Source organism: Streptomyces chengmaiensis, from assembly GCF_029846775.1.
Taxonomy (GTDB): domain Bacteria; phylum Actinomycetota; class Actinomycetes; order Streptomycetales; family Streptomycetaceae; genus Streptomyces; species Streptomyces chengmaiensis.
Window position 1 is genome coordinate 57,013 of sequence record NZ_JARWBG010000021.1, and the last position, 52,781, is coordinate 109,793.

The 52,781-nt window shown below is 71.6% G+C and carries 49 protein-coding genes (1 of these 49 running past the window's edge); 28 read left to right on the forward strand and 21 right to left on the reverse strand.

Going from position 1 to position 52,781, the window contains the following annotated elements; all coding sequences use genetic code 11:
* Positions 1-875, forward strand: the 3' portion of a protein-coding gene (accC, locus tag QCN29_RS18850) for an acetyl-CoA carboxylase biotin carboxylase subunit (protein WP_398859465.1). Its footprint begins 475 nt before the window's first position; only the last 875 of its 1,350 coding nucleotides appear in the window; its start codon lies beyond the left edge, outside the window; it ends in the stop codon at positions 873-875.
* 79 nt (positions 876-954) lie between these two features.
* Here the strand turns inward: accC and QCN29_RS18855 are convergent, their stop codons facing one another.
* From QCN29_RS18855 to QCN29_RS18865, 3 genes are all read right to left on the reverse strand, one after another.
* On the reverse strand, positions 955-1,641 hold the full coding sequence (locus QCN29_RS18855) for an SDR family NAD(P)-dependent oxidoreductase (RefSeq protein WP_279929462.1): 687 nt from the start codon (positions 1,639-1,641) through the stop codon (positions 955-957).
* Between the two features lie 215 nt (positions 1,642-1,856).
* On the reverse strand, positions 1,857-3,491 hold the full coding sequence (locus QCN29_RS18860; RefSeq protein ID WP_279929464.1) for a multicopper oxidase family protein: 1,635 nt from the start codon (positions 3,489-3,491) through the stop codon (positions 1,857-1,859).
* Positions 3,492-3,562: 71 nt separating this feature from the next.
* A complete protein-coding gene (locus QCN29_RS18865; RefSeq protein ID WP_240135254.1) occupies positions 3,563-3,769 on the reverse strand; it encodes a hypothetical protein in 207 nt (68 codons plus the stop codon).
* Between QCN29_RS18865 and QCN29_RS18870 the strand changes: the two genes are divergently transcribed.
* Positions 3,768-4,877, forward strand: a complete 1,110-nt coding sequence (locus QCN29_RS18870; protein WP_279929465.1) for a cytochrome P450 — start codon at positions 3,768-3,770, stop codon at positions 4,875-4,877. The two genes, QCN29_RS18865 and QCN29_RS18870, sit on opposite strands and share 2 nt — an antisense overlap.
* Positions 4,878-4,950: 73 nt before the next feature.
* On the opposite strand, the gene QCN29_RS18875 is transcribed toward QCN29_RS18870, so the two are convergent.
* Positions 4,951-6,429: an MFS transporter gene (locus QCN29_RS18875; protein ID WP_279929466.1), complete on the reverse strand. Its 1,479-nt coding sequence runs from the start codon at positions 6,427-6,429 to the stop codon at positions 4,951-4,953.
* Positions 6,430-6,692: 263 nt separating this feature from the next.
* Here QCN29_RS18875 and QCN29_RS18880 point away from each other — a divergent pair, with 263 nt between their 5' ends.
* Complete coding sequence (locus tag QCN29_RS18880; protein WP_279929512.1) at positions 6,693-8,798, forward strand: MMPL family transporter; 2,106 nt, start codon at positions 6,693-6,695, stop codon at positions 8,796-8,798.
* A 212-nt stretch (positions 8,799-9,010) separates the two neighbouring features.
* Complete coding sequence (locus QCN29_RS18885; RefSeq protein ID WP_450169619.1) at positions 9,011-10,141, forward strand: FAD-dependent monooxygenase; 1,131 nt, start codon at positions 9,011-9,013, stop codon at positions 10,139-10,141.
* A gap of 281 nt (positions 10,142-10,422) precedes the next feature.
* Here the strand turns inward: QCN29_RS18885 and QCN29_RS18890 are convergent, their stop codons facing one another.
* Positions 10,423-10,950 (reverse strand): VOC family protein, encoded by a 528-nt coding sequence (locus QCN29_RS18890; RefSeq protein WP_240135258.1) that lies wholly within the window; start codon positions 10,948-10,950, stop codon positions 10,423-10,425.
* Between the two features lie 198 nt (positions 10,951-11,148).
* Here QCN29_RS18890 and QCN29_RS18895 point away from each other — a divergent pair, with 198 nt between their 5' ends.
* The 4 genes from QCN29_RS18895 to QCN29_RS18910 are packed head-to-tail and all read left to right on the forward strand — an operon-like array spanning position 11,149 to position 15,986.
* Positions 11,149-12,552, forward strand: a complete 1,404-nt coding sequence (locus tag QCN29_RS18895; protein WP_279929468.1) for a tryptophan 7-halogenase — start codon at positions 11,149-11,151, stop codon at positions 12,550-12,552.
* Positions 12,549-14,096, forward strand: a complete 1,548-nt coding sequence (locus QCN29_RS18900; protein WP_279929469.1) for a peptide MFS transporter — start codon at positions 12,549-12,551, stop codon at positions 14,094-14,096. Before QCN29_RS18895 ends, QCN29_RS18900 begins: the two co-directional genes overlap by 4 nt.
* Positions 14,093-15,115 (forward strand): methyltransferase, encoded by a 1,023-nt coding sequence (locus tag QCN29_RS18905; protein ID WP_279929470.1) that lies wholly within the window; start codon positions 14,093-14,095, stop codon positions 15,113-15,115. Before QCN29_RS18900 ends, QCN29_RS18905 begins: the two co-directional genes overlap by 4 nt.
* Before the next feature lie 13 nt (positions 15,116-15,128).
* The gene (locus QCN29_RS18910) at positions 15,129-15,986 is read left to right on the forward strand and encodes an LLM class flavin-dependent oxidoreductase (RefSeq protein ID WP_279929471.1); all 858 of its coding nucleotides are present in this window, start codon (positions 15,129-15,131) and stop codon (positions 15,984-15,986) included.
* A gap of 643 nt (positions 15,987-16,629) precedes the next feature.
* Here the strand turns inward: QCN29_RS18910 and hypE are convergent.
* From hypE to QCN29_RS18940, 6 genes are all read right to left on the reverse strand, one after another.
* The gene (gene hypE, locus QCN29_RS18915; protein WP_279929513.1) at positions 16,630-17,619 is read right to left on the reverse strand and encodes a hydrogenase expression/formation protein HypE; all 990 of its coding nucleotides are present in this window, start codon (positions 17,617-17,619) and stop codon (positions 16,630-16,632) included.
* 88 nt (positions 17,620-17,707) lie between these two features.
* On the reverse strand, positions 17,708-18,847 hold the full coding sequence (hypD, locus tag QCN29_RS18920; RefSeq protein ID WP_279929472.1) for a hydrogenase formation protein HypD: 1,140 nt from the start codon (positions 18,845-18,847) through the stop codon (positions 17,708-17,710).
* Positions 18,844-19,176, reverse strand: a complete 333-nt coding sequence (locus tag QCN29_RS18925; protein ID WP_279929473.1) for a HypC/HybG/HupF family hydrogenase formation chaperone — start codon at positions 19,174-19,176, stop codon at positions 18,844-18,846. The genes hypD and QCN29_RS18925 overlap by 4 nt, the downstream gene beginning before the upstream one ends.
* Before the next feature lie 49 nt (positions 19,177-19,225).
* Positions 19,226-21,574 carry a carbamoyltransferase HypF gene (hypF, locus tag QCN29_RS18930; RefSeq protein ID WP_279929514.1) on the reverse strand — a complete coding sequence of 783 codons (2,349 nt, stop codon included), beginning with the start codon at positions 21,572-21,574 and terminating at the stop codon, positions 19,226-19,228.
* 62 nt (positions 21,575-21,636) lie between these two features.
* Entirely contained in the window at positions 21,637-22,443 is an 807-nt protein-coding gene (gene hypB / locus QCN29_RS18935; RefSeq protein ID WP_279929474.1) for a hydrogenase nickel incorporation protein HypB, read from the reverse strand.
* Positions 22,443-22,865, reverse strand: a complete 423-nt coding sequence (locus QCN29_RS18940) for a hydrogenase maturation nickel metallochaperone HypA/HybF (RefSeq protein ID WP_279929475.1) — start codon at positions 22,863-22,865, stop codon at positions 22,443-22,445. Before QCN29_RS18940 ends, hypB begins: the two co-directional genes overlap by 1 nt.
* A 181-nt stretch (positions 22,866-23,046) precedes the next feature.
* Here QCN29_RS18940 and QCN29_RS18945 point away from each other — a divergent pair, with 181 nt between their 5' ends.
* The 10 genes from QCN29_RS18945 to QCN29_RS18990 are packed head-to-tail and all read left to right on the forward strand — an operon-like array spanning position 23,047 to position 31,885.
* The gene (locus tag QCN29_RS18945) at positions 23,047-24,738 is read left to right on the forward strand and encodes an enoyl-CoA hydratase-related protein (RefSeq protein WP_279929476.1); all 1,692 of its coding nucleotides are present in this window, start codon (positions 23,047-23,049) and stop codon (positions 24,736-24,738) included.
* A 56-nt stretch (positions 24,739-24,794) separates the two neighbouring features.
* Positions 24,795-25,862 carry an NADH-quinone oxidoreductase subunit B family protein gene (locus tag QCN29_RS18950; RefSeq protein ID WP_279929477.1) on the forward strand — a complete coding sequence of 356 codons (1,068 nt, stop codon included), beginning with the start codon at positions 24,795-24,797 and terminating at the stop codon, positions 25,860-25,862.
* A 48-nt stretch (positions 25,863-25,910) separates the two neighbouring features.
* Positions 25,911-27,698 (forward strand): nickel-dependent hydrogenase large subunit, encoded by a 1,788-nt coding sequence (locus QCN29_RS18955; protein WP_279929478.1) that lies wholly within the window; start codon positions 25,911-25,913, stop codon positions 27,696-27,698.
* Positions 27,699-27,709: 11 nt separating this feature from the next.
* Complete coding sequence (locus QCN29_RS18960) at positions 27,710-28,273, forward strand: NifU family protein (protein WP_279929479.1); 564 nt, start codon at positions 27,710-27,712, stop codon at positions 28,271-28,273.
* Complete coding sequence (locus QCN29_RS18965) at positions 28,270-28,989, forward strand: DUF5947 family protein (RefSeq protein WP_279929480.1); 720 nt, start codon at positions 28,270-28,272, stop codon at positions 28,987-28,989. The genes QCN29_RS18960 and QCN29_RS18965 overlap by 4 nt, the downstream gene beginning before the upstream one ends.
* The gene (locus tag QCN29_RS18970; RefSeq protein ID WP_279929481.1) at positions 28,974-29,180 is read left to right on the forward strand and encodes a hypothetical protein; all 207 of its coding nucleotides are present in this window, start codon (positions 28,974-28,976) and stop codon (positions 29,178-29,180) included. Before QCN29_RS18965 ends, QCN29_RS18970 begins: the two co-directional genes overlap by 16 nt.
* On the forward strand, positions 29,177-29,893 hold the full coding sequence (locus QCN29_RS18975; RefSeq protein ID WP_279929482.1) for a DUF6084 family protein: 717 nt from the start codon (positions 29,177-29,179) through the stop codon (positions 29,891-29,893). Before QCN29_RS18970 ends, QCN29_RS18975 begins: the two co-directional genes overlap by 4 nt.
* Positions 29,890-30,960, forward strand: a complete 1,071-nt coding sequence (locus QCN29_RS18980; RefSeq protein ID WP_279929483.1) for a hypothetical protein — start codon at positions 29,890-29,892, stop codon at positions 30,958-30,960. The genes QCN29_RS18975 and QCN29_RS18980 overlap by 4 nt, the downstream gene beginning before the upstream one ends.
* The gene (locus tag QCN29_RS18985) at positions 30,957-31,757 is read left to right on the forward strand and encodes a hydrogenase maturation protease (RefSeq protein WP_318036719.1); all 801 of its coding nucleotides are present in this window, start codon (positions 30,957-30,959) and stop codon (positions 31,755-31,757) included. The genes QCN29_RS18980 and QCN29_RS18985 overlap by 4 nt, the downstream gene beginning before the upstream one ends.
* Entirely contained in the window at positions 31,754-31,885 is a 132-nt protein-coding gene (locus QCN29_RS18990; RefSeq protein ID WP_275674556.1) for a DUF6893 family small protein, read from the forward strand. Before QCN29_RS18985 ends, QCN29_RS18990 begins: the two co-directional genes overlap by 4 nt.
* 63 nt (positions 31,886-31,948) lie before the next feature.
* Here QCN29_RS18990 and QCN29_RS18995 read toward each other — a convergent pair whose 3' ends face one another.
* Together QCN29_RS18995 and QCN29_RS19000 are read right to left on the reverse strand one after the other, a co-directional pair.
* Positions 31,949-33,541 (reverse strand): FAD-dependent monooxygenase, encoded by a 1,593-nt coding sequence (locus QCN29_RS18995; RefSeq protein WP_279929485.1) that lies wholly within the window; start codon positions 33,539-33,541, stop codon positions 31,949-31,951.
* Between the two features lie 40 nt (positions 33,542-33,581).
* The gene (locus tag QCN29_RS19000) at positions 33,582-34,601 is read right to left on the reverse strand and encodes a methyltransferase (RefSeq protein ID WP_279929488.1); all 1,020 of its coding nucleotides are present in this window, start codon (positions 34,599-34,601) and stop codon (positions 33,582-33,584) included.
* Between the two features lie 155 nt (positions 34,602-34,756).
* Between QCN29_RS19000 and QCN29_RS19005 the strand changes: the two genes are divergently transcribed.
* The 3 genes from QCN29_RS19005 to QCN29_RS19015 all read left to right on the forward strand — a co-directional run bounded on the left by QCN29_RS19005 (position 34,757) and on the right by QCN29_RS19015 (position 37,900).
* On the forward strand, positions 34,757-35,146 hold the full coding sequence (locus QCN29_RS19005) for a DUF4326 domain-containing protein (protein ID WP_279929489.1): 390 nt from the start codon (positions 34,757-34,759) through the stop codon (positions 35,144-35,146).
* Between the two features lie 86 nt (positions 35,147-35,232).
* Complete coding sequence (locus tag QCN29_RS19010; protein ID WP_279929490.1) at positions 35,233-36,855, forward strand: FAD-dependent monooxygenase; 1,623 nt, start codon at positions 35,233-35,235, stop codon at positions 36,853-36,855.
* Positions 36,856-36,868: 13 nt separating this feature from the next.
* Entirely contained in the window at positions 36,869-37,900 is a 1,032-nt protein-coding gene (locus QCN29_RS19015; RefSeq protein WP_279929492.1) for a methyltransferase, read from the forward strand.
* A 19-nt stretch (positions 37,901-37,919) separates the two neighbouring features.
* Here QCN29_RS19015 and QCN29_RS19020 read toward each other — a convergent pair whose 3' ends face one another.
* Positions 37,920-38,381 carry a MarR family winged helix-turn-helix transcriptional regulator gene (locus QCN29_RS19020; RefSeq protein ID WP_279929493.1) on the reverse strand — a complete coding sequence of 154 codons (462 nt, stop codon included), beginning with the start codon at positions 38,379-38,381 and terminating at the stop codon, positions 37,920-37,922.
* 115 nt (positions 38,382-38,496) lie between these two features.
* Here QCN29_RS19020 and QCN29_RS19025 point away from each other — a divergent pair, with 115 nt between their 5' ends.
* Positions 38,497-38,997, forward strand: coding sequence for a hypothetical protein (locus QCN29_RS19025; protein WP_279929494.1), 501 nt, complete (start codon positions 38,497-38,499; stop codon positions 38,995-38,997).
* A gap of 93 nt (positions 38,998-39,090) precedes the next feature.
* On the forward strand, positions 39,091-40,404 hold the full coding sequence (locus QCN29_RS19030) for a cation:proton antiporter (protein ID WP_279929495.1): 1,314 nt from the start codon (positions 39,091-39,093) through the stop codon (positions 40,402-40,404).
* A 250-nt stretch (positions 40,405-40,654) separates the two neighbouring features.
* Here QCN29_RS19030 and QCN29_RS19035 read toward each other — a convergent pair whose 3' ends face one another.
* The 7 genes from QCN29_RS19035 to QCN29_RS19065 all read right to left on the reverse strand — a co-directional run bounded on the left by QCN29_RS19035 (position 40,655) and on the right by QCN29_RS19065 (position 48,214).
* A complete protein-coding gene (locus QCN29_RS19035; protein ID WP_240135283.1) occupies positions 40,655-40,882 on the reverse strand; it encodes a ferredoxin in 228 nt (75 codons plus the stop codon).
* Positions 40,883-40,895: 13 nt separating this feature from the next.
* Positions 40,896-42,098: a cytochrome P450 gene (locus tag QCN29_RS19040; RefSeq protein ID WP_279929496.1), complete on the reverse strand. Its 1,203-nt coding sequence runs from the start codon at positions 42,096-42,098 to the stop codon at positions 40,896-40,898.
* Positions 42,099-42,144: 46 nt separating this feature from the next.
* The gene (locus tag QCN29_RS19045; RefSeq protein ID WP_279929497.1) at positions 42,145-42,813 is read right to left on the reverse strand and encodes a TenA family protein; all 669 of its coding nucleotides are present in this window, start codon (positions 42,811-42,813) and stop codon (positions 42,145-42,147) included.
* An 87-nt stretch (positions 42,814-42,900) separates the two neighbouring features.
* A complete protein-coding gene (gene asnB, locus QCN29_RS19050) occupies positions 42,901-44,748 on the reverse strand; it encodes an asparagine synthase (glutamine-hydrolyzing) (RefSeq protein WP_279929498.1) in 1,848 nt (615 codons plus the stop codon).
* Positions 44,736-45,923, reverse strand: coding sequence for a nucleotide disphospho-sugar-binding domain-containing protein (locus QCN29_RS19055; RefSeq protein WP_279929499.1), 1,188 nt, complete (start codon positions 45,921-45,923; stop codon positions 44,736-44,738). The genes asnB and QCN29_RS19055 overlap by 13 nt, the downstream gene beginning before the upstream one ends.
* A 195-nt stretch (positions 45,924-46,118) precedes the next feature.
* Positions 46,119-47,708, reverse strand: a complete 1,590-nt coding sequence (locus QCN29_RS19060) for a multicopper oxidase family protein (RefSeq protein WP_279929500.1) — start codon at positions 47,706-47,708, stop codon at positions 46,119-46,121.
* Positions 47,709-47,722: 14 nt separating this feature from the next.
* Positions 47,723-48,214 carry a hypothetical protein gene (locus QCN29_RS19065; protein ID WP_279929501.1) on the reverse strand — a complete coding sequence of 164 codons (492 nt, stop codon included), beginning with the start codon at positions 48,212-48,214 and terminating at the stop codon, positions 47,723-47,725.
* 145 nt (positions 48,215-48,359) lie between these two features.
* On the opposite strand from QCN29_RS19065, the gene QCN29_RS19070 reads away from it, so the two are divergent.
* From QCN29_RS19070 to QCN29_RS19090, 5 genes are all read left to right on the forward strand, one after another.
* Entirely contained in the window at positions 48,360-49,634 is a 1,275-nt protein-coding gene (locus tag QCN29_RS19070) for an NAD(P)-binding domain-containing protein (RefSeq protein WP_279929502.1), read from the forward strand.
* Positions 49,631-50,071 carry an SCP2 sterol-binding domain-containing protein gene (locus QCN29_RS19075; RefSeq protein ID WP_279929503.1) on the forward strand — a complete coding sequence of 147 codons (441 nt, stop codon included), beginning with the start codon at positions 49,631-49,633 and terminating at the stop codon, positions 50,069-50,071. The genes QCN29_RS19070 and QCN29_RS19075 overlap by 4 nt, the downstream gene beginning before the upstream one ends.
* Before the next feature lie 258 nt (positions 50,072-50,329).
* A complete protein-coding gene (metK, locus tag QCN29_RS19080) occupies positions 50,330-51,556 on the forward strand; it encodes a methionine adenosyltransferase (RefSeq protein WP_279929504.1) in 1,227 nt (408 codons plus the stop codon).
* A gap of 59 nt (positions 51,557-51,615) precedes the next feature.
* Entirely contained in the window at positions 51,616-52,599 is a 984-nt protein-coding gene (locus QCN29_RS19085; protein WP_279929506.1) for a carbohydrate kinase family protein, read from the forward strand.
* Positions 52,596-52,781: homocysteine S-methyltransferase family protein (locus QCN29_RS19090; protein ID WP_279929507.1), on the forward strand; the 186-nt coding region annotated here is incomplete at its 3' end. The genes QCN29_RS19085 and QCN29_RS19090, both read left to right, overlap by 4 nt.

Below are 52,781 nucleotides of genomic sequence, written 5' to 3' on the forward strand. Positions count from 1 at the left end.
TCATCAAGGCGGCGGCGGGCGGGGGCGGCCGCGGCATGACGGTCGTACGGCAGCCGAGCGAGCTGCTGCCCGCCTATCGGCAGACCCGCGCCACCGCGCAGGCCGTCTTCGGCGACAACCGCGTCTATCTGGAACGGTTCTGCGACAGCGCCCGCCATATCGAGGTGCAGGTGCTCGCCGACGGCCACGGCACGGTGCTGCACCTCGGTGAACGCGACTGCTCCGTGCAGCGCCGCCACCAGAAGCTGATCGAGGAGAGCCCGGGGCCCGGCTTGCACAAGGAGCTCACCGCAGCCATGGCCCGCGCCGCCGTGCGCGGCGCCCGGGCCGTCGGCTACACCGGCGCCGGCACCTTCGAATTCCTCGTCCACGACGAGGGCTTCTCCTTCATGGAGATGAACTGCCGCATCCAGGTGGAGCACCCGGTCACCGAGGCCGTGTTCGGCGTCGACCTGGTCCGCGAGCAGATCCAGGTCGCCGCGGGGGAGGAGCTGCGCTTCACCCAGGACGACCTTCAGCCGCGCGGCGCGGCCGTCGAATGCCGGGTCAACGCCGAGGACCCGGCACGCGACTTCGCCCCGAGCCCGGGAACGCTCGAGCAGTTCGTCCCGCCGGGCGGCCCCTTCGTCCGGGTCGACACCCACGGCTACGCCGGCTGGCGGGTGCCGTCCCACTACGACTCCCTGCTCGCCAAGGTCATCACCTGGGCGCCCGACCGCGACCGGGCCCTGGACCGGATGGACCGGGCCCTCGCCGAGTTCCGCATCTCGGGCCCCGGGGTGCACACCACGATCCCGCTGCTGCGGGATGTGCTCGCCGACCCGGCCTTCCGCGACGGCAAGCACGACACGTCCTTCCTCGACACGCGCCGCTGAGACGCCCGCCGAGCGAGGCCCGGCTCCCCTGACGGGGAACCGGGCCTCGCTGGTGTCTCGTCGCGCTTCTCCGCGCCCCTCACCAGTCCATGACGGCGTCCCGGCGGAGGAACACCCCGGACGGTCCGTCGTCGGGCAGCGTCGCCGCCCGGACGATGTGCTCCGCCGCGGCCTCGGGGGTCTGCTCGGCGTCCGGCCGCATCCGGGTGCGCACCATGCCCGGGTTGATCGCGTTCACCAGCACGCCCGTGCCCGCGGTCTCCTTGGCCAGCATCACGGTGAGCGCGTTCAGCGACACCTTGGAGACCGAGTACGCCGGACACATCTCGGCGATGCCGAAGGCGAACGAGCCCGTCCCGCTGGAGACGTTGACCACCCGGCCCCAGCCGCGGCGCACCATCTGCGGCACCACCGCCTGGGCCACCCGCCACGAGCCGTACAGATTGACCTCCAGGGTGCGGCGCACCAGCTCCAGGTCGACGTCGCTGGGGCGCTCCCCCCAGTCCAGTTGGATGCCCGCGTTGTTGACGAGGACGTCTACTTCGCCGGCCTGCTGCACGGCCAGCGACACAGACGCCGGGTCCGTGACGTCCAGCGCCACGCCCCGCGCCCCTTCCCCGAGGCCCGCCGCGGCCTTGTCCGCCGCCTCCCGGTCACGTGCCGCGACCACGACCCGACATCCGTCGGAATGCAACCGTGCGGCGACGGCGAGGCCCAGGCCGCGGTTGGCGCCGGTGACGAGGGCGGTGGGGGTGGACGGTTTCATGGCTCCTCCGGTGGTGTTTCCCCAGCCCCGACCCATCCCGTAACCGGGGCTCCGCCCCGGACCCCCGGGGCCTCGATCTCCCCCGGCTGCCGCCGGGCGGTACCCCCGGGGCGGTGCTTGATTTCCAAGCCCGTCCGGCGGTCGAGGACACGGCCGAAGGCCGTACGGGGGCCCGGGGGCCTGCCCCGGTTGCGGGAACGGGGCGGGGTGGGGGACTAATGCCGTGCGTAGGCGATGATCTGCCGCGGCGCATCCCCCTCGGACCCGGGCTTCACGACGGTGAACTGCCCCATCATCCCCTGGTCCTCGTGGCGCAGCTGATGGCAGTGGAACATGTAGGGCTTCTTCTCGTCCGTGTAGTCGGGCAGCGCCACGGCCAGTCGCACCATGTCCCCCGGCGGCACGTACACGGTGTCCTTCGCACCGACCAGATGCGCCGCCGGCTTGTTTCCCGCGTACTGCAGGACGTTGAAGCTGAGACCGTGGATATGGAAGCTGTGGACGCCGTCCGCGTTGCCCTCGACCTCCCAGACCTCCACCCGGCCCGCCGGGCACACCTCGTCGATGCGTTCCATGTCCATCTTCTTGCCGTTGATGTTGGTGCCGCTGAGGCGGAAACGGCGTACGCGGGGCGAGTCGGGCAGCTCGATCGGGGCGGGTGCGCCGCGCAGCCGGTCCGGCACGGGGGGCGACTCGGTCAGCCGCTTGTCGGCACGCAGTTCGATCATGTCGAAGGTGTCCTCGCCGCCGTCGAGCCGCTTGGTCGGGAAGCCGACGCCGATGTCGGGCGGAAAGCTGCGCAGCACGGTGCGCTCGCCGGGCTCGACCGCCACGACGACCTCCGCGCGCTCGGCGGGCGCGAGCTGGATGCGGCGCAGCGGCACAGGTTTGGCCACCAGCCCGTTCTCCAGCGCGACGAGGGTGAACTCCCGGTTGTCGGTGAAACCGAGGTTGAAGACGCGGGCGTTGGAACCGTTCATCAGTCGCAGCCGCACCAGTGTGGTGGTGACCCTCAGATACGGGTCGTAGGTGCCGTTGACCAGGATCGTGTCGCCGAGCACCCCGATGTTGCCGACGCCGGCGAAGCTCTCCAGCGTGGAGACGTTGCGCAGCTCGATGGAGCCGTCGTCGTTGAACTCGCGGTCCTGGAGGATCAGCGGGATGTCGTCGACGCCGTACCGGCCGGGCAGTCCCGCGCCGTCGGAGGCGTCGTCGTCCAGGATGAACATGCCCGCGAGGCCCCGTGAGACATGGTCGGCGGTCTGGCCGTGCGGATGCGGGTGGTACCAGAGCGTGGACGCGGGCTGGACGATCTCCCACTCCGGCCGCCACACCGCCCCCGGCACCACGGACTGGTGCGGGCCGCCGTCGTTGACGGCGGGCAGATGCATGCCGTGCCAGTGCATCGTGGTCGTCTCGGGCAGCTTGTTGGTGAAGTGGACGGAGACTCTGTCGCCGCGCCGGGCGCGCAGGGTGGGGCCCAGGAACGCGCCGTTCACGCCCCAGGTCGGCGTCTGCTTCCCCGGGATCAGCTCGCTGGCGCCCTCCTGTGCCGTGAGGGTGAAGCGCCTTCCGCCCGAGCCGTCGGACGTGCCTTCCAGAAGCGGGGGGATTCGGACTTTGTTGGCGAACGACAGGGTGCCGAGGTTGGTCATCTTCCGGTCGCCGTACACGGATGCGAAGTTGACGGCGTATGCGCCGCCGAGCAGCACTCCGCCGCCTAACACGCCCGATGCGGTGAGGAACAGCCGCCGCCGCAGCGTGCGAGGCCTTTTCTCACCGCGGGCCTGCCTTCCTCCGCGTCCGTCGGGGCCGGCTCCCTGTCCGTTGCCCTGTGCATGATGGGTCATGGCGCCATGATTGACCTTCACCGGCCCAGATTGGTGCGGAGATCTCAAGCCCCGCTCGAATGCCATGGGAATCACCCTGGAGAGAGCGCTTTCACCGGTGCGGCTGATTTTCGATCGTGTTCGAGTTCTGTTCGAGCCATGGCGGCGAGCGTCGAGGTGACCTTGCTCGCGGACAGCGGATAACCGGAGGTAGACACTGTGATCGCACAGTCCCCGGCACCACCGAAGCCCGCCATGGACGACGGCGGAAGAAAGCTTTTTGCGTGGCTGAAGACCATGAGAGATGAGCATCCCGTCTGGCAGGATCAGCACGGGGTCTGGCATGTGTTCCGCCACAAGGACGTCCAGCGTGTCATCACCGAGTACGAGGAGTTCTCCGCCGACCAGACGCGGGTCGTCCCCGACCAGCAGCGCATCTCCCGCGGCGACCTCACCCTGATGGACCCGCCGCTGCACCGGACGATGCGCACGCTGGTGTCGTCGGTCTTCACCCGCAGGGCCATCGACGCGCTCGCTCCCCGCATCACCGAGATCAGCAGGAACCTGCTGGACGAGGTGGCGGACAAGGAGGAGTTTGACCTCGTCCGCGACTTCGCCTATCCGCTGCCGGTGACGGTCATCGCCGAACTGCTCGGCGTTCCCGCCTCCGACCAGCCCCTGTTCAGGGAGTGGGCGGAGACCATCCGGTTCGCGGACGGCGCGGACCCCAACAGTCCGGAGCTGATCGAGTCCGTCGAGGGCGCGGTGAAGGCCACCACCGAGTATCTCGGCGAACACTGCCGCAGCCGCCGCACCCACCCGCGGGACGACCTCATCAGCAGGCTCGTCGCCGCGGAGGTCGACGGTGAACGCATGGACGAAGAGGAAGTCTCCACCTTTGCCGGGCTGCTGCTGATGACGGGGCATGTCACCACCGTGGTGCTCCTCGCCAACGCACTGCTCTGCTTCGACGAGGCGCCCGGCGCCTACGACGACGTCCGCGACGACCGCTCACTGGTGAGCGGGGCGGTGGAGGAGGTGCTGCGGCTGCGCACCCCCTTCATGCACACCAAGCGCGTCGCCGTGAAGGAGACCGAGGTCGCGGGGGTGCTCGTCCCGCCCGACCAGATGATCGAGGCCTGGCTGCTGTCCGCCAACCACGACGAGCGGCAGTTCCCCGACGCCGAACGCTTCGACTGCCGGCGGGAGCACAATGCGCACCTCGGTCTCGGCCACGGTGTGCATTTCTGCCTCGGGGCGCCGCTGGCCCGGTTGGAGGGCACGATCGCGCTCAACGCGCTCATGGACCGCTATCTGCATGTCGACGTCCTCCAGAAGGAGTTCGAGCCGTACGGATGGGGCCTGTCCGGCGCTCAGCAGCTGATGGTCCGCGCTCGCCGGGCATGATGACGCCCGGCACGTTCGGGACGCTCGGAGAGGCGCTCCGACCGCTCCGGCCGGCACGCCGTCGACGGCCGGATCAGCGATAGGGCGTGGCATCACGTGGGAGGGCCTGGGCGATCAGCGCCACCAGCACCAGGCCCCCCACCGCGTACGGGTGGAACGCACCGAAGGCGTCCGCGAACGCTTCGGCGGCAGCGGACGCCTCTTCGCTTCCCGCCGGCGGACCGGTCCCCGCGGACACGGGCAGCCCGCTCAGCAGCAGCACCCCCAGGAGCGCGGTGCCCAACGCTCCGCCCAGCTGGACGGAGGCGCCGCACGCGCCCGAAGCCGCCCCCGCGTCGCCCGGCTCCACACCCGTCCCCGCGTACATGAAGGCCGGGCCGATCACCGCCACCGTTCCCACCCCGCCGAGAAAGGTTCCCGGCGCCAGCTGCCACCACGCGGCGTCGGCGTCCAGCGCCAGTGCGAACCACAGCAGCCCTGCCGCGGCCAGCAGCGCGCCCAGACTCACCGCGTTCCGGCCCAGCCGGGGCACGGCCCAGCGCAGCAGTTGGGAGGCGATCCCGCCGCCGACGGCCCACGGCAGAAACGTCAGACCGGTGCGCAGCGCGGTGTAGCCCAGGCCGTTCTGCAGGGTCACGGAGACCGCGACAAAGAAGGCGATCATCACGATGTGCACGGTGAACAGCACCGCGACGGCCGGGCTGAAACCCGGCAGCGCGAACAGCCGCAGCGGCACCAGCGCCGAGCGGTCCCGGCGGTCCTTGACCCGTGCGTGTGCCGCGTACAGCGCCAGCAGCGGCGGCGCGCACGCCAGCGAGATCAGCATCCAGGCCGGCCACCCGGCGTCCTCGCCCTGCACCAGCGGATACAGCGCACACAGCAGACCGGCCGTCACCAGCGCCACGCCCACCAGATCCATCCGCAGCGGTCGCTCGGCGCGGGTGTCGGGGATGAGCGCCCAGGAGGCGGCCAGAGCGACCAGCCCCACCGGCACATTGATCAGGAAGAGGCCGCGCCAGCCGAGCCCCGCGACGTCGTATGTCACGAACACCCCGCCCAGCAGCGGCCCGACCACCGAGGCGACTCCGGTCACCGCGCCGAACGCCGCGCTGGCCCCGGCCCGTTCCCGCAGCGGGAAGACCGCGTACACCGTCGCCATCACCTGCGGCACCATCAGGGCGGCGGCCAGCCCCTGGAGCGTCCGTGCCACGATCATGAAGGGGGCGTCGGGCGCGAGCCCGCAGGCCGCGGAGGCCGCGGTGAAGCAGCCCACGCCCAGCAGGAACAGCGTGCGGCGCCCGTACCGGTCGCCCAGCCGCCCGCCGGTGATGACCCCTGCGCCGAAAGCCAGCGTGTACGCGGCCAGGAACCACTGCGAAGCCGCATGGCCGGCGCCCAGTCCGTCGCGCATCGCCGGCAGCGCCACGGTGACCACGGTGACGTCCAGCAGGTTCATGAACAACGCCACGAGCATCAGGGAGAGCATCATCCGGCGGCGGGGATGCGGCTCTGGCCCCGCCCCCGTCGTACGGGTCGTCTCCGGCACGGCCATCCGGTCCTCCGTCAGTCCGGCTCACGCGCTGCGCGGTAGCGCGCCTCGCGGACGTGGAACGGCCGAGAGGGCGCGGTCACCCTGCCAGCGGCCTCTACAGCCTCGCTCAAGCCGGGCGTTGAGCGGGTCTGTAGTCACCGGCGAGCCGGGCTTGGGTTGATGGACTCCCGAAGTGTGAGGAGGGCTCCGTGACCGTCACGCCTGACGAGAAGACACCGACACCGAATGCCGAGCCCCCCGAACGGGCCGGCGTCTTCGCACGGATGGCCCGGCTCGCCGGCCGGCGCAAGTGGTCCGCACTTGCCCTGTGGGTGGTCGTGCTGGTCGGCGTGTGGGCGGCCGCGTCCGCCCTCGGGGAGAAGTACCGCGACGACTACACCCTCCCCGACACCGAGTCCCAGCGTGCCGTGGAGCTCCTGAAGGAGCACTCGCCCGCCAGCGCCGGCGGCTCGGTCGAGATCGTGCTGCACAGCGAGGCCGGACTGCGCGCCCCCGGCACGGTCACCGCGGTCGAGGCGATGCTCGACAAGGTGTCCGGGCTGCCGCATGTGAGCCAGGTGCGCAGTCTGTACGACGACGGGGCGGCCATCTCCCAGGACGGCACGATCGGTTTCGCCACCGTCTCCCTCGATGTGCCCGACGAGGAGATGGAGATCGCCGACACCCAGCGGATCCTGGACACCGCGCGCACGGCGCAGACCGAGGAGCTGGCGGTCGAGCTGGGCGGCGAGCCCGCCCGTGAGCTGGACGTCCCGGCGGGCGGCGCGGCCGAGGGCGCGGGCATCATCGCCGCGCTGGTCATCCTGGTGTTCATGTTCGGCACGGTCATCGCCGCCGGACTGCCCGTGATCACCGCCGTGTTCGCGGTGGGCTCCACCATGGGCCTGATCGTGCTGGCCTCGCATCTGTTCACCATCGCCAGCTTCACCCCGTATGTGATGATGCTCGTCGGCCTCGGCGTCGGCATCGACTACGCCCTGCTGATCTTCGCCAGATACCGTGCGGAGCTGGTCCGAGGAGTCGCCCCCGACAAGGCCGCCGAGCGGGCCCTTGACGTCGCGGGGCGCACCGTCTTCTTCGCCGGCTGCACCGTGATCATCGCGCTGCTGGGCCTGGTCGCGCTGGGGCTCGGCATGCTGCGCGGCACGGCGATCGCGGTGAGCCTCACGGTGCTGATCACCATGCTGGCCTCGCTGACGCTGCTGCCCGCGCTGCTGGGGATCTTCGGCAAGCGGTTCGCCCGGCAGTTCACCGCGCGGGCGGAGAAGAAGGCCGCGCGGGGCAAGAGCACCGACGGCACCGGCTGGCGGCGCTGGGGCGCGGTCGTGCAGCGGCGTCCCATCGCCGCTCTGGCCGTGGCGGTGCTGGCGCTCGGGGCGCTGTCCGCCCCGGTCCTGGGCATGCGCCTGGGGCTGGCCGACGCGGGCAACGAGCCGACGACGGCCACCAGCCGCACCGCGTACGACCTGCTGGCCGACGGCTTCGGCCCCGGCTTCAACGGCCCGCTGATCGTGGTGGCCGACGGGGGCGAAGGCTCACAGCAGGCCGCGGCCGCGCTCACCGAGCGGCTCGGCTCGGTCTCCGGCGTCGCGGGCGCCAGCGACCCGATCCCCACCGAGGACGGCCGGGCCGCCCTGGTCATCGCCTATCCGAAGACCTCGCCGCAGGACGAGCAGACCACAGAACTGCTGCACGATCTGCGGGACGAGGTGCTCCCGCAGGTGGCGAACGAGACCGGAGCGGAGTTCGCGGTGGGCGGCGCGACCGCGGCCATCGTGGACTACTCCGACACCGTCGCCGCCAGGATGGCGCTCTTCGTCGCCATCGTGGTCGGCCTTTCCGTGCTGCTGCTGATGGCGGTGTTCCGCTCCGTGCTCATCCCGCTCAAGGCGGCCGTGCTCAATCTGCTGAGCATCGGCGCGGCGCTCGGCGCGGTCACGCTCGTCTTCCAACACGGCTGGCTCGGCGTTGACAAGGGGCCCATCGAGGCGTTCCTGCCGATCATGATCTTCGCGATCGTCTTCGGCCTCTCCATGGACTACGAGATCTTCCTGATCTCCCGGATGCGCGAGGAGTGGCAGGCGACCCGCGACCACGCCCGGGCGGTGCGCGAGGGCCTGGCCCGCACCGGCGCGGTCATCACGGCCGCCGGCGCCATCATGATCGTCGTCTTCGGCGCCTTCATGCTCAGCCATGACCGGATGCTGCGTCAGTTCGGATTCGGCCTCGCCGTCGCCATCTTCATCGACGCCGTGATCGTCCGCTGTCTGATCGTCCCCGCTGCCATGCAGCTGATGGGACGCCATGCCTGGTCGCTGCCGAGCTGGATGGAAAAGGCGCTGCCTCGAGTGGAACTCGAGAAGGACTAGAGGCACAGGGGTGAAGGAAGGGCCGTCGGAGCGCTCTCTAGCAAGGCGCAAGCGGCTCTTCCTATCCTGAGCGCGCACAGCAAGCACGGCAAACCAGCAGCAGCGCTACTCCCTTCACAGGGGAATCGAGGTTGAACATGGGCGGCGGAGCACCGGCTGCACCCAGGAAAGCCATTTTGATCGGATGCGGCATCGCAGGCCCCACCCTGGCCATGTTTCTCCAGAGGATCGGCATTGAGGCCGTTGTCTACGAGGCGGGGGAGGAACCCAGGGACAGTGCCGGAGCATTCCTGAATCTGGCGCCGAACGGAATGGCGGTACTGAAGACCCTCGGAGTGTTCGACGACGTCGAGAAGTACGGGTCGTACACTACGTCGACCGCTTTCCTGAACCACAAGGGAAAGGTGCTCGGGGAGAATCCGGCCCAGACGCTGCTGATCAAGCGCGGTCTGCTCAACAAGGCGCTGCGCGAGGCGGCGCAGGGCCGCGGCGTTCCGATCGAGTTCGGCAAGCGGTTCAGCAGCATGGAGCACACCGAGACGGGGGTGCGGGCCCAATTCACCGACGGTTCCGCCGCGGAGGGCGACTTCCTCGTCGGCTGTGACGGCATCCATTCCAAGACCCGATACACCGTGCTGCCGGACGCCCCGCACCCGGAGTACACGGGAGTCATCGGCACCGCCGGCTACACCCGCAGCGACCAGGCCGCCCCCGCCGACGGGGTGATGCGGATGTCGTTCTGCCTCAAGGGCTTCTTCGGCTACCAGACCATTCCCGGCGGAGAGATCTACTGGTTCGAGAACTACCACCAGGCGGCCGAGCCCGGCCGCGGCGAGCTGGACAAGGTCCCCCACGAGACCTGGAAGAAGAAGCTGCTCGACAAGCACCGGGACGACCACCATCCGGTGAGCGCGATCATCGACTCCACCTCCGACGGCATCATCGGCTATCCGATCTACGACATGCTGTCCATCCCCACCTGGCACCGTGAGCGCGTGTGCCTCGTCGGCGACGCGGCACACGCCACCTCGCCGCACGTCGGCCAGGGTGCGTCCATGGCGATGGAGGACTCCATCGTGCTCACCAAGTGCCTGCGCGATCTGCCCACCCCCGAGCGGGCGTTCGCCGCCTTCCAGGCGCTGCGCAAGGAGCGCGTCGAGAAGATCATCAAGGAGGGGCGCAAGACCGGCAACCAGAAGGCCGCGGCCAACGGCTTCCAGCGGGCCGTACGCGACCTGGTGCTGCCGTTCTTCCTCAAGCTGGGCGTCAAGGCCACCGACCCCGTCTACTCGTACCGCGTGGACTGGGACCGGCCGGTGAACGTCGCCGCCCGCGCCGCCTGAGTATTTCGCCGGAAGCGCCGACGACCGGCTGTCGAGCTGTGCGGGCACGTCGTGGCCGGTCGCGCCCAGGAGGCGGGCCGTAGGCCGACACGGCCCGCGTTTCCATGGGCGCCGCCGAACGCCCCGGACGCCGGCAGAACCGCTGAGCACACGGCGCGCACACCGCAGGGGGGCGTGCATCCTTCGGGATGCACGCCCCTGTCGTCTGTCGGTCCTGTCGTCTGTCGCTCGGCCCCCCGTAGCCGGGGCCGGCCGCTGCCCGTCCGCGTCGGGCCGTGTGTCTACTCGTTGTGCGTGGAGAGCTGCACCAGATTGCCCTCCGGGTCCCCGACGTACGCCGAACGCTCTCCCCACGGCTGGTCCTTGGGCGCCATCAGCGACTTCGCCCCGGCCTTCAGCGCCTGCTTGTACGCGGCGTCCACATCCGCCACGATCACCACCAGCTCCGACTGCTTGCGCCAGGTGCGGCCTATGTTCTGCATCCCCGTCGCCTGCCTGACCACGTCGTAGGTCGAGACGGTGATGTAGTAGTCGCCCATGACGACCGTGCCGAACACCCCGGGCCCCGTCTCCGGGAAGCGGTACAGGATGTCGAAGCCGAGTCCGTCGCGGTAGAACGCCATCAGCGTGTCGATGTTCCTGGCGTACAGGCCCGGCTGACCGTACCGGACCTCGGTCGTCGTGACGGCGGTCGGCTGCCGCTCAGTCGTCGGCGCGGCCCCCGCGGGCGCGCCGGCGGCCAGTCCGACGGTCAACAGCGTCGTCGCCGCGGCACCCGCGGCCCAGCGTCTTACAGCGATGGAAGGCATCTCGTCTCCTTCGGGTTTCGGCAACAGCGCCGACTTTGCGCCACCAGACGACCAGTTCCGGCTTGAACCCGGCTCGAGGCCGCGGGTCCGCCCCCGCCTCATGTCGAGGAGTTCTCCACTCCGCCTCCGGCCGGCCCCGGCACGGTGCAGCCGACGGTCCGAACCCGTCTCGCGAGCTTCGGAGGAATGGAGAAACAGATGCGTGGTTCCACCCAGATCCTCGTCATCGGGGGAGGGCCCGCGGGCTCCACCGCTGCAGGACTGCTGGCCAAGGAAGGCTTCGAGGTCACACTGCTCGAACGGGACCAGTTCCCCCGCTACCACATCGGCGAGTCGATCCTCCCCTCGTGCCGGCCGATCCTGGAGATGCTCGGCGTCTGGGACAAGGTGCAGGCCCATGGCTTCCAGCCCAAGGGCGGGGCGTACTTCTTCTGGGGCCCCGAGGAGTGGGAGGTCCGCTTCAACAGCCTCGGCGACGACGGAACCAACGCCTGGCAGGTGGTCCGTTCGGAGTTCGACGAGCTGCTGCTGCGCCACGCGGCCGACCTCGGCGTCGAGGTCGTGGAGAACACCGTCGTCAAGGAGCTGGAGTTCGACGGCGACCGCCCCGTCGCCGCGCTGTGGGCCGGCGCCAAGGACCCCGCGCTCAGCGGCCGCATCACCTTCGACTATGTGATCGACTGCTCGGGCCGCGGCGGCGTCTTCGCCGCCCGCCATCTGAAGAACCGCCAGTACCACGAGATCTTCCGCAATGTCGCCGCCTGGTCGTACTGGAAGAACGTGAAGCCGCTCGACCGCGGCCCCGAGGGCTCCATCGCCGTTCTGTCCGCCGAGGACGGCTGGTTCTGGAACATCCCGCTGCACAACGGCACCACCAGCATCGGACTTGTCACCGGCCGGGACATCTTCAACGAGAAGAAGAACACCCTCGGCGGCATCCAGCAGGTCTACGACAAGGCCATCGCCGAATGCCCCCATCTGCTGCGCTACCTCGAAGGGGCCGAGCAGATCTCCGGCATGAAGGTCGAACAGGACTACTCGTACGCCGCCGATTCCTTCTGCGGCCCCGGCTATCTGCTCAGCGGAGACGCCGCCTGCTTCCTCGACCCGCTGCTGTCCACCGGGGTCCACCTGGCCACCTACAGCGCCATGCTCGCCGCCGCCAGCGTCGGCAGCGTGCTCCGCGGCGAGGCGGAGGAGAAGGAGGCCTGGGAGTTCTACCAGACCGTCTACCGGCACGCCTACGAGCGGCTGCTGGTCCTGGTCTCGGTCTTCTACGAGAGCTACCGCGGCAAGGAGCACCACTTCTACAACGCCCAGAAGCTCACCACCGAACAGCGCGAGAGCCTGTCCATCCAGGACGCCTTCGACCGCATCGTCACCGGCATCGCCGACCTGGAGGACGCCCAGGACGTCTACTCCCGCGTCCACGCCCACCTCAACGGCGCGGAGAGCGGCGACCCCAACCCGCTGGCCAACCTGAACAAGGTCCATGAGCAGAAGCAGGCCCCGATGCGGCCCGAGAACGCCGTGGGCGGGCTGTACCTCGCCTTCCGGCCGCGGCTGCACCTGGCACGCGCGGAGGGAGCGACCAGCGCATGACTGCCGTACGCGCCGAACAGGGCCCCGGCGGGGCGGGCACCGGATCCATCAGAACCTGGCCCGCCTGGTACCGCACGCTCTTCATGAGCGACGTGTGGGAGCGGTTCGGCTTCTTCGGAATGCAGGCCATCCTGGTGCTGTTCGCCGTCGCGCCGCGCGACGAGGGCGGCCTCGGACTCGCCAAGGCCGACTCCGCGGCGCTGTTCGGCGCGTGGATCGGCCTGGCGTTCATGCTCTGCCTGCCCGGCGGCTGGGTCGCCGACCGGCTGCTCGGCCCCCGCCGCACGCTGCTGCTGGGCGCCTGGGTCACCACCGCCGGCCACTTCACCCTCGCCGCACCCTGGCTGTGGACCACCCCCATCGGGCTGATCCTGCTGGCCGCGGGCCTCGGCCTCTACAAGCCGAACCACCAGGCCATGCTGAACCTGATGTTCGGCAAGGACAGCGGTCGCCGCGAAGCCGGCATCTCCATGATGTACGTCGGCATCCAGGTCAGCGCCCTGCTCTCGCCGCTCATCGCCGGCTTCCTCGGCGAACGCGTCGACTGGCGGCTCGGCTTCGCGGTCTCCGGAACCGCCATGCTGCTCGGCACGCTCCAACTGTGGATGAGCCGACACCAGTTCAAGGACATCGGCTCCGCTCCCGGCCGGCCGCTCAGCGGGGAGGAGTCCCGCCGCGCCTCGCAGCGGATCGGCATCGGCGCGGGCGTCCTCGCCGTCCTGCTGGCCGGCATGGCCGCCTCCGGCGGGCTCAACCCCGGCAGCGCCATCGCGCTCGTCGGCATGGCCTCCATCCTCGCGCCCGTCATCGCCTACACCGTCCTCTACCGCAGCCGCGAATTGACCGCGGGCGACCGCAGGCGGCTCCGCTCCTTCCTGTGGATCTTCCTCGGCTCCACCCTGTTCTGGTCGATGATCGCCCAGGACGGCTCCTCGCTGACCCTCTTCGCCAAGGAGTCGACGGACCGCCAGGTCCTCGGCTTCGATGTTCCGGTCAGCTGGCTCCAGTCGGCGACCCCCCTGTTCATCCTGGTCCTCGCGCCCCTCTTCGCATGGCTGCTGCTGCGCTCCGGCGGGGGAGTGGCCGGGGTTCCGGTGAAGTTCTCCGTCGGACTCGCTCTGACCGGAGTGAGCTTCCTCGTCATGGCACTCGCCGCCGGGCTGGCCGCGGACGGGGAGAAGGTCTCCCCCCTGTGGCTGCTGACCGTCTATCTGATGCACGCCTGCGGCGAGCTGATCGTCGCGGCCGTCGGCATCGCCGCCGTCGCCTTCGTGCTGCCACGCAGGTTCATGGCCCATATGCTCGGCCTGCTGTGGCTGTTCGCCGCCCTCGGCGGCGGCGCGGGCAGCGGCATGGTGCGGCTGATCGACGTCATCCCCGAGTACGCCTACTACCTGATGCTCGCGGGGATGGCCCTGGCGGCGGGCGGAGCGCTGGCGCTGCGCAGACACGCGGTCGTACGCGGCCTCGCCCCCGACGACGCCGAGACCCCCGGCGCACCCCCGACCGACCCCAAGGCCCTCAAGGAGGACAGCCCGGCATGAGCGCTGCAGACCAGGCGACGACCGACCCCAAGGACCCCTCCGGCACCGCCGCGCTGGGCCTCGGCTTCGCCTCCGCCAAACTTCTCCTGAGCGCCCTGGAGCTGGGCGTGTTCACCGTTCTCGACCAGACCGCCGACCGGGAGGCGGGAGCCGAGGAGCTGCGCGCCGCGCTCGGGCTGCACCCGCGCGCCGCTGCCGACTTCTTCGACGCGCTCGTCGCGCTCGGCCTGCTGGAGCGCACCTCCGGCCGGTACCGCAACAGCGAGGCGGCCCGGCGTCGGCTGGTCCGCGGCGAGGACTACGCGGGCGGCTTCCTCGAGGGAGCGAACCTCGTTCTCTACCCCGCCTGGGGGAAACTCACCCAGGCTCTGCGCACCGGCGCCCCGCAGGCCGAGGGCGACTTCGAGGCCATGCTCAGCGACCCGGCCGCCCAGCGGGTCTTCCTCGCCATGCAGGACTCCCTGAGCGCCCCTCTCGTCCCGCATCTGCTGGATGCCGTCGACCTGACCGGTTACACGACGCTCGTCGACGTCGGCGGCGCCCGAGGCAACCTCGCCGGACTGCTGCTGCGCGCCTGCCCGCAGCTGACCGGCCGGGTCTTCGACCGCCCGCAGAACGCCGGCCCGTGCGCCGAACACGCCGAGACGCTGGGCGTGGCCGGACGGCTGGACTTCACCGGAGGCGACTTCTTCGCCGACGACCTGCCCGAGGCCGACGCCATGGTCATCGGCCATGTGCTGGCCGACTTCTCCCAGGAGGAGCGCAAGCAGCTCATCGGGAAGGCGTACAAGGCGCTGCGGCCCGGCGGAACGCTGCTCGTGTACGACCCCATGCCCGGCGACAAACCCGACCTCGCCTCGCTGGTGGCGTCGCTGCACATGCTGGTGATGACCCCGGCGGGTGCGGGCTACCACCCGGGCGACTGCGCCCAGTGGATGCGCGTCGCCGGGTTCACCGACACCGCGCAGCATGCCCTGCCGCTCGGGAACACCCTGGTGACGGCCCGCAAGACCGCCTGACCGAGGAGCCCTGATGGACATAGGAGTGGGCCTGCCCACCACAGTGCCGGACATCGACGGCCGTCGGCTCGTCGACTGGGCGCGGCTGGCCGAGAACCACGGCTTCGCCAGCCTCGGCTGCCTCGACCGTCTGGTGTACGACAGCTACGAGCCGCTGACCTCGCTCGCCGCCGCGGCCGCGGTGACCGAGCAGATCCGGCTGACGACCTCCATCCTGATCGCCGCGTACCGGCCGGGCCCCGCTCTGCTGGCCAAACAGCTCGCCACCATCCACGAGATCTCCGGCGGACGGCTCACCGTCGGTGTGGCGGCAGGGGGCCGGGACGACGACTTCCGCGCCACCGGAGCGCCGTACCACGACCGCGGCAAGCGCCTGGACGCCCTCCTCGGCGAACTCCGCGACGTGTGGAGCGGCAAGGGCCCGGTCCCCGGCATCGGCCCCTTTCCCCAGGGGGACGGCCCCGAGCTGATCGTCGGAGGCCACACCCCGGCCGCGATGGCCCGAGCCGCCCGCTTCGCCGACGGCTGGATCGCGGGCGGCAGCTCCGCCACCGCCTACGCGGACCTGGCCCGCCGGGCCCGCGAGGCCTGGCGGTCCCACGGCCGCACTGACGCCCCGCGGCTGGTGGCCCTGGTGTACGCCTGCCTGGGCCCCGGCGCCCGCGAGACAGCCGAGTCCTATCTGCGCGCGTACTACTCCTTCATCGGCCCCAAGGCGGAGATGGCGGCCAAGGCGGTCATCACGGACGCCTCCCAACTGCGCGACACCGCCGCCGCGTATGCGGAAGCGGGCTGCGAAGAACTGCTGGTGTTCCCCTGCACGGCCCAGGCCGGCCAGTTGGAACTCCTGGCAGCCGCGACGCTCGGTTGAGGGTCAGGGCCTGTCGTCCGGATCTTGCCGGGCTCGCGTGCCCTGGCACCGCACCTCGCTGCGTTGTCATCAGTCGCCGATGCTCCGCATGGACTCCTTCTTCCGCCTTGCGATGCACGGCACCAGACCCCGCTCCCTGATCCGGCCTGATCCGGACGACAGGCCCCGAGCGCCGCGCACCAAGGCCCCGCCGGGTGCACCCGGCGGGGCCTCTTCGCCCCCGTCGGCGCGCCCGCGAACTGCTCTCGCGGACCGACCACGTGCGCCCGTGCCGCCGGTCCGCGCGGCGGCCTACGGAAAGCGTGGGCGGCCCGCGCCCGGCAGGGTCGGGGCGCACACCGCGGACGGCGCGGCCGTACCCGGCCCGTATCGCGTCGCGGCTGCCGCCGCCGACATCCTGCGTCCGTGCGGACCGCGGGCCGACGGGCTTCCGCCTGACGCCGGGGAAGAGACCGGTGTCGCATGTGATCCCCTCGGACGTCCCTCGCTCGCCGGCGGGCACGGGCCGTCACCGTCCCGGCCGTGGCAGTCGGCAGGCCGACTGCCACGGCCGGGGCCGCAGTCCATGGGTTCGGGTGCCGCGGCCGGCGCGGCCTGCAACGCCCGCCTCGGTTCTCGGCCGCACCCGGCCGGGGCGGTTTCGTCAGCAGATCCGCGGCAGTTGTTCGCCCAGGGGCAGATCGATCACGCGGGTGCCGCCCAGACCGGTGCGGGAGACCACCATCCCCGGGTGTTCGGCGACGCACTCGCCGATCACGGCCGCGCCCGTGCCCAGCGGATGGGCGCGCATCGCGGCGAGCACCGCGTCCGCCTCGGTGCGCGGGACGAAGGCCACCAGGCGCCCCTCGTTGGCGACGTACAGCGGGTCCAGGCCCAGGAATCCGCACGCGCCCGCCACCGCCTCCGGGACGGGGACATGCCGCTCGACGAGGGCGACGCCCGTGCCCGAGGCCGCGGCGATCTCGTTGAGGGCGGTGCCCAGGCCGCCGCGCGTCGGGTCGCGCAGCACATGCACATCGCGGGTGACCGCGAGCATCGCCTCCACCAGGGAGCCCAGCGGCGCGGTGTCGCTCTCCACCTCCACCCCGAACTCCAGCCCCTCGCGCACGCTCATGATGGCGATGCCGTGCAGCCCGATCGGGCCGCTGACGATGACGACGTCCCCGGGAACGGCCCGCTGGGGGCGGATGTCCACCCCGTCCGGCACCAGCCCGATCCCCGAGGTGTTCACATACACGCCGTCGCCGTGCCCTGCCTCGACGACCTTGGTGTCGCCGGTGGCGATCACCACCCCGGCCGCCGCCGCTGCCGCCCCGATCGCGTCGGCGATCCGTCCCACGACCGGCAGCCCGACACCCTCCTCCAGGATGAAGGCGCATGACAGATAGGCCGCACGGGCGCCGCTCATCGCCAGGTCGTTGACCGTGCCGTTGACCGCCAGGTCGCCGATGCTGCCGCCGGGGAAGAACAGCGGCCGTACGACGAAGGAGTCGGTCGAGAACGCCAGCCGCGCCCCCGGCAGCGGCAGCACCGCCGAGTCCCCGAGGCCGCCGAGCGTCTCGTTGCCGTACGCGGGCGTGAACAGATGCCGGGTGAGCTCGCCCGACAGCGCGCCGCCGCCCCCGTGCCCCATGACCACCACGGGGTGGTCGCGCAGCGGCGCGGGGCAGGTCCAGCCGGCCGGGTCAAGAGTCGTCGGCTCCGGTACGGTGATCGTGGTCTCAGCCAACGGTCGTCGCCTCCTGGGCAGTCGCGGGCCGCCGCGCCGGGGCGTCCAGGCGGCGATAGAGGTAGTACGCGGCACAGGCCCCCTCGCTGGAGACCATCGTGGCCCCGAGCGGGGTGCGCGGGGTGCAGGCGACGCCGAACGCCTCGCACTCGTGCGGCTTGATCAGCCCCTGCAGCACCTCGCCGCTGCGGCACATCGTCGGCTCTGCGGTGTGCATCGACTCCACGTCGAAGCGGCGCTCCGCGTCGTACTCCCAGAACGCCTCGGCGAGCCGCCAGCCGCTGCCGGGAATCACCCCGATGCCGCGCCACGCCCGGTCGGCGACCTCGAAGACCTCCTCGATCATGCGCAGCGCGACAGGGTTGCCCTCCTCGCGGACGGCCCGCGCATAGGCGTTCTCCACCCGGTGCTCACCGCGTTCGAGCTGTCGCACGGCCCGCCGGACCCCTTCCAGGATGTCCAGCGGCTCGAACCCCGTCACCACGATGGGCGCCTTGTGCCGCTCGGCGAGCGGCGGGTACTCCCGCGTGCCCATCACACTGCACACATGGCCCGCCGCCAGGAACGCCTGCACCCGGCAGTCCGGCGCGCCCATGATGGCCTCGACGGCCGGGGGGACCCGCACATGCGACACCAGCAGGCTGAAGTTGCGGACGCCCAGCCGCAGCGCCTCGTGCACGGTCATCGCGTTCGCGGGCGCCGTGGTCTCGAAGCCGATGCCAAAGAAGACGACCTCCTTCTCCGGGTGACGGCGGGCCAGTTCGAGCGCGTCCATCGGCGAGTACACCACCCGCACGTCCCCGCCCTCGCTGCGCACCCGGAACAGATCGCGGCCCGTGCCGGGCACACGCAGCATGTCGCCGAACGAACAGAAGATCACATCCGGCCGGGAGGCGATCTCCAGCGCCTTGTCGATCATCTCCAGCGGGGTCACGCACACCGGGCAGCCCGGGCCGTGGATCAGCTCCACCGTGTCGGGCAGAAGCTGGTCGATGCCGTGCCGGATGATCGAGTGGGTCTGGCCGCCGCAGACCTCCATCAGCGCCCAGGGGCCGGTGACGGCCGTGGCGTGGATGTCGTCCAGCAGTCGGCGGGCGAGTTCGGGGTCGTGGAATTCGTCGATGTACTTCACCGCGGCTCCTGAGGTGCGAGGGCCGCCGTCCGCCCGGCGGCCGGTTCGTCGGTCAGTCCGGCCTCGGCGGCCGCACGGCTCCAGGGGTCGCCGAACTCCTCCTCCAGCAGACCCAGTTCCCCGAAGAGCCGCAGCGAGGCCCGCGCGGACTCCTCGTCGAGCAGCTGCAGGGCGAAGCCGACATGGACGATGACGTACTCGCCCTCCTCCGCCTCGGGCACATAGGCGAGGCAGACGTCCTTCACCACCCCGCCGAAGTCGACGCGCGCCATCGGCGTGCCGTCCCGTTCAAAGACCCCGACCACCTTGCCGGGCACCGCCAGGCACATGGTGTTCTCCGTTCGTCGCTGGTTCGTCGCTGGTTCGTTGACTGGCCGTCTAGGTCGTGCCGTCCCGCCCCGCGGCCACGAGAAGCTGGCCCAGGGCGAGTCCTCCGTCGCCCGGCGGCACCTCGCCGTGGCGCAGCACGGTCAGTCCCGCGGCCCCCAGCCGTCCGGCGCACTCCTCGTCGAGCAGCGCATTGGCGAACACGCCGCCGGTCAGGCCCACCGCCTCGGCCCCGGTCTCCCGGCGGGCCGCCAGACACACCTCGGTGACCGCCGCCGCGACCGCCCGGTGGAACCGCGCCGCCACGACCGGGGCGGGCGCCCCGCCGCGCAGATCCGCGACCGCCGCACGCAGGACGGGAGCGGGATCGATCAGGGTGACGCCGCCGGGACCGCTCCCGCGCAGCCCGAAGCCGTACGCGTGTCCGTCGCCCTCCCACGCCCGCGCGGCGGCGGCCTCCAGCTCGACTGCCGCCTGTGCCTCGTAGCCCGCCCGGTGGCACACCCCGGCCAGGGAGGACACGGCGTCGAACAGCCGGCCCATGCTGGAGGTGGGGACACAGGCGAGGCCCCGCTCCAGCTGACGTGCCAGCAGCCGCAGCTCATCGGGCGCGCAGGCCGCGGTGCACGGCAGATCCGGGTCCCAGGCGACGCCGGCCGCACGCAGCCGGGCCAGCGCCATCCGGCAGGGGTTGGCCACGCCCGCGTCCCCGCCGGGCAGCGGTGCGTAGGCGAGATGGGCGAGCCGCCGGTATCCGCGGTAGTCGGCCAGCAGAACCTCGCCGCCCCACACCGCGCCGTCGTCGCCGTAGCCGGTGCCGTCGAAGGCCACCCCGATGACGGGCGCGCTTCCGTCGAGGCCGTGCTCGGCCATCAGGGAGGCGACATGGGCGTGGTGGTGCTGCACGCGCCGCAGCGGCAACCCCGCCCCGGCCGCGCGGCGTGCGGCACGGCGCGCCGAGAGGTATCCCGGGTGGCGGTCGGCGGCCAGAAGTCCGGGGGCGACGCCGGTCAGCTCCGTCAGCCGGCGCTCCGCGGCCTCGGCCGCCTCCGCCGTGGCGAGGTCCGCCATGTCGCCCACGTGGGGGGAGAACCACGCCTCGTGCCCCGCGCCGAGGCACAGCGTGTTCTTCAGGTCGCCGCCGACGGCCAGCGTCGGCGGGACGGCCGACGGCAGTGCGACGGGGGAGGGCGCATAGCCGCGTGAGCGGCGCAGCACCAGCACCCCGCCGTCGTCCGGGCGGAGACGGACCACGGAGTCGTCGCACGGCGCCGCGATGGCCCGGTCGTGCCAGAGCCAGGCGTCGGCGATCCCGGCGAGGCGGCGGACCGCCTCGCCGTCATCGGTCACGATCGGCTCGCCCGAGCGGTTGCCGCTGGTCATGACGAGCATGCGCGGGCCGGGTGGATCGCCGGGCAGCCCGAACAGCAGCCGGTGCAGCGGGGTGTACGGCAGCATCACCCCCACATGCGGACTGCCCGGGCAGACGCCCCCGGCCAGTCCCCGCTCCGCCGCGACCGCGGCCGTGCGGCGGCGCAGCAGCACGATCGGACGGCGGCGGCCGGCCAGCACCGTGCGCTCCGCGGGACTGATGTGCGCGATCCGCTCCGCCGCGTCGAGGTCCGCGCACATGACCGCGAACGGCTTGCCGCCGCGCTCCTTTCGTGCGCGCAGCGCCTCCACGGCGGCTGGGTCGTCGGCGGCGCAGGCGAGGTGGTATCCGCCGAGGCCCTTGACCGCCAGGACCGCGCCCCGCGCCAGGAGCTCCCGCGCCCGGTCCAGGGCCTGCTCGCCCCGGCGCTCGGGCCGTGCGCCGCGGGCGAGGGTGAGGCGGAGCCGCGGCCCGCAGTCGGGGCAGGCGACCGGCTGGGCGTGGAAGCGGCGGTCGGCCGGGTCCGCGTACTCCCGCGCGCACAGCGGGCACAGCGGGAACGCGGCCATCGTGGTGGCGGCCCGGTCGTAGGGGAGGCCGGTGGCGATGGTGAAGCGCGGCCCGCAGTGCGTACAGGTGATGAAAGGATGCCGGTGGCGGCGGTCCCCGGGGTCGGCCAGCTCTCTCAGACAGTCGGCGCACACGGCGGTGTCGGGCGGGATCGCCGTCCTGGCGCTCCCGCCCCCGTCCACGGCGTCGTTCGAGGGCAGGATCGTGAAGTCCCGGCCGCCGGTGGCCCGTACGGGTTCCCAGTCGACTCCGGTCACGGCCGCCAGCGGCGGCTGCTCCTCCCGCAGCCGTCTGCAGAACTCCTCGACAGCCGCAGCCGGGCCCTCCACCTCGGCGGTGACGCCGTCCGTTCCGTTGCGGACGAAGCCCGCCAGGGCGAGGCCCCTCGCCAGCCGGCACACGAACGGCCGGAAGCCCACGCCCTGCACCGTGCCGCGCACCCGGACCCGGCGGCGCACCGCCGTGCCCGGCGAGGCGCCGGCCTCGAGCGGGTCCGGCGCGGTGCGCGTCGGCGTGTCCTTCACAGGGCGGAGCCCGCGCCGACGGACCCGTGGCTGTGCGGGCGGCCGTCCGCACCGCGGCCGCGGCCGTGGCCGTGATCTTGCCCGTGGCCATGGGCGTGGCCGTGGGCGCTCAGGTGCTCTGCGGCGAGCAGCGGACGGTGCGGCTCGGCCCCGTCGCACACCGCCGCCACCCGGTCCGTGAACGCGTCCACGCCCCGCCCGAGGCGGGCGCTGGTGCGCAGCACCTCCACGCCCGGGTTGATCCGTTCGACATGGGCCAGGAACTCCGCCTCGTCAAAGCAGACGGCCTCCGCCAGATCGGTCTTGGTCAGCACGACCAGGTGCGCCAGACCGAAGGCGGTCGGGTACTTGACCGGCTTGTCCTCGCCCTCGGTGACCGACATCAGCGCCACCCGGAGGGTCTCGCCGAGGTCGTAGGAGGCGGGGCAGACCAGATTGCCCACGTTCTCCACGAAGAGCGCCCGGATCCCTTCGGGCAGCCATCCCGTCACATGGGCGCGCAGCTGGGCGGCTTCCAGATGGCAGAGCCCGCCGGTCAGGAGCTGCTTGACGGGCGCGCCCGAGCGCGCCAGCCGGCGTGCGTCGTTCTCGGTCGCCAGGTCGGCGGTGAGCGCGGCCGCAGGCAGCCCGCGTTCGGCGGCCCGGCGCAGCACGTTCTCCAGCAGGGCGGTCTTGCCGCTGCCCGGGCTGGACAGCAGATTGACGGCCGTCACGCCCCTGGCCGCCAGTTCGGCGCGGAGACCGGCGGCCAGATCATCGTTCTTGGCCAGTACGGCCTCGCGTAGCTCGACGCTGCGGCACATCAGGCGTCCTCTCCTCTTCCCGCGGAACGGGGCGCGGCCGGACAGGGCTCCCGGTCCGGCGGGCGTACGTCGTCGGGCTGCGCGAGCTGTACGCCGATCAGCTCGAGTTCGCGGCCGGCAAGCAGTCGTGCGGCGGGCCGCTCGCACCGCGGGCACCACAGCCGGGGCGGGGACCCGACGGCGAACTCGGCGTCGCAGCCGTCGCACGCGGCGCGGGCGGGCACCTCCTCGACGATCAGTTCCGCACCGGCCAGCGCGGTGCCTTCGGCGGCAAGCCGGAAGGAGAACCGCAGGGCGTCGCCGACCACGCCGGACAGTTCGCCGACGCGCAGCCGTACGGCGTCCACCGTGGCCGCACCGTGTGCCCGCGCCGTCTCCTGGGCCCGCTCGACGACGGCTGCGGCGATCGACAGTTCGTGCATGGGTCCCCACGCTAGGCGCGGCGGGGTGCCGGCTTTCGGATGGCGTACGCGGGGCGGCCTCCGATTCCACCCGCTGGCCCAAACCCGGCGCGGTGTGCGGCGCGCCCGTGCCGGAGGCGGCGCCCCGGCGGCCACCATCGGCGGTCGGGAGCCGAGCCGAACGCCGATCCGAGGAGCCGTCATGCGGGTGCTGCTGGTCGCCAGCGCGTTCAACAGCCTGTCGCAGCGAGTCCAGTGCGAGCTGAGGGACCGGGGCCACGCCGTCTCGGTCGAGCCGGCCGGCCGCGGCGGGGTGCGCCCCGACGCCGTGGCCCGCCACGCCCCGGACCTCGTCGTCGCGCCGATGCTCACCGCCGCGATCCCCGAGGAGGTGTGGTCGGCGTACACCTGTCTGATCGTGCATCCCGGCCCGCCGGGGGACAGGGGGCCGTCCTCCCTGGACCGCGCACTCCAGGGTGGCGTCGACCGGTGGGGGGTGACGGTCCTTCAGGCGGTCGGGGAGATGGACGCCGGTCCCGTCTGGGCGTCGGCGGCCTTCGACGTGCCGGCGGGCGTCGGCAAGAGCGACCTCTACCGGGGCGAGGTCGCCGACGCCGCGGCGGAAGCGGTCCTCCTGGCCGTCGAACGCTTCTCCTCGGGGACATATGCACCGGTGCCGCAGTCTCCGGCTGCGGCCTCGGTGTTCCCTTATATGAGTCAGGAGGAGCGACGGATCGACTGGCTGCGGGAGCCGACGTCCTCCGTGCTGCGCAGGCTGCGGGCCGCCGACTCCCATCCGGGCGTGCTCGACCGGCTCCTGGGAGGCGAGTGGTATCTGTGCGGCGGCCATGAGGAGGACACCCTCACAGGACCGCCGGGCGAGCTGCTGGCCACCCGGCACGGGGCCGTGTGCCGGGCCACCGTCGACGGCGCGGTGTGGATTCCGCAGCTGCGGCCCAGGCGGGCTCCCGGCCGCCCGGCGACGTTCAAGCTCCCGGCGGCCCTGGCGCTCGGCGACCGGCTGCCGGCCGTTCCCGAGCTGCCCGGCCCGCTGCGGCCGCCTGCGGGGCGGAGCACCTGGTCGGACATCCGCTATGAGGAGCAGGGGGCGGTCGGGTTCCTGCGGTTCTCGTTCCCGGGCGGCGCGATGGGCGTCGACCACTGCCGCCGGCTGCTCGACGCCTACCGTGTGGCGCTGACCCGGCCGACGGACGTTCTGGTGCTGGGCGGGAGGCGCGACTTCTTCTCCAACGGCATCCATCTGGGGGTCATCGAGGCCGCGGCCGACCCGGCGGCGGAGTCCCGGGCGTGCATCGAGGCCATGGACGACCTGGTGGAGGCGGTGCTCACCACGACCGACCGGCTCGTCGTGGCCGCCCTGGCGGGAAACGCGGCGGCGGGCGGGGCGATGCTGGCGCTCGCCGCCGACGAGGTGTGGTGCAGATCCGGATGTGTGCTCAACCCCCACTACCGGCTGATGGGGCTCACCGGCTCCGAGTTCTGGACGTACACGCTGCCGCGGCGGGTGGGCGCGGCGGCTGCCGGACGGCTGATGCGCGAGGCGGAGCCGGTGAGCGCCCGGGCCGCGCTGGGCCTGGGGCTCGTCGACCGGGTGGTGGAGTGCGGCCCGGAGGACTTCGCCGCCCAGGTCGCCCGTTCGGCCGAGCGGCTCGCCTCGTCGGCCGCGCTGCGCTCCCGTGTCGGGGCGAAGAAGGCGGCCCGGGAGCGCGACGAGGCCGTCCGCCCGCTGAGCGACTGGCGGGCGGAGGAGCTGAAGCGCATGCGGGGCGTCTTCGACGACCCGGAGGCTCCGTATCACGCGCTGCGGTCGGCTTTTGTGCGCAAACAGCCCCGTCCCGGCGTGCCCACCACCCTAGATATGCCCGAATTGTGAGCATTGTTACGGCGTGAAAGCCTGCCGTAGAGGCCGTCGGCAGAAAGGAATCCGCCATGAGCACGGGAACCGAGGCGTCGCAGAACGAGGCCGCCGCCTCCGTGGACGAGGTCCATATCCTGTGGACCTCGGAGGGGATGAGCTGCGACGGGGACACGGTGTCGGTCACGGCAGCCTCGCTGCCCAGCCTGGAGGACGTCGTCCTCGGCGCGATCCCCGGCCTGCCGAAGGTCGTCCTGCACAACAAGGTCCTGGCGTACGAGAGCGGCGACGACTTCATGGCGGCCTTCCACCGGGCGGCCCGCGACGAGCTGGGCCCCTTTGTGCTCGTCGTGGAGGGCTCCATCCCCAATGAGCGCGTCAACGGCGACGGCTACTGGGCGGCGATGGGCAACGATCCGAAAACCGGGGAGCCCATCACCTTCAACACCTGGCTCGACCGGCTGGCGCCCAAGGCGTTCGCCGTCGTGGCCGCCGGCACCTGCGCCGCCTACGGCGGAATCCACGCCATGGCCGGCAACCCCACCGGCTCGATGGGCCTTGCGGACTATCTGGGCTGGGACTTCCGCTCGGCAGCGGGCATGCCGATCGTGAACGTGCCGGGCTGCCCCGTCCAGCCCGACAACTTCATGGAGACGCTCACCTGGCTGCTCTACCAGGCGGCGGGCCTCGCTCCGCCGCTTCCGCTCGACGAACAGCTGCGGCCCACCTGGCTGTTCGGCAAGACCGTCCACGAGGGGTGCGACCGCGCCGCCTACTACGAGCAGGGCGACTTCGCCAAGGACTACAACTCCCCCAAGTGCCAGGTGAAGATCGGCTGCTGGGGGCCCGTGGTGAACTGCAACGTCACCAAGCGCGGCTGGATGGACGGCGTCGGCGGCTGCCCCAACGTCGGAGGCATCTGCATCGGCTGCACCATGCCGGGCTTCCCCGACAAGTTCATGCCCTTCATGGACGAGGCGCCCGGCGCCAGCATCTCCTCCAGCATCCTCTCCTCCTCCTACGGCCCGCTCATCCGGTCCCTGCGCGCCATCACCAACAAGGCGGCCAACCGCGAACCCAAGTGGCGGCACGACCGCGAGCTCGTCACCTCCGGCTACAACCCCCGCTGGCCGCACCGCTGACCCGCTTCCGCCCGCCCCCGCCGAAGACCGCCCCGGAAAGGACCGTCCGTGTCGAGCGAGACCCTCGTGCCGTCCCAACAGCGTGAACTGACCGACGTCGCGTTTGACCCCATCACCAGGATCGTCGGCAACCTGGGCATCTACACGAAGATCGACTTTCCGCGCCGGGAAGTCGTCGAATGCCGCAGCACCTCGTCCATCTTCCGCGGTTACAGCGTCTTCATGAAGGGCAAGGACCCCCGGGACGCCCACTTCATCACCAGCCGCATCTGCGGCATCTGCGGCGACAACCACGCCACCTGCTCCGTCTACGCCCAGAACATGGCCTACGGGGTCAAGCCCCCGCCGCTCGCGGACTGGATCATCAACCTCGGCGAAGCCGCCGAGTACATGTTCGACCACACGATCTTCCAGGACAACATGGTCTTCGTCGACTACTGCGAACGCATGGTCAAGGAGACCAACCCGGGGGTATGGGAACGCGCCGAGCGCACCCCCGCGCCACGCGCCGACCGGCACGGCCTGCGCACCATCGGCGAGATCATGACCTCGTACAACCCCTTCGAGGGGAGCACGTACAAGGAAGCCCTCGAGATGAGCCGGCTCACCCGGGAGATGATCTGCCTGATGGAGGGCCGGCACGTCCACCCCTCCACGCTCTACCCCGGCGGCGTCGGCACCGTCGCCACCCCGCAGGTCTTCACCGACTACCTCGTCCGGCTCACCCGCTGCCTCGACTTCATCAAGCGCGCGGTCGCCATGAACGACGACGTCTTCGACTTCTTCTACGAGGCCCTGCCCGGCTACGAGGAGGTCGGCCGCCGCCGTACGCTGCTCGGCTGCTGGGGCGCCTTCCAGGACCCGGAGGTCGTCGACTACGACTACCGGACGATGAACACCTGGGGCAACGCCATGTTCGTCACCCCCGGCATCGTCGTCGACAACCAGCTCGTCACCACCGACCTGGTCGACATCAACCTGGGCATGCGCATCCTGCTGGGCAGCTCGTACTACGAGGACTGGGAGGGCGAGGAGGTCTTCGTCGACACCGACCCCCTGGGCAACCCCGTCGACCGACGCCACCCCTGGAACCAGACCACGCTGCCCGCGCCGCAGAAGCGGGACCTCAACGGCGGAAACTACAGCTGGGTGATGAGCCCCCGCTGGTACGACAAGCGCACCGGCGACCATCTCGCGCTGGACACCGGCGGCGGACCCATCGCCCGCCTGTGGGCCACCGCGCTCGCAAACAAGGTCCGCACCCCCTACGTCCGTTCCACCGGGCACAGCGTGGAGATCGACCTGCCCAAGACGCCGTCGAGCCCCGAAGTGCGCCTGGAGTGGAAGCCGCCCGCCTTCCCCAACACCATCGAACGCAACCGCGCCCGCATGTACTTCGTCGCCTACGCCGCCGGGATGGCGCTGCACTTCGTGGACAAGGCCCTGGGCGAGGTGCGGGCCGGGCGCACCAAGGTCTTCCAGGACTTCACCGTCCCCTCCGACGGCATCGGCGTCGGCTTCCACGAGGCCGTCCGCGGAGTCCTCTCCCACCACCTGGTGATCCGCGACCGGAAGATCGCCAACTACCACCCGTATCCGCCCACCCCGTGGAACGCCAGCCCCCGAGACAGCTACGGAACGCCGGGCCCGTACGAGGACGCCGTACAGGGCTGCCCCATCTTCGAGGAGAACGGCCCCGACGGCTTCAAGGGCATCGACATCATGCGCACCGTGCGCAGCTTTGACCCCTGTCTGCCCTGCGGCGTCCATATGTACCTCGGCGGCGGACGCACCCTGAAGCAGTCCCACTCGCCGACCTTCGGCGCACACTCCTGAAGGAGGCGGCCATGCCCTGGGACGAGGAAGCAGCCCGCCGGCACGTCGTCAGGACCGAGCAGCAGCTCGCCGCCCTGGACTCCCTCCCGGACCATGCGGCGGCCGCCCGTGCCCGCGAGGCCGTGGAGGCGCTGGTGGACCTGTACGGAGAGTGCCTTGCGAGGATCACGGCACAGCTCGGCGAGGCGGACGGTCAGGCGGTCCGTCGGCTGGCCGACGACCCGCTCGTCGGCCATCTGCTCCTGGTGCACGACCTCCACCCCGACCCGGTCGCCAGCCGCATCGGGGCCGTACTCGCCGAACTGCGGCCGGCGCTCGGCGGCGGCGAGGCCGAACTCCTCGCCGTCGAAGGGGCCGTGGCACGGCTCCGGCTCACCGAGGGCGGCGCTTCGGGCGGCTGCGGCTGCTCCCCGGACGGGCGGCCCGACGACATGGTGCGGGACGCGGTCCTGGGGTGCGCCCCGGAGATCGAACAGGTCGAGATCGAGACCGTGCGGGCCCCCGCTCCGCAGGCCGTGATCCCCGTCGCCGACCTCTTCCGCGGTCCCGCCCTCGCCGTGCGGGAGGCGGGGTGACCACGCCCCGGGCCTTCGCGGCCCCCCGGCTGCGCCGACTGGCGGCCCGCGCGGGCCCGTCCCCCGGCGGCGCCTCGCACGGAACGCATGAAGTGTGCGACCTGTGCGCTCAGCCGATCCCACCGGACCACCGGCACCTGCTCGAGGCAGGCAGCGGCGACATCGCCTGCGGCTGCCCCGCCTGCGCACTGCTGTTCGATCGTGCGGACGCCGAAGGGGCCCGCTACCGGCTGGTCCCGGACACCCGCAGACGGCTGGACGGACGCGTCATCGACGACGCGACCTGGGCCGGTCTCGGCATCCCCGTGGGCCTGGCCTTCTTCACCCGGCCCTCGGGCTCCGACGCGGTGCACGCCGCGTACCCCAGCCCGCTGGGCCTGATGCGCTCCGTCGTCGCCCCGGAGAGCTGGGCCGGAGCCGAGGCCGCCTGCCCCGCCCTGGCCGCCATGACCCCCGATGTGGAGGCCCTGCTGGTCAACCGGGTGCACTCAGAGCCCCGGCACTGGCTCGTCCCCCTGGACGACTGCTACCGCCTCGCGGCGCTGGTGCGCGCACACTGGAAGGGACTGGGCGGGGGAGACGAGGTCTGGCAGCAGGTCGACGGATTCTTCCAGGCACTCACACCAGGCCCCGCGCGCGGCGCGGGCCGTACCGGCCCCGCATCCGGCGAGGGCCCCGCACACGACACCCAGGAGGCGTCATGGGCATCACCGTAGGCAAGCCCGACGTCCGCGTGGACAAGGCGGCACACGTCCCCGGCGTCCGCCGGGGCAACCATCAGGGACTCGGCAAACACCAGCCGGGACACCGGCGCGACGACACCTCGACCGCACGCCGCTCGACCGGCATCAACGCCAGGTGCCACGACCCGATCATGCCCGACATGCCGAACCTGTCGCCCGCATGACGGCCGCCGCCCAGCAGGCGACCGGGCCCCTCGGGGCCGACGGCGGCGCGACCGCCCCGGCGCCCGAACTGACCTTCGCCGTCACCGGGGTCGAGCCGGAGCGCCACGCCGCCGTTCCCACCCTGCGCTTCACCCTGCGGACGGCCCGCAGCGGCGGCGGGCCCGTCCGGGCCGTGGCGCTCACGGTCGCCGTCCGCATCGAGGTGACCCGCCGCGCCCACGACCCCGTCGCCTGCCGGGCGCTGACCGAACTGTTCGGACAGCCGGAGGAGTGGGGCCGGACCATGCGGCCGCTGCTGTGGACTCAGGCCGCGGTACAGGTGCCGCCGTTCGACGAGCAGACCTCCGTACCGCTGCTGGTGCCGTGCGCCACCGACGCCGAACTGGCGGTGACCAAGTATCTGCGCGCCGCCGGGGACGGCGAGGTGCCGCTCGGCTTCCTCTTCAACGGCACGGTCTTCTACCAGGCCCCCGGCCCCGTGCCGGCGCCCAACATGCTGCGCACCGCGCACATCCCCTGGTCCGCCGAGGCGTCCTGCCGGCTGCCCGCAGGGCTCTGGCCCCGGCTCGTCGAGCGGTACCACGGGACGGACCCCTGGCTGCGGCTGCCCCGGGAGACCTGTGACCGGCTGGACGCCTACCGCGCACACCACGCACTGGGCAGCACCGACGACGCGGTGCGCGCCCTGCTCGACCGATCGGGAGCACCATGAACGACCCGGCAGTGCCCACCGCCGTCGACGCCATCGCCCGCACCTGCCTGTACGAGGGCTATCTGCTGTGGCCCTACCGCAGGTCCGCACTGAAGAACGCCAAACGCTGGACGTTCGGCGGGATCTTCCCCCGGGGGGACTGCGCAGAGACGCTCGGCGAACGGGACGGCGTCACCGCCCAGGTGCTCCTGGAGCACGTCCGCCCACCGTACGAGGTGACGGTGCGTCTGAGGTTTCTGCACGTCGTGGACCGCACGGTCTGGCGGGAAGGCCCCGAGGGACCCGAACGGGCAGACGCGCTCACCGTCGCCGGCGAGCGCCATGTGACCTGGCAGGAGGCGACCGAGCGCGAAGTCCTGCTCGCACTCTCCGTGCCCGGCGACGGCCCGCGCACCACGTCCTTCGACATCCCCGAGGGCTCCGACACCGAGCCCCTCGCCGACGCCCGGGGACGGCGGGCCGGCAGCGTCGTCCACAGCTGGCGGCGGCTGACGGGCACGCTCACGGCCGACAGCGAGCCCCTCGCGCCCGGCGTGGACCGGCTGACCGTCCGCGTGGTGAACACCTCGGACTGCCCGCCGCCCCGGCCCGGAGACCGGCACGCCCGGGAGCGCGCCGCCGGCAGCGCCTTCGCCTCCACACATCTGATCCTGCACAGCGACCAGGGCCGGTTCGTCTCCCAGCTGGACCCTCCGGAGGAACTGCGTCAGGCCGCCGCGGCCTGCGCCAACGACGGCGTCTGGCCGGTCCTCGCGGGGGAGCCGGGCGGCGCCGACGGCCGCCGGGCGCACACCGTACTCGCCTCCCCCATCACGCTGTACGACTTCCCCGCAGTGGCCCCGGAGAGCCCGGGCGACCTCTTCGACGGCACGGAGATCGACCAGCTGCTCGTCCTGAGCGTGCTCAGCATGACCGAGGAGGAGCAGGCCGAGGCCCGCGCCTGCGACCCCCGGGCCCGCGAGATCCTCGACCGCTGCGCCGGACTCGGCCTGGACGAGCTGGCCCGGTTGCACGGCGCGATCCGGGAGTTCCGCCCCGCGGCCCCGCAGCCGAGGGAGGACGCGTGAGCGACCGGCCGCGGACGGTGCTCGTGGACGGCGTCCCCGTCGGACGGGGCAGTCGTGTCCGGCTGAGGCCGTCCCGCAGGGCCGACATCCTCGATCTGGCGCTCACCGGCCGGGAGGCCGAGGTCGACGCGATCGAGGAGGACCTCGAGGGACAGCTCCACCTGGCCGTGCTCGTCCGGGACGACCCTGGCCGCGACCTGGGGGCGAGCGGAAAGATCGGCCACCGCTTCTTCTTCACACCGGAGGAGGTGGAGCCGTTGGAGCCCCGCGGCGGCGGTGCGCCCCCTCGGGTGCTGGTCGCGGGCATCGGCAACATGTTCCTCGCCGACGACGGCTTCGGCCCCGAGGTCGTCGCCGCGCTCCGGGAGCGGCCGACTCCGCCCGGCGTGCACCTCGTGGACTTCGGCATCCGGGGGATGGACCTGGCCTACCGGCTGCTCGACGGCTACTCCGCCGCACTGCTCGTGGACGCGGCCCCGCGCGGGGAGCCGCCCGGCACGCTCAGCGTCATCGAGCCCGACCTCCCGCCGGAGACCGCCATGCCGGAGGCCCACGCCATGGACCCGGTCCGGGTGCTCGCCCTGGCCCGGAGGCTGGGCGACGGCACGCTGCCACGCGTCCTGGTCCTCGGCTGCGAACCCGAGGTCCGCATGACGGGCGAGGAACCCGATGTCGTCGTCGGTCTGAGCGTCCCCGTGAAGGAGGCTGTGTCACGGGCCGTGCCGCTCGTCGAGTCCCTCGTCGCCGAACTGCTTGAAACATCCGTCCCCGCCGCAGGAAAGGCAGCAGCCCCATGAAGAACGGCATCTTCATCCCCGCCTCCGTCGTCCGCCTCGCCGTCGGCGCCCTGGCGGTCGCGGTGACCGCCATCGTCGTCGCGGAACTGCCCGAGGCGTGGCGCTACTACAAGATGGAGACGATGTGACCGAGCAGGGGCCCGGACGCCCGCGGAGGGCGCCCGGGCCCCTGCCCGTGCCATGACGCGGTGTCAGGCCGCACGGGACAGCAGGGCCTTCACCGCCGCCGTGAGGTCCGCCTTCGGGTCGGCGGACGCTCCCGCGGAACGCCAGGCGACGAAGCCGTCGGGACGGATGAGCGCCGCGCCGTCGGACTCGAGGCCGTACGCCTTGGCGAAGGCGTCGCCCGCGTACTCGGCGTCCGGGCCGCCGATGCGGTGGGCGCGCAGCGTGACCCCCAGCTCCTCGGCGACGGCCGCGGCCGCGGCCGCCCACGCCTGGCCGCCCGCGGGGGTGACCACGACCGGGGCGCGTCCGTACAGGTCGAGCACGGAGACCGTCTTGCCGGAGTGCTCCAGCTCCACATGCGGGGCGCGGGTGCCCGGCTCGCCGCTCAGATGCTGCGGGGGGACCGGCGGGCCGTCGCTGTAGCGGTAGCCGAAGACCGTGGTCCCGTACGCCTCCGCGGCGTCCTGGCCGTCCGCCTCGTCGCCGGTGCGCTCCTGCATCATGCCCAGCGCCTGCTGAAGCGTCATCCAGGCCACCGGGTGCCGCTCGGCCTGGTAGGTGTCGAGCAGTTCCTCGCCCGCCTCGCCGTCCAGCACCGCGGCCAGCTTCCAGGCCAGGTTCGAGGCGTCCTGGATGCCCAGGCTTGCGCCGAACCCTCCGGTCGGCGGCACCAGATGGGCCGCGTCGCCGACCAGGAACACCCGGCCCCTGCGGTACTCGCGGGCCACCTGCGCGCCGATGACAAAGCTCAGCCACTGCGCCCCGCCGGCCGGCAGCTGCGGAATGATCCCGACCTCCAGCTCGGGTTCGCCGATGGCGGCCCGCACCAGCCCGACGGCCTTCTCCTCGGTCATGTCGTCGAGCGACTCGCCCGGCGGCATGCCGGTGGCGAAGATCCACCTCCGCTGCCCGTCGTGCGCGAACAGGATCGTGGACGGCGCGGGCTTGTCGAGATAGCAGACGCCGACCGGACGCCCCCTGGCCGCCTTCGACAGATCGGCCTCGAACAGCACGGACACGGTCGTGGCGAACTCGCCCGGCCCGTCCGCCTCGATGCCGAGCGTGGAGCGGATCGGACTGCGGCTGCCGTCCGCCGCCACCAGGTACTTGGCGCGCACGGTGCGCTCCGCGCCGGTGACGGTGTCCTTCAGCAACGCGACGACCCCGTTGTCGTCCTGCTCGAAGGAGACCAGCTCGGTGGAGAACGCCAGCTCGGCGCCCAGCTCCCCGGCCCGCTCGCGCAGCAGATGCTCCAGCCGGTCCTGGTCGATCGGGGCCCACTCGCACGGGCTGACCGAACCGCTGGGGTCGGGCTGGTCGGTCGGGCCGCTGAAGATCTCCGGGCCCGCCAGGGTCTCGGCGCGGATCATCAGCAGCTTGCTGAAGTCCGTGGCCAGCGACGCCTCGGACCATACCCGGCCCTCCAGACCCACCTGGCGGTACAACTCGACGGTACGCGGGTTGACGCCGCGCGAACGCGGATGGCTCAGGGTGTCCGGATGGCGCTCCACCACCAGTGAGCGCACCCCGTGCCAGCCGAGGAACACCGCCGTCGACAGCCCGGTCACCGCCCCTCCGACGACGAGGACCGGAACCTCCTGATCGGTCGTGCTCATAAAGCGGAATCCTTTCCTCGAAAGTCGTCCGGGGAGGCGGTCAGGCGGCCTTGCGGCAGATGACGACCGTGTCGTAGTCACTGAGCGGGGCGACCTCGGTGGAGGCAAAGCCGGCCTTCTTCGCGTGCTCCAGCAGCTCGGAGGTCGGGTACTCGGAGCCGCCGTCGGTGACCAGCAGCATGTCGAGGCTGATGACCAGGTTCTCCACGTGGTCGGGCTCGTCGTCCAGCATCCGGTCGTAGACGATCAGCGCGCCGCCGGGGTTGACCGCGTCGAACGCCTTGGCGACCAGCTCGCCGCGCTGCTCGCGGTCCCAGTCGTGCAGCACATGGCCCATCGTCACCACGTCCGCCTTCACCGGCAGCGGTTCGGTGAAGAAGCTGCCGCCGTGGAAGTGGACCTTCCCGGTCAGTCCGTAGCTCTCCACGTGCTCGTCGAACAGCGGCTCCATGGGCGGCAGGTCGAAGACATGGCCCTCCAGATGCGGCTGGTTCCTCACGATGATCGAGCAGAGGTTGCCGCGCGCGCCGCCGACGTCCAGCACGGACTTCGAGTTCGACCAGTCGAACTTGCCGACCAGCTCCGGCCCGACCACATGCGTCAGCGCGTCCATCATATGGACGAACTGCTTGAGGATGTGCGGGTTCTTGACGACCTCGTCGAAGTGCGATCCCGACTGCTGCTCACCGGTGCGCAGCGCCTCGCCGAGCCGCCCCCAGGCCGGGTACAGATTGCGGTTGGAGCGCTCCAGGAACCCGCCGACCCAGGTGCGCTCGCCGCGCACCAGATAGGTGTCCGCGCCCGGGGCGTTGCGGAACCGCCCGCCGTCCGCGCGCTCCAGCAGTCCGAGCGCCGTCAGCAGATTGAGCCAGTCGCCCAGGCCCCGCCCGTGCAGTTTCAGCTCGGTGCGGATCTCCTCCTCGGTGGCAGGGCCCTTCTTGTGCAGAGTGGTGAACAGATCCAGTTCCACTGCCGTGAGCAGCGCCTTGGCGTCGCAGAACGCGTTGCTCAGCCGGATGATTCCGGCCGGCGTGCTGACATCCGGGCTGGTGTGCGTCATGCGCAGGACTCCTTCCGACACGGCGCATGGCCTGGTGCCAGGCCGCTGGCCGGAGAATCCACGGCGCGGGTTGAGGTCGCCTAGAGGGGTGCTGGTGACGGGCGGCGGCCTGCACTCGCGTTGCCGCGCTCGCTCCCGCGCGCGAGCATCCGTACATGGGCCGCACCACCACCGTCGTCAACCTCAAGGGCCACCGCGACGACCCCGCGTACGCCGACGTGGTCTACGTCGGCCGCGCCATGCACCGCGGCGGCTGGCACCTCGACGCTTCCCCGCTGGCCTGCCCGTACCGCCCCGGCCCCGACGGCACCCGCGACGAGGTCGTGGCCCTCTACCGCGCCCACCTCCTCGCCCGCCCCGACCTCCTCGCCCTGCTGCCCGCCCTTCGCGGCCGGCGGCTGGGGTGCTGGTGCGCGCCGCTGCGCTGTCATGCGGAGGTGATCGCGGAGCTTGCGGACAATCCTCCGGCCCCGCCGGTGACCGAGGCGCGGGGGTCCGGGGGCGGGGCCCCCGGAGAAACAGCGCCGCCCCCGCCGCAGCTGTAGCCGCTTTCAAGTCGCCGGGGCTACCCATCAGGGGTGCCGTGGACGGAGTCCCCGGCGGAAGCCCAGCTTGCCCAGAGGGGATATGCATGTATGACGTGAAGATCCCGGTGCTGATCGTCGGCGGTGGTCCCGTCGGCCTGTCCACTGCGCTGTTCAGCGGCCGGCGAGGCGTGCGCACGATGCTCCTGGAGAAGAGGGACAGCACCTCCATGCTCCCCCGCGCCCCGGGTCTGCAGGCCCGCACGATGGAGCTGTTCCGCGCGGCGGGGCTCGGCAAGGACATCCGTGCGCTTGAGATGGGCGACTCCCACGCCTACTTCGAGGGCGGCATCATCAAGGTCGAGACGTTCTCGGACATCGACGACGCGGAGCTGCTGGAGGCGCCGTCCCTGGACGGCGAGACGGTCAGCCCGGAGCGGGTGATGGGCTGCGGCCAGGACCGGTACGAGAAGGTGCTGGTGGCCAAGGCCAAGGAGTTCGGCGCCGACGTGCGCTTCAACACCAAGCTGATCTCGTTCGAGCAGGACGCGGACGGCGTCACGGCGGTCGCCGAGGACGGAGGGACCGGCGAGCGCCTGACCATCCGCGCCGACTACCTGGTGGGCGCGGACGGCGCGGGCAGCCGCATCCGTGAGGCGCTCGGCGTCCAGCGGGTCGGCCGCGGCACGGTGTTCAACGCGCTCTCGATCTACTTCCGCGCGCCGGAGCTGGAGACGCTGCTGAAGGACGCCAAGTTCATCCTCTGCTACGCCTCCGCGGGCGGCACCCTGATGGGGCTGTCGCGGCTGCACGGCTGCGACCCGTGGCTGGCCGCACCGATCTACTACCCGGAGAAGGGCGAGAAGCCCGAGGACTACACGGACGAGCGGTGCGTCGAGATCGTGCGCCGTGCGGCCGGCAAGGACATCGACGTCGAGATCATGGCGAAGGTGCCGTGGCAGGGCGCCCAGCTGGTGTCCGAGACGTTCCGCGCGGGCCGGGTGTTCCTGGCGGGCGACGCGGCGCACGTCCACCCGCCGGCCGGCGGCTTCGGCGCGAACACCGGCATCCACGACGCGCACAACCTGTCCTGGAAGCTGGCCGCGGTGCAGCACGGCTGGGGCACGGACGCGCTGCTGGACACCTATGACGCGGAGCGGCGTCCGCTGGGCACCGCGATGTCGGAGCAGGCGCTGGTGCGCAACCGCATCCGCCACGGGTACGCCACCGAGCAGGACCGCGCGGACTTCGTCGACGACGTCATCATCACCCTCGGCTACCGCTACCGCTCGACGTCGGTCGTCGGCGCGGAGGGCGCGAAGGTGCTGACCCCGGACCTGGAGCTGACCGGCGAGCCCGGCACCCGCGCCCCCCACGTCTGGCTCAGGAGGGGAGACGAGACGATCTCCACGATCGATCTGTTCTGGGACTCCTTCGTGCTGCTGACCGGCCCGGAGGGCGGGGAGTGGGCGAAGGCGGCCGTGCCGATCGCGGAGAAGCTGGGCGTTCCGCTGCGTACGCATGTCATCGGAGCGGGCGGGGAACTGCAGCCGGTCGACCGGGACTGGGCCGAGGTGTACGGCGTCGGCAGCGGCGGTGCGGTGCTGGTGCGGCCCGACGCGTTCGTGTCCTGGCGCTCCGCGGAGGCCGGCGACGACCCGCACGGTGCGCTGGCGGATGTGATCGCCCGCGCATCGGGGGCCGAGACCGCCGCCGTGCCGGCGCCGTGAGGGGGCGCGGACGATGACGGCGCACGCATCCGAAGAAGCCGTCCACCCGGGCCTGGTGCTGGCCCAGGCGATGGCCTTCCAGCCGGCCCGGCTGGTCCTGACCGGCATCGAGATCGGGCTGTTCTCGGCGCTGGCCGAGCAGCCCGACACCGAGGCCGGGATCAGGCGGCGGCTCGGTCTGCACACCCGCGGCACGGACCACTTCCTGGCCGCGCTCGTCGAACTCGGTTTCCTGGAGCGCTCGGCGAAAGGGGTCTTCGCCGACTCGCGCGTGGCGCGGCGGTTCCTGGTGCCCGGTGACGACGCCTATCTGGGCGGCTTCCTCAAGGTCGCCGGCCAGGTGATGTACCCGGCGTGGGACAGGCTCGGGGAGGCGCTGCGCACCGGGGCCCCGCAGGCGGCCACTTACACCGGCGAGGACATGTTCTCAGAGCTGTACGAGAGCGACGAGAAGAAGGACGGGCTGGTCGGCATGGCGGAGGACGCCAGCCGGCCGCTCATCCCGGCGCTCGCCGAGTCCTTCGACTGGGCGAAGCGCTCCTCGGTGCTGGAGCTCGGCGGCTGCCGGGGGAATGTGCTGGCGGGCCTGGTGAAGGCGCATCCGCATCTCGACGCGCGCGTCTTTGACCTGCCGCAGCTGGAGGGCGACTTCACCTCCCATATGTCGGCGATCGGAATGACGGACCGGGTCCGCTACCACGGCGGTGACTTCTTCGCCGATCCGCTGCCGCAGGCCGATGTGCTGATGATCGGTCATGCGCTGGTGGACTGGAACGACGAGCAGCGCCGGCAGCTGGTGAGGAACACGTTCGCGGCGGTGCGCCCCGGCGGGGCGTTCCTGGTCTGGGACCCGGTGATCGTCGAGGACGACGAGAGCTATCTGCGCAATCTGATCCGCAGCCTGAACCTGCAGCTGATGACGCCGCACGGCAAGGGCTACCGCTTCGAGCAGTGCGCCGAGTGGATGCGGGAGGCCGGCTACGCCGACGTCACCCGCACCTCGCTCGGCCACGATGTGACCCTGGTGATCGCCCACAAGGAGTAGGGGGCGGGGGGCTGCCCGGTCACCGCCGGATGCGTTCCGTGTGCCGCTCCTGGAGTTCTCTGCTGGTGCGGAAGAAGTCCAGGAGCAGCGCGAGCTCGTCGAGGCTGTAGCGGGCGACCTGTCGGAAGCCGTCCTGCGCGAGCGGTCCGAAGATCTCCTCGGCGGCCTTGACGGCCTTGTCGGTGGGCCGGACGACGGACCGCCGGCGGTCGGCGGGGTCGGGGGAGCGGGTGATGTACCCGAGCCTGTCCAGCCGGTCGAGCAGGGCTGTGACACTGCCCGTGGTGAGATTCAGCGCCGCACCCAGTTCGCTGGGTGCGGCGCTTTCGCGCTGCATGAGGACGTCCAGGCAGTGCAGGTCGGTGCGGTTGACGCCGAGACGTTCCGCGGCCGCGTAGTCAAAGGAGTCGACGGCTGTCTGGAGCGCGCGGATCTCGGCGGCGAGCTCCCGCTGAAGATTTTCCCGGTTATCGCTTGACATCCAAGTAACTCGACCTTCAAGATAAATGTATCGGATAGCTTGACGTTCAAGCTAGATGATTCTCAAGAGAAGTCAAGATCGGGTCGTTGCCCGGGTTCCCGGAAGGAACACTGCGATGAACACCCAGACATTCGACAAGGCCCCACACGAGACCGAGCGGGTCGAGGCGTTCTACACCAACGTCAAGCGGCTGGGCCACTGGACCGACGCCCGCACGATCGACGTGACCGCGCGCCGCGGCTCCGTCCAGCTGGACCTGAGGTCCGCACAGATCCCCGAGGGCGACATCGAGGTGCGGATCACCGGCGAGCGCTCCATCCTCAAGCTCCTCGTCCCCGACGGCGCCGTCGTCGACGAGCGGGAGCTGGCGTACGAGGGCCGCAGCGAGGTCAAGGACGCCCAGCGGCACTCCGCCTCGGGGGGCAGGCGGCTGAAGCTGACCGGAGTCCTCAAGCGGAGCGAGGTCCGCATCGTGCGCGGCGGCGTGGCGACGCTGACGGCCATGTTCTCCCGCGAGTTCGTCGAGGACTGCCGCACCGCGCACCGCAACGGCACCCTGCCGACCGTGCACGCTCCCGAGAGCGTCCGCGAGGGAACCCCGAGGGAGGCGGACTGATCCCTCAACACTCCTTTGAGCAGGCCCCCTTAGCTTTGCGACAGCGCCGCCGGGTCCTCCGGCGCCTGGCGCGCGGCTCAAGGGGGCAGTCATATGACGGCACATCAGATCGAGTCCCTCTTCATCGGACTCGCCGCCATCCTGGTCCTCGGCCGCGTCCTCGGCGCGGCCGCCCGCCGTCTCGGCCAGCCGCCCGTGGTGGGGGAGTTCCTCGCCGGCCTGCTCGTCGGCCCCACGCTCTTCGGCGGGGCCGTCGCCGACTTCCTCTTCCCGGCCGACATCCGCCCGTTGCTCACCGCGCTGGCCCATCTGGGGCTTGCGCTGTTCATGTTCGTCATCGGCTACGAACTCGACCTCGCACTGCTGCGCGGCAAGGAGCGCATCGCGGCCAGCGTCTCGCTCTGCTCCGTGCTGCTCCCGTTCGGCCTCGGGGCTCTGCTCGCGGTCTATCTGAGCCGCTCCCACCCGACCGACAACCGCACCGGTTTCATCCTCTTCCTGGGTGCGGCCATGTCCGTCACGGCGTTCCCCGTGCTCGCCCGCATCCTGGCGGACAGCGGTCTGGGCAGAACCCGCGTCGGGGGCATCGCCCTCGCCAGTGCGGCCGTCGACGACATCGTGGCCTGGTCGCTGCTCGCGGTCGTCGTCACGGTCTCGGGCGGCGGCGCCCAGTGGACCACACTCCTCGCCCCCGTCTACCTCGCGGTGATGTTCCTGGTGGTCCGGCCGGGCCTGCGCCGCCTCTTCGACGAACGCCGCGGCCGCGGCCAGATCACCGCGGACCGGCTGATCGTGGTCCTGGGCGGCCTGATGCTGTCGTGCTGGGCTGCGGAATGGCTCGGCGTCCACTTCGTCTTCGGCGCGTTCCTCTTCGGCGTGGTGATGCCCCGGACCACCTCCGAGCGGGTCCGCGCCCAGGTCGTCGACCGCTTCGAGTACCTCAGCAGGCTGCTTCTGCTGCCGGCGTTCTTCGTGGTCGCCGGCCTCCAGGTCGACCTCTCCCGAACCGACCTCCGCGCCCTCGGCGAGCTGGCACTCGTCCTCCTGGCCGCCATCTCCGGCAAGTTCCTCGGCGCCTACGCGGCATCCCGCGCCAACCGCGTCCCTCCCCTGCAGAGCGCGGTCCTCGCCACCCTGATGAACACCCGCGGCCTCACCGAGATCGTGATCCTCACCGTCGGCCTCCAACTCGGCGTCCTCACCCCGGACCTGTACGCCCTGATGGTCGTCATGGCGCTGATCACCACGGCCATGACAGGCCCCCTCCTCCACCTTCTGAAGCGCCGCGCGGGCGGCGCCCAGGCCCTGGGCTCGTACGCCGACGGCCCTCCTGCGCGGCCCCCGGCCGACGACCCCGCCCCCGCCCGCACGGCTCCCCGGGCGACGACGCGGCGACAAGCGCCATAAGCATGCGAGGGGGTTGGACCGCTCCCCGGGCTCTCGGCCTCGAGCGCCCCGGAGCAGAGCAGCCGCCCCGACGGCGCATCGCACCCGGACCCCGGCAACGGCGTTCCCGAACCGGGCCGCACGCCCCGCATCCGGGCGGCAGCCGCTGCGCGGCCCTCCCCGCAGCCTTCACCGGGTGCGGGGAACCCCGCTGACGCAACGAGGCGGCGCCCCGGATCGATGATCCGGGGCGCCGCCTCCTGCGGGACGCTCACGCCGGGGCCGTCGGCGACGCCGGAGCCCCTTCGTCCTCATGGACCTGGATCGACTTCGTCGGGCAGCCGCGGGCCGCGCGGCGGATCTCCTCGTGGAGTTCGGCCGCAGGGCGCTCCTCGAGGATGCGGACCAGGCCGTCCTCGTCCTGGTCGAAGACCCCCGGCACCCGGTAGACGCACAGGCTGCTGACCGCGCAGGTCTCGGAGTTGGCCGTCACTCGCATGGCGTCACCCTCCTCACCACTCGACGGGGATCTCGGTGAAGCCCTCCATGAAGCCGCCCAGGGCGCGCGGCAGCTCCTCCGCCTTCGCGGCGAGACGGATGTCCGGGAAGCGGCGCAGCAGGGTCTCGGTGGCGACCTGGAGCTCCATCCGGGCCAGCGCCGCGCCCACGCAGTAGTGCAGGCCCGCGCCGAAGGTCATGTGGTGGTTCTCCTTGCGGCGGATGTCCAGCTCGAAGGGGCACTCGAAGACCTCGGGGTCCACGTTCGCGCCCTCCTCGGAGAGCAGGACGCTGGTGCCCTTCTTGATGACGGAACCGTCGGAGAGCGGGATGTCGTCGATCGCGTACCGCATGGTGCCCACCGACGAACCCATGATCTGGGTGCGCAGCAGCTCCTCCACCGCCGACGGCACCAGCGACCAGTCGGCCTGGATCTCGCGCACCAGGTCCCGGCGGTGCAGCAGCACCGCGGTGCCCGTGCCGATCTGGCTGGCGGTGGTGACATAGCCGGCGATCAGCAGGCCCTGCGTCCAGAAGTGCAGCTCGTGCTCGTTCAGCCGGCTGTCGTCCTCGTCGTCCCGTACCCGGATCAGCTCGCTGACCAGGTCGTCGCCCGGGTTCTCCCGCTTGGACTCGATCAGGTCGCCCAGATACTTCCACAGGTTCTGGCGGCACTCGCCGACCTTCTCCGGAGGCAGCTTCGTCACCGACAGGAAGCCGTCGACATAGCCGCGGAACCGGTCCCGGTCCTCCGCAGGCACGCCCAGCAGCTTGCAGATCACCTTGATGGGCAGCGGGAAGGCGAACGCCTCGTTCAGCTCGGCCGGCTGCGGGCCCGCCGCCATCTCGTCCAGCAGCTCGTCGGCGACCTGCTGGACGTACGGGCGCAGCGCCTCGATGCGGCGCGCCGTGAACGCCTTGGTGACCAGGGACCGCACCCGGGTGTGCTCCGGCGGGTCCGGGTCGATGTTCGGGTCCATGAACAGGTCGTTGTCCTTGGAGATCCGCGCGCAGTCGGGGCGTGCGATGTTGCGGGAGAGCCGCTTGTCGGCGAAGAGCGCGCGCACGTCCTTGTAGCGGGTCACGAGCAGTGCGACGTCCCCGCTTGGCAGCGTCACCTCCATCGCGGACGAGTCGTGTACATGGCGGAGTGCCTCGGGGACCTGCATGGGCGGGGTCCACGCGAACGGATACCTGGGCGGGGTCTGGGTGCTCACAGCAGTCCCTTCCGGTCAATGGTGTGCGAAAAGAGTTCTCGTGATGTCAGAAGGGCCAGCTCGGTCGGGACCACGCCGCCTCGGCGAAGGCCCACTCGTACCGCGTGCTGACGCTGAAGTGCTTGACGAGCTCGGCGCGCTCCGCGTCGCCGAGCTCCTTGCCGAGCCGGTCGGCGGCGCCCAGGAAGGCCTTCACGGCATAGCCGTAGCCCTCGCCCGGGTGGTACACCTCGATCCAGCGCGCATAGCGTGAACCGGGCGTGTGCCGCTTCAGCAGATCGTCGGACACCTGGTGGTTGAACCAGACCATCGGCAGCAGGGCGCCGAAGCCGGCCGCGAACGAGCGGGCGCTCGCCGCCTGGAAGAAGGCGCAGTGCGCATGGGTCGCCGGGTCCGGCATGCCGTCCGGGCCGAGCTCCGGCGCGCCCAGTTCCCCGCACAGCTCCCCGTACGCCTCGCGCAGCCGGTCCCGTGCCTCCAGGGTTCCGGTGATCGACCGGCCCAGCAGCGCCATATAGTCGTCGGTGCGCGCCGCCGCCGCGGTGCGGGCCAGCGCCCGGGCGTAGAACGGCAGCAGATACGCCGTGTCCTGACGTACGAAGTGCGCCAGCGACTCCGGCGGCAGTGAGCCGTCCCGCAGCCCGCTCCAGAAAGGATGCGCCTTCACCTTCTCCAGGGCCGGCGCCGCGAGCTCCTTGAGCTCCTCCTGCAGCATGGAAAGTCCCTTCTCAGATGTCTCTCGGAGGTCTCGGAGGTCTCAGACGCCTTGGGCGTCTTGGACGACCCGGATGTTCCGGACGTCTCAGAGGTCCAGGCGTACGCGGTAGTGGCGCAGCCAGGCGTCCAGTTGCAGCACCATCTCCACGTTCCGCCGCTCGCCCCACCCGTCCACGGCGATCGGCCGGTCCTCCGCCGCCAGCTGAGCGCACGCCGGGCCGTCCAGCAGCGGCCGCACCGGGCTCGACGCATCGGCGACCACCGCGTTGAAGCGCGCCCGCAGCACCTCGCCGTAGCGCGGATCCTGGGTGATGGGGAAGGGGCTCTTGCGGCGCTGTGTGACCGACGCCGGCAGCAGATCGGCGACCGCGGAGCGCAGCACGCTCTTCTCCCGGCCGTCCGCCGTCTTCATGCCCCACGGGATGTTGTAGACGTACTCCACCAGCCGGTGGTCGCAGTAGGGCACCCGTAGTTCCAGGCCCACCGCCATCGACAGCCGGTCGTCGCGGGACAGCAGCAGCGGCAGCCAGCGCGACAGATGGGCGTGGCCCACGACCCGCATGGTGTGCTCGTGGTCGGACTCGCCCGCCACCCGCGGCACTTCGGCGACGGTCTCCGCGTAGCGCTGCGCCGAATAGCCTGGCACATCGACCTTCTTCAGGAATCCGGGGTCCAGCAGTCCGGTGCTCATGCCGTGCGGGGCGACCCGCAGACCCATGGTCACCCATGGGAAGTTCGCCGTGTCGACGAGCGTCGGGTCGCGGAACGACTGGTAGCCGCCGAAGAGTTCATCCGCGACCTCGCCCATCAGGGCCACGGTCGAGCGCTGTCGCACAGCCCGCAGCAGCAGATACAGGGAGCGGTCCATGTCGGGGATGGGCCGGGGCAGATCCTGGGCGCGCAGCGCGGCCGCGTCCACGACCGGGTCGGCGAGGTCCGCGGTGCGCAGCACCACCGGTTCATGGTCGGCGCCCACATGGCGGGCGACCTCCGCGGCGTAGGGGGCGTCCGGGTCCTCGTGCCAGAAGTCCTTGCGGAAGCGTTCCGTGTGCCCCTCGAAGTCGACGGCGAAGGTCTTCGGCCGCTCCTTCGCCGACATGGCCGCGAAGGCCGCGATGGCACTGGAGTCGACCCCGCCCGACAGCAGGGTGCACAGCGGGACGTCGGAGACGAGATGCCCGGCCACCGACTCCTTGAGCAGTCCCCGCACCGTGTCCACGGTGGTCGCCAGATCGTCCTCGTGCGGCCGGTTCGGCAGCTCCCAGTAGCGGGACTCGACCACGGCCGATCCGTCCCGCACGACGGCCACATGGCCCGCCGGCACCTCCCTCATGCCCCGGTACACCGCATGGCCGGGGGTGGCGATGTACGCCAGCAGCTCCGCCATGCCCTCCTCGTCGACGACGCACTCCACCGACGGATGCGCCAGCAGCGCCTTGGGCTCGGAGCCGAAGACGATCCCCCGGCCGGCCTTCGCGTAGTACAGCGGCTTGATGCCCAGCCGGTCCCGGAACATCACCAGCTTCCGGGCGCGCGGATCCCACACGGCGCAGGCGAACATGCCGTCCAGGTGCTCGGCGCACCGCTCGCCCCACTCCAGATAGGCGCGCAGGACCACCTCGGTGTCCCCGGAGGTGCGGAAGCGGTGGCCGCGGCCCTCCAACTCGGCCCGGACCCGGCGGAAGTTGTAGATCTCGCCGTTGTGGACCAGGACGGCGAGGGTGCGGCCGCCCTCCTCTGCGACCATCGGCTGCGGGCTGCCCGCCACATCGATGACGGCCAGTCTGCGGTGCCCGAGGACCGCTCGGTCGTCGGCCCAGACGGCCTCGTCGTCCGGGCCGCGGTTGGCGAGCGTGGCCACCATGGCCCGTACGGTGGAGGCCTCTTCGGCCAGCCCCCGCTCGAAGTCGACCCATCCCGCTATGCCGCACATGCGACCACCCTCGACTCGATCTCGGCGACCAGCCCCGCCGGGGCGGGCAGGCTGAGCATCTGTTCCCGCAGCTTCACCGCGGCCGCCCGGCAGACGTCGCCGGTCAGCAGCTTCTCCGTCTCGGCGCGCAGCCGTTCGTCCGTGGCCTCGTCGCGGGTGAGGACCTCGCCCGCGCCGGTGGCCACCACCCGGCCCGAGTGGCCGAGATGATCCGGCAGCTGCGGCACGAGGAGCAGCGGCACCCCGGCCCGCAGCGAGGTCAGCACGGTGCCCGCGCCGCCGTGCGCCACCACCAGGGAGGCGTCGTCGACCAGCAGATGCAGCGGAGTGTCCTCGACGACCTTCACCAGCCCGGCGGACTCGCCGGGCAGCTCGCCGAGCAGAGCGCGCTGCCCCTTGGCCACGGCGAGGACGACTTCGAGTCCCGGCCGGGCGATCGCGCGGGCGACCTGCCCGGCCAGGAACCGCTCCGGCGACAGCCGTGCCATGGTGTGACCCCAGGTCACGACCACACGCTGCACACCGGACCCCGGCGGGCCGAGCGGGGGATGAGGCGGCCCGCCGGGGCCGTTGAAGGGGACGTACCGCATGGCCAGCCGCGGATGGTCCACCGGCACCTGGAAGTCGTCAGGACAGGGGTCGACGGTCAGCGCGCCGAACGGATCGAACGCGTCGACGCCGTTGCGCTCCGCCAGCGGCGCCAGCACCTGCGGCAGCAGGGCGCGGGCGCGCGCCATCAGGTCCGTCCCGTACAGCAGCCGCACCGCCGGAACGCCCGCGGCCGCGGCCGCCACCGGACCGGCCAACGCGGTCGGCTCGAAGACGACGGCGTCGGCGCGCCAGTCCCGCGCCAGCCGCGCCAGATCGTCCGTCATGGAGTCGGCGTGGGCGTAGAACATCTGCATCGCCCGCGGTCCCTTGCCGCTGCGCGGCGTCCGGCCGGCGCCGTCCGCGGGGCCGTTCTCGCTCGGCAGGACATAGCCGCGCACCAGGCCCACGGCGTCGACGTCCGCGCCGACCGAGACGCCCGGCAGTCCGGTGCTCGCGGTCAGGCCGGCGAGCTCCGGCTGGCTCGCGACCAGCACGTCATGGCCCGCGGCCCGGAAAGCCCACGCCAGCGGCACCATCGCATACAGGTGCGACGGCCAGGCCCAGGTCGTGAACAGTACGCGCATGCTCGCCCCAACCCCTCTCGGTGCACGTGTGAGTGCCGCTGAGACGGTGGCGCAGCCGCCTATCGGTCTGGTCGCGGATGGCTGGAAACCGGCCGGACCGACGGCGGCGGACCGTTCGAGAAGCAGCTCCAGAAGCAGCTCCAAGAGCTGTCCCGACAGCTGCTCGGGCAGCTGTCGACGGGTTGCTCAAGGCACTCAGACCACCTGGAAGTTCGCCATCATGGCCATGTCCTCGTGCTCCAGGTTGTGGCAGTGGAACATATAGCGGCCGCGATGCCCGGAGAACCGGGCCAGCACATCCACCACCTCGTACGGCCGCACGTCCACGGTGTCCTTCCAGCCGCCGTCCGTGGGCAGCACATCGCCCCCGCTGCGGGCCAGCACCTGGAAGTGGGCCAGATGCAGATGCACGGGGTGGTGGAAGTCGCTGGTGAACCGCCAGCGCTCCACGGTCCCCAGGCGCGGCCGCGCCAGGAACTCATCGGAGCGGAACGGCTTCTTGTTCACCGTCCACACCTTCATCCCCTCCACCTGCGTCTGCCGGAAGTCGAACTGCCGCTCGGCGACGGCCGCCGAGGCGGCCAGCGGCTCCACATCGGCGAGCTTCCGCGGCACCCGGCTGTCGTCCTTCGCCGCACGGGCCACCCGGAACCGCATCACCCGGCGTGTGGAGCCCTCGCCGATCCGGTTGACCAGCGTGACGGTCGTGCCGACCGGATACCGGGAGAAGTCGATCACCACGTCATAGCGCTCTGCCGGTGAGATCGGCAGCTCGTCATGCGAGCGGGGCGCGGCCAGCAGCCCGGCATCGCTGCCCACCTGTGTGAACGACGCCCCCTCGCGCGGCCCCGGCTCCAGCGCGAGCCGGTAGCGGCGGGCGTTGGAGGCGTTGAGCAGCCGGAAGCGGTAGCGGGCCGCCGCGACCTCGAGCTCCGGCCAGGGCGCGCCGTTGACCAACACCACATCGCCCGTCACCCCCTCCATATAGGCGTCTTCGACGCCCGGCTCCCCGGTGAGCGAGGGGTCCAGCGACGGATAGCGCAGCGCCCCGTCCTCGTCGAACGCCCGGTCGCAGATCATCAGCGGGATGTCCCGCTCGCCGGACGGCAGCCCGAGCGCCTCCTCCTCGTCGTCATGGACGAGGAACATCCCGGCGAGGCCCCGCCACACCTGCGGTGCGCTGAAGTCCATCCGGTGGTCGTGGTACCAGAGCGTCGCGGCGGGCTGGTCGAGCGGATACACATAGTCCTTGGCGAGCCGGGTCACCGTCCAGTCGTCCGGGGCGACGTGCATCACGCCTTCGTGACCGCCGCCGTGCCCTGGTCCGCCGGGGTTGTGCCGGTACCCCTTCGGCGCCACCAGATCCGTCGGATAGCCGTCGGACGCAGGGGCCTGGATGCCGCCGTGCAGATGCGTCGAGGTCGGCGCCGGCAGCTCGTTGCGGACGTTCACCACGATCTGCCGGCCCGAACGGGCTGCGATCGTCGTGCCGGGAAACGTTCCGTCGTACCCCCACACCTCGGTCTTCAGCCCCGGCAGGATCTCCGCCTCGGCGACCCGCTGCACCAGCTCATAGCGGTCCACGCCGCCCGCCGTCCGCACGGGCACCGCCGTACGCGGGATCGGCAGCGGCGTCCCGTACGGCTTCGGGAGCCTGGCCGCGCTGGTCAGCAGCTCGCCCGAGACCTCGCGGTCCAGGCTGCCGCAGCCCGCCACCCCGGTTGCGGCGGCGGCTCCGCCGAGCGAGACCGCGCCCGCGAGGCCCAGGAACCGCCGGCGTCGCATCGGCGCACCGGCGTTCATCGGCGGCCGCCGCGGGGCGTGAAGGACCAGAACACCAGCGCGGTCGCGCCCGCTGTCAGGGCCACACCGAGCGGGATGTGCAGAGCCAGGGAGCGGGAGTAGCCGAAGCCGCTCTGCGTCTGCACCAGAAACGCGATCAGCACGGTGACGGGCATCGGCCACCACGGGCCACGCCCCGGACGCCAGAGCAGCACCGCGGATACGACCATCAGCCAGCTCAGAAAGGTGAGGGTGTGCGAATTGACCTCGTGCAGCGCCAGCAGATCCACATCACCCGTGATGAACATCCCGGCCAGCACCGGCTGCACCAGCGTCAGCAGCAGAAACGCGGTCACCAGGCAGCGCATCACGATCAGCGGCCAGCGCCGGACCCTGCGCGCCGCGGGGCGTCCGGCGTCCGCGCCGAACTGCGCGGACAAGGGGGCCGTCCGCCCCGAGGCGGCGGCGGCCGGGGAGTCCGCCGAGCGGACATCCGGTGTGTGGCTCATGAGGAACCTCTCCCAATCGTCGACCCCCACGACCCTGACAGCGGCGACTCGAGCAGAACTTGAGCGATGGAACCGTTCCTCGATCCGGCATCGAGCGGCAGCGGAGACGTTGGGAAGGCATCCCTACGCCATGGAGGCTTCACCGATGGCCGAGACCCCGCTCTTCCGCGTGATCCTGCGGATGGAAATCCAGCCCGGCACACAGGACGACTTCGAACGCACCTGGTGGGAGGTGGGCTCCGCCATCGCCCGGCAGCCCGCCAACCGGGGCCAGACGCTGACGCGCGCGACGGAGAGCGGGGGCGGCGCACCCGTCTACTACGTCGTCACCGACTGGACGGACGAGGAGTCGTTCCGGGCCTTCGAGCTGAGCGAGGCCCACGTCGGGCACCGCCGGCGGCTCGGCCGCTACCGCACCGGCGGCGAGATGACCACCACTCAGGTGGTGTACGAGATCCCCCCGGCCGCCGCCGCACCCGAAGTCCCCGCAGCCCGAGGCGCCGCCGCCGAAGGCACCGCCGAAGAACGCCCCGCCCTGGCCTTCATCGGACTGGGCAACATGGGCGGCGGCATGGCCCACCGCCTGCTCGACTCCGGCCGCCGGCTCACCGTCCACAACCGGACCGCCGCAAAGGCCCGTCCGCTCGTCGAGGCCGGCGCCGTCCTGGCCGACAGCCCCGCCGACGCGGCCCGCGGACACTCCGTCGTGCTGCTCAGCCTCAGCGACGAAGCCGCCGTGGACGAGGTGCTGTTCCGGCAGATCGTCCCTGTGCTGGCGCCGGGCGGCATCGTCGTCGACACCTCCACCGTCTCACCGGAGTACGCGCGCAAGGCCGCCGCACGGCTGGCCGACGCCGGTCTCCGCCGCGTCGAGGCCTGCGTCGTCGGCAACCCCTTCCAGGCCCGCGAGGGCAAGCTCCGCGTGTACACCAGCGGCTCCGAGCAGGATGTCGCCGAGGTCGCGGACATCCTCGACGCGATCGGGTCCGAGGTGCTCCACCTCGGCGAGCCCGGCACCGCCGCCACCCTCAAACTCATCTTCAATCTGCTGCTCGGCGCCCAGGTGGCCTCGCTCTCCGAGGCCGTCGCCTACGGCATACGGGCGGGGCTGGACCGCGACCGGCTGCTGTCGGCGATCGCCGAGAGCGGCTTCAGCTCGATCGTGATGCGGTTCCGCGCCGAACTGATGCGCAAGGGCAGCTACGAACCCGCCTTCTTCCGGTCGACGCTGATGGAGAAGGACCTGCGCCTCGCCATCGACGACGCGTCCGGCGCGGGCGTCGCACTGCCCGTCCTGGACACCGTAAAGGCCGGGTTCGCCGCCGTCGTCGCGGCCGGCGACGGCGACAAGGACGCCTCGGTGCTCATCGAGCACACCACGTCCGCCGCCGCGCAGGCGGTGCAGGGAGCCGCCTCATGACTCCGCACGCCCCGGACGCCCGCCACCATCGGCTGAAAGTACTCGCCGAGGCGGGCGCGGTGGCCCGCGCGGGCCGTGCCCCGTCCGACGACGTCGACCGGCTGCTGGAGCTCGTCTTCGAGTGGTTCCGGTCCTGCTTCCGCCCGGAGCGAGCCCACGGCCGCTCCGGCATCTTCCGGTACGCGGTCAACACCCCGCTCGGGGTCCGCCACCGCTTCATCGCCGTCGACGCGGGCGTCTGCACCGCGGCGGCTTCCTCCGACCGGCCGGCCGACGCCACGATCGGCGTGGACCTCGACGATCTGATCGCCCTCGCGGTCGGCGAACTCAAGGGCACCGACGCCTTCGTCAACGGACGGTTGAAGATCTCGGGCGACGTGTTCTTCGCCATGAACTGGATCGAGTGGTTCGGCTCGCGGAGCACCGCGCGCGACTGAGCGCTCAGCAGGAAGCGTCGCGACCGGCCGTCGGGAGTGCGCGGCACGTAGTGGCAGGTCGCGCAGTTTCCCGTGCCCCCGTGGGGCTGCCGAACCGCGTCGGATTCTCCGGGCCCGCAAAGAGCGCTCGAAGCGTTACGAACCGCCCCGGGCCGGGGCCGCGCGCTGTTTAGCCGGCTTTGAGCCCCCCTGCAGCCGCCGCGCGCAGGCTGCCCGAAAGCACTGTCCGGCACACCCTGCGCCGCACTTGGAGGTTCCGTGTCCCTACGACTGTTCACCTCGGAGTCCGTGACCGAGGGTCACCCCGACAAGATCGCCGACCAGATCAGCGATGCGGTCCTCGACGCGCTGCTGGCGCAGGACCCCGCTTCGCGGGTGGCCGTGGAGACCCTGATCACCACGGGTCAGGTCCATGTGGCCGGAGAGGTCACGACCCAGGGCTATGCCGAGATCCAGAGCCTGGTCCGCGAGACCGTGCTGAAGATCGGCTACGACTCCTCCTCCAAAGGCTTCGACGGCGCGTCCTGCGGCGTCTCGGTCTCCATCGGCGCCCAGTCGCCGGACATCGCCCAGGGTGTCGACACGGCGTACGAGTCCCGGGTCGTGGGCGTCGCAGCAGGCGAGGAAGCCGACGAGCTGGACAAGCAGGGCGCCGGCGACCAGGGCCTGATGTTCGGCTACGCGTGCGACGAGACGCCCGAGCTGATGCCGCTGCCCATCACCCTCGCGCACCGGCTCTCCGCCCGACTCGCGGAAGTGCGCAAGAACGGCACCGTTCCCTATCTGCGCCCGGACGGCAAGACCCAGGTCACCATCGCCTACGACGGGGACCGCGCCGTCGAACTCGACACGGTCGTCGTCTCCTCGCAGCACGCTCCCGGCATCGACCTGGACTCGCTGCTCATCCCCGACATCCGCGACTGCGTCGTGCAGCCCGTGCTGCACCGGCTCGCCGAGGACGGGGTGAAGCTGCGCACCGAAGGCTACCGGCTGCTGGTGAACCCGACGGGCCGGTTCGAGATCGGCGGTCCGATGGGCGACGCGGGTCTGACCGGCCGGAAGATCATCATTGACACGTACGGCGGGATGGCGCGGCACGGCGGTGGCGCGTTCTCCGGCAAGGACCCGTCCAAGGTGGACCGTTCCGCGGCGTACGCGATGCGCTGGGTCGCCAAGAACGTCGTCGCGGCCGGGCTCGCGGCCCGCTGCGAGGTCCAGGTGGCGTATGCGATCGGCAAGGCCGAGCCCGTCGGCCTGTTCGTCGAGACCTTCGGCACCGAGACCGTGCCCGTCACACACATCCAGGCCGCCATCTCCCAGGTCTTCGACCTGCGTCCGGCCGCCATCATCCGCGACCTGGAGCTGCTGCGGCCCATCTACGCGCAGACGGCCGCCTACGGCCACTTCGGCCGTGAGCTGCCCGACTTCACCTGGGAGTCCACCGACCGGGCGGAGAAGCTGCGCCAGGCGGCGACGACCGTCTGACCGCGGCGCCCGCCCATGTACCGACCACCGCAGAACCACGGAACCAAGGAGCAGTGACCGTGCGCATAGCCGTAACTGGTTCGATTGCTACGGACCACCTCATGGTCTTCCCCGGCCGGTTCGCCGAGCAGTTCATCGAGGGCAGCCTCGACAAGGTCTCGCTCTCCTTCCTCGTCGAGGAACTGGAGATCCGGCGCGGCGGCGTCGCAGCGAACATCGCCTTCGGACTCGGACGGCTGGGTCTTGGCCCGTATCTGGTCGGAGCGGTGGGCACGGACTTCGCGGACTACCAGGTCTGGCTCAAGGAGAACGGCGTCGACACGGACTCGGTCCGCGTCAGCGAATCGCTGCACACAGCGCGGTTCGTCTGCACCTCCGATGCCGACCACAACCAGATCGGCTCCTTCTACACCGGGGCCATGAGCGAAGCACGACACATCGAGCTCCGGCCCGTGCATGAGCGGGCCGGCGGCCTCGACCTGGTGGTGATCTCCCCGAACGACCCGGAAGCCATGCTCAACCACACCCGCGAATGCACGGCCCTCGGTGTGCCGTTTGGGGCCGACCCCTCTCAGCAGCTCGCCCGGATGGGCCGCGAGGAGGTGCGCGCACTGCTCGACCACCCCGCGTACCTCTTCACCAACGAGTACGAGAGCGTCCTCATCCAGGAGCGGACCGGCTGGACGGAACAGCAGATCCTCGGCCGGGTCGGCGCCTGGGTCACCACGCGGGGCGCGGACGGCGTACGAGTGGAGCGCGCCGGACTGCACACCGTAGACGTCCCCGCGGTACCCCCGCACGGCACGATCGAGCCGACGGGCGCCGGGGACGCCTTCCGGGCGGGCTTCCTCGCCGCCACCGCCTGGGAACTCGGCCTGGAACGGGCCGCCCAACTGGGCAGCGCGCTGGCCACCACGGTCCTGGAGACCACGGGCACCCAGCCCGACGAAGTGCGCGGCGGCGATCTGCTGACCCGTGTGCGCGGCGCCTACGGTGACCAGGCGGCCGACGAACTGGCCCCGTTCATGGCGGTGACGACATGAACGCGGGACGGATCGCGGCGCTGCGCGAGGCGTTGGCTTCGCGTGTGGTGGTGGCTGATGGTGCGATGGGCACGATGTTGCAGGCGCAGGATCCGTCGCTGGAGGATTTCCAGGGGCTTGAGGGCTGTAATGAGATCTTGAATGTGACGCGGCCGGACATTGTGCGGTCGGTGCATGAGGAG

Excerpts from the sequence above, each read along its gene's own strand:
- QCN29_RS18855 (WP_279929462.1), bottom strand. The coding sequence starts at position 1,641 with ATGAAACCGTCCACCCCCACCGCCCTCGTCACCGGCGCCAACCGCGGC.
- QCN29_RS18860 (WP_279929464.1), bottom strand. The coding sequence starts at position 3,491 with ATGACCCATCATGCACAGGGCAACGGACAGGGAGCCGGCCCCGACGGA.
- QCN29_RS18870 (WP_279929465.1), top strand. The coding sequence starts at position 3,768 with ATGAGAGATGAGCATCCCGTCTGGCAGGATCAGCACGGGGTCTGGCAT.
- QCN29_RS18865 (WP_240135254.1), bottom strand. The coding sequence starts at position 3,769 with ATGGTCTTCAGCCACGCAAAAAGCTTTCTTCCGCCGTCGTCCATGGCG.
- QCN29_RS18875 (WP_279929466.1), bottom strand. The coding sequence starts at position 6,429 with ATGGCCGTGCCGGAGACGACCCGTACGACGGGGGCGGGGCCAGAGCCG.
- QCN29_RS18880 (WP_279929512.1), top strand. The coding sequence starts at position 6,693 with ATGGCCCGGCTCGCCGGCCGGCGCAAGTGGTCCGCACTTGCCCTGTGG.
- QCN29_RS18885 (WP_450169619.1), top strand. The coding sequence starts at position 9,011 with ATGTTTCTCCAGAGGATCGGCATTGAGGCCGTTGTCTACGAGGCGGGG.
- QCN29_RS18890 (WP_240135258.1), bottom strand. The coding sequence starts at position 10,950 with ATGCCTTCCATCGCTGTAAGACGCTGGGCCGCGGGTGCCGCGGCGACG.
- QCN29_RS18895 (WP_279929468.1), top strand. The coding sequence starts at position 11,149 with ATGCGTGGTTCCACCCAGATCCTCGTCATCGGGGGAGGGCCCGCGGGC.
- QCN29_RS18900 (WP_279929469.1), top strand. The coding sequence starts at position 12,549 with ATGACTGCCGTACGCGCCGAACAGGGCCCCGGCGGGGCGGGCACCGGA.
- QCN29_RS18905 (WP_279929470.1), top strand. The coding sequence starts at position 14,093 with ATGAGCGCTGCAGACCAGGCGACGACCGACCCCAAGGACCCCTCCGGC.
- QCN29_RS18910 (WP_279929471.1), top strand. The coding sequence starts at position 15,129 with ATGGACATAGGAGTGGGCCTGCCCACCACAGTGCCGGACATCGACGGC.
- hypE (WP_279929513.1), bottom strand. The coding sequence starts at position 17,619 with ATGGGGCACGGGGGCGGCGGCGCGCTGTCGGGCGAGCTCACCCGGCAT.
- QCN29_RS18925 (WP_279929473.1), bottom strand. The coding sequence starts at position 19,176 with ATGTGCCTGGCGGTGCCCGGCAAGGTGGTCGGGGTCTTTGAACGGGAC.
- hypB (WP_279929474.1), bottom strand. The coding sequence starts at position 22,443 with ATGTGCCGCAGCGTCGAGCTACGCGAGGCCGTACTGGCCAAGAACGAT.
- QCN29_RS18940 (WP_279929475.1), bottom strand. The coding sequence starts at position 22,865 with ATGCACGAACTGTCGATCGCCGCAGCCGTCGTCGAGCGGGCCCAGGAG.
- QCN29_RS18945 (WP_279929476.1), top strand. The coding sequence starts at position 23,047 with ATGCGGGTGCTGCTGGTCGCCAGCGCGTTCAACAGCCTGTCGCAGCGA.
- QCN29_RS18950 (WP_279929477.1), top strand. The coding sequence starts at position 24,795 with ATGAGCACGGGAACCGAGGCGTCGCAGAACGAGGCCGCCGCCTCCGTG.
- QCN29_RS18960 (WP_279929479.1), top strand. The coding sequence starts at position 27,710 with ATGCCCTGGGACGAGGAAGCAGCCCGCCGGCACGTCGTCAGGACCGAG.
- QCN29_RS18970 (WP_279929481.1), top strand. The coding sequence starts at position 28,974 with ATGGGCATCACCGTAGGCAAGCCCGACGTCCGCGTGGACAAGGCGGCA.
- QCN29_RS18975 (WP_279929482.1), top strand. The coding sequence starts at position 29,177 with ATGACGGCCGCCGCCCAGCAGGCGACCGGGCCCCTCGGGGCCGACGGC.
- QCN29_RS18980 (WP_279929483.1), top strand. The coding sequence starts at position 29,890 with ATGAACGACCCGGCAGTGCCCACCGCCGTCGACGCCATCGCCCGCACC.
- QCN29_RS18990 (WP_275674556.1), top strand. The coding sequence starts at position 31,754 with ATGAAGAACGGCATCTTCATCCCCGCCTCCGTCGTCCGCCTCGCCGTC.
- QCN29_RS18995 (WP_279929485.1), bottom strand. The coding sequence starts at position 33,541 with ATGAGCACGACCGATCAGGAGGTTCCGGTCCTCGTCGTCGGAGGGGCG.
- QCN29_RS19000 (WP_279929488.1), bottom strand. The coding sequence starts at position 34,601 with ATGACGCACACCAGCCCGGATGTCAGCACGCCGGCCGGAATCATCCGG.
- QCN29_RS19005 (WP_279929489.1), top strand. The coding sequence starts at position 34,757 with ATGGGCCGCACCACCACCGTCGTCAACCTCAAGGGCCACCGCGACGAC.
- QCN29_RS19010 (WP_279929490.1), top strand. The coding sequence starts at position 35,233 with ATGTATGACGTGAAGATCCCGGTGCTGATCGTCGGCGGTGGTCCCGTC.
- QCN29_RS19015 (WP_279929492.1), top strand. The coding sequence starts at position 36,869 with ATGACGGCGCACGCATCCGAAGAAGCCGTCCACCCGGGCCTGGTGCTG.
- QCN29_RS19020 (WP_279929493.1), bottom strand. The coding sequence starts at position 38,381 with ATGTCAAGCGATAACCGGGAAAATCTTCAGCGGGAGCTCGCCGCCGAG.
- QCN29_RS19025 (WP_279929494.1), top strand. The coding sequence starts at position 38,497 with ATGAACACCCAGACATTCGACAAGGCCCCACACGAGACCGAGCGGGTC.
- QCN29_RS19030 (WP_279929495.1), top strand. The coding sequence starts at position 39,091 with ATGACGGCACATCAGATCGAGTCCCTCTTCATCGGACTCGCCGCCATC.
- QCN29_RS19035 (WP_240135283.1), bottom strand. The coding sequence starts at position 40,882 with ATGCGAGTGACGGCCAACTCCGAGACCTGCGCGGTCAGCAGCCTGTGC.
- QCN29_RS19045 (WP_279929497.1), bottom strand. The coding sequence starts at position 42,813 with ATGCTGCAGGAGGAGCTCAAGGAGCTCGCGGCGCCGGCCCTGGAGAAG.
- asnB (WP_279929498.1), bottom strand. The coding sequence starts at position 44,748 with ATGTGCGGCATAGCGGGATGGGTCGACTTCGAGCGGGGGCTGGCCGAA.
- QCN29_RS19055 (WP_279929499.1), bottom strand. The coding sequence starts at position 45,923 with ATGCGCGTACTGTTCACGACCTGGGCCTGGCCGTCGCACCTGTATGCG.
- QCN29_RS19060 (WP_279929500.1), bottom strand. The coding sequence starts at position 47,708 with ATGCGACGCCGGCGGTTCCTGGGCCTCGCGGGCGCGGTCTCGCTCGGC.
- QCN29_RS19065 (WP_279929501.1), bottom strand. The coding sequence starts at position 48,214 with ATGAGCCACACACCGGATGTCCGCTCGGCGGACTCCCCGGCCGCCGCC.
- QCN29_RS19070 (WP_279929502.1), top strand. The coding sequence starts at position 48,360 with ATGGCCGAGACCCCGCTCTTCCGCGTGATCCTGCGGATGGAAATCCAG.
- QCN29_RS19075 (WP_279929503.1), top strand. The coding sequence starts at position 49,631 with ATGACTCCGCACGCCCCGGACGCCCGCCACCATCGGCTGAAAGTACTC.